This is a genomic window from Tomitella biformata AHU 1821 (assembly GCF_000524475.1).
Taxonomy (GTDB): Bacteria; Actinomycetota; Actinomycetes; order Mycobacteriales; family Mycobacteriaceae; genus Tomitella; species Tomitella biformata.
In genome coordinates this window covers 227598-275630 of record NZ_BAVQ01000070.1, presented here as the reverse complement: position 1 = coordinate 275630, position 48033 = coordinate 227598, and the positions used below count along the sequence as shown (strand labels likewise).

Sequence of the window (48033 nt, the reverse complement as noted above, 5' to 3'; positions counted from 1 at the left end):
TGACATGGAAACATCCTTCCAGCAGGACCTATGATCCCGCTATCTCGATGTCCACCAACCCTGGGGAACCTCAGTGCGCACCGAAGGACTGGGCGATGTGCGCGGCATCGTCGTCGGGGTGATCAAGCTCAGCGTGGCCATCGAGCTGACCGTCGCTGTGCTCCTCGCGGCCCGCTTCGCCTTCGGCTACGGCGAGCCGCCGGCGCGGGCGCTGTGGCTCGGTGTGTTCCACGCGGTCTCCGCCTTCAACAACGCCGGCTTCGCGCTCTACACCGACAACATCATCGGATTCGCCGACGACCCCTGGATCTGTGTGCCGCTGATGGCCGCGGTCATCCTCGGCGGCATCGGCTTCCCCGTGCTCTTCGAGGTGGGCCGTCGACTACGCGGTGCCACCCACCGGTGGAGCCTGCACACCAAGCTGACGGTCTCCACCACCGCCGTGCTGCTGATAGTCGGGCCAGCCCTGGTGGTCTTGCTGGAGTGGACCCACACCCTGCAGGGCTATGGCTGGGCGTCGAAGCTGCTGGTAGGCACATTCCAGGGCGTGATGCCCCGCACCGCCGGATTCAACAGCATCGACTACGCGGACGCGGACGGCGCGACCCTCCTGGTGACAGACCTGTTGATGTTCATCGGCGGCGGCAGCGGCGGCACCTCGGGCGGTATCAAAGTCACCACGTTCGCGGTGCTGCTGTTCGTCATCATCGCCGAGGTCCGCGGCGAGCGGTCCGTGATCGCCTTCCACCGCCGGATCGACCCGCGCGTGCAGCGGCAGGCCCTCGCGGTGGCGCTGATCGGCGTGGCGCTCGTTGCCCTCCCGACCCTGGCCCTGCTCGCCGGCACCCAGTTCGACCTAAGTGCCCTGCTCTTCGAGGTGACGTCCGCATTCGCGACGGTGGGGCTGTCCACTGGAATCACCGCGCAGCTGCCCGGTTGGGGCCAGCTGATCTTGATCCCACTGATGTACCTGGGGCGGGTCGGCTCCATCACCCTCGTCAGCGCACTCGCCGGCCGCGACCGTGGCCGGCGCTACGAACTGCCCGTGGAAAGGCCACACATTGGCTAAGAAGATCGGGGCCAAGAAACCGTCCGCCGAGATCGTGGTGGTGCTGGGGCTCGGCAGATTCGGCAAGTCCCTCGCGCTCGAGCTGATGGCTCAGGGCACCGAGGTCCTCGGCATCGACGCGGATGAGGCGGTGGTGCAGAAGATCGCGAACCGGCTCACGCATGCCGCGATCGCCGACACCACCGACGAGGAGTCGCTCCGGCAGCTGTCCGTGCACGATTTCGACCGGGCGGTGGTGGGCATTGGCTCCGACCTGGAGGCCAGCCTGCTCACCGCGTCCGCGCTGATCTCAATGGGCGTCACCAACGTGTGGGCCAAGGCGATCAGCAACGCGCACGCGAAGATCCTGTCCCAGATCGGCGTGCATCATGTGGTGCGGCCCGAGCACGACATGGGCAAGCGGGTGGCCCACCTGGTACGCGGACGCATGCTCGACTACATCGAGTTCGACGACGGTTACGCGATGGTCAAGACCACACCGCCCGCATTCTTGCTGGGCAAGCGCCTCGGCGAGACCACCACCCGCACGGAGCATCGGGTGACGGTGGTGGCGATCAAGCAGCCCGGCAGCGGATTCACCTACGCCACGGCAGACACCGTGATCGCGCCGGGCGACACGATTATCGTCTCCGGGCAGATCCGGGACGCGGAGCGGTTCAGCGAGCTGACCTGAGACGTCACTCCGCCGACGTGCGGCGACGCAGCCTGCGGGCCGCGGCCACGAGGTTGCGCAGCGACGGTTCGAGCTGCGAGTAGTGCCGTGTCTTGAGGCCGCCGTCCGGGTTTGCCCACAGCCGCTCCGGCTCGATGGACTGGGCGGCGCGGGTGAGGCGCGCGTCGAGCTCGTCGATGTCCGGCACATACGCGGACTTCGTCTCGTACACGCCCGGCCCGACGCCGCGGGTCAGGCCCGAGTCCTCGAGCGCGTCGAGGACCCAGTCGATGGTGCGGGTCAAGATGATGTACGTGACGTCGCAGTCCAGGTGCTCGATGGCCTCGACCACCGAGCGCACGCGGGAGAGCCCGATGTGCGTGTGGATCTGCGTGTCGATCGCCGCGCCGCCGGTGGCCAGGCGGAACGCCCCGACCGCCCACTCGAGGTACTCCTCGCGGCCCACGTCCTGACGGGGCAGCAGGGTGCGGATCGCGGGCTCGTCGACCTGGATGATCTTGATGCCCGCGGCCTCGAGGTCTGCGACCTCGTCCCGCACGGCGAGCGCCAGCTGCTGGGCGGTCTGCTCCACTGGCTGGTCATCGCGCACATAGGACAGCGCCATCATGGTCACGGGGCCGGTGAGGATGCCCTTGACCGGCTTGTCCGTCAGCGACTGCGCGTAGGCGATCCAGTCCACCGACATGGGCCCCGGCCGCGAGACGTCGCCGTACAGCACGGGCGGCCGCACGCTGCGCGAGCCGTAGACCTGCACCCAGCCGTTGCGGGTCACCGCGTAGCCGTCGAGCTGCTCGGCGAAGAACTGCACCATGTCGTTGCGCTCGACCTCACCGTGCACCAGCACGTCCAGGCCGATGTCCTCCTGCAGGCGGATGACGCGCTCGATCTCCTCATGCACGCGGGCGGTGTACTCGTCCTGCGTCATGCGCCCCTGGCCCAGGTCGTAGCGGGCCTGGCGGATCTCCGTCGTCTGCGGGAACGAGCCCAGCGTGGTGACTGGGACGGGCGGCAGCGGCACGGACTTCTGCTGCGCGACGCGGCGCTCGGCAAAGGCCGGTCGCTGCAGGTCAGCGGGCGTGACGGCCGCGACGCGGGCGCGGACGGCCGCGTTGGGCGTGGCCGCCGGGGCCATGACGACGCTGGCCCACTTCTCCGGCGCGCCGTTCCTCAGGGCCCGCGCCAGGGCGACGGACTCGCCGACCTTCTGCTTGGCGAACGCCAGGTGCCCGGCGACCTCGTCGTCCAGGTCGTACTCGCTGAGCACGTCATAGGGCACGTGCATCAGCGAGCAGGAGGTGGAGACCACGATGTCCGGCATCGCGGCGTAGAGCTCCTGCAGGTACTCGAGCGTCTTGACCTTGTCGATGCGCCAGACGTTCTTGCCGTCGATGACGCCGGCGTAGAGGCGCTTGCGCTTCATGCCGGGGATCGCGATGAGCTCGGCGGCAGATTTGCGCGCGTTGACCAGGTCTAGGGCGATGGCCTCGACCTTCGTGGCGGCCAGCAGCGGCAGCGCCGAGCCGAAGTCGCCGTACGGGCCGGTGACGAGCAGTCGCGGACGCAGCGGGGCCTCGGACAGCTCGCGGTAGGCGCGGCTGAAAGCCTCGAGCTCGCGCTCGCTGCGCTCCAGGGTGAACCACGGCTCGTCGAGCTGCACGCAGGTGACGCCGGCGCGGGCGAGCTGCTCGAAGAGCTTCTCGTACGCGACGAGCAGCGGCTCGAGCAGATCCAGCTGGTGGAAGCCCTCGTCCGCGTCGGCGCTGAGCTTGCTGAGCAGCAGCAACGAGAGCGGGCCGAGGACAACGGGCCGCAGCTCCACGTTGTGGGCCTTGGACCGGCGGACCTCGTCGAGCAGCACCTCGGCGTTCAGCTCGAACGCGGTGTTCTGGTCCAGCTCGGGGGCGCGGTAGTAGTAGTTGGAGCTGATGAACTTCGCGAGCTCCAGCGGCGGGTGGCCGGGGACGCCGCGGGCCATGGCGAAGTAGAAGTCGAGGGGGTCCAGCTCGCCCTGAAGATCACGGAAGCGACCCGGGACGGCGCCGAACATGAGCGCGTTGTCCAGGATGTGGTCATAGAACGAGAAGGTGTTGCCCGGAACCTGGCCAAGCCCGGTCGCGGCCAACTCTAGCCACGTCTGCTCTTGGATCTCCTTGCCCACGGCGCGGAGCTCGTCGCGGGTGGAGCTGCCGTGCCAGTAGGCCTCAAGCGCGCGCTTGAGCTCGCGCCGCGGGCCGATCCTCGGGTAGCCGAGGACGCTGGAGCCGATTCCTGCCGGAACTGCGGTACTCATTGCGATGTCGACCTTTCCTTTAGCAGGCACAAGGCGATCGGGTGCTTCCCATCGGTGCCCCAGCTCACGTTAACCGGATGCGCGGAGGGGTGTGACCACTGTGGCCACACCCCTCCGCGTTCACGCTTGTCATACTGGCCTACTTGGCCGTGCCATTTTCGGCGTACTGGTAGAAGCCGTGGCCGGACTTTTTTCCGACCCGGCCGGCCTCGACCATGCGCAGCAACAGCGGCGGCGCGGAGTAGAGCGGCTCCTTGAACTCCTCGTACATCTTGTCCGCGATTGCCTTGACGGTGTCCAGGCCCACCAGGTCGGTCAGCTTGAGCGGACCCATCGGGTGGTTGCAGCCCAGCACCATGGCGCGGTCGATGTCCTCGACCGTGGCGAAACCGGACTCGACCATGCGCACTGCCGAGAGCAGGTACGGCACCAGCAGAGCGTTGACCACGAAGCCGGAACGGTCCGCGGACCGCACAACTTCCTTGCCCAGGATCTCGCGAGCGAAGGCATCCGCACGCTGAGCGACCTCGGGACTGGTCATCAGGGTGGTCACCAGCTCAACCAGGGGCAGCACCGGCACCGGGTTGAAGAAGTGCATGCCGACGACTCGCTCGGCGTGCTTGGTGGCCATTCCCAGCTTCATGATCGGGATGGAGGAGGTGTTCGACGCGAGGACCGCCTTGGGATCCGTGACCACCTGGTCGAGTTCGCGGAAGATCTCAGTCTTCACGGCCTCGTCCTCGATAACTGCCTCCACGACGAGCTGACGATCGGCAAAATCGCCGAGGTCGGAGGTGAAGCGCAGCCGCCAGGCGGCCTGCTCCCGCTCACGCTCGGTGATCTTGCCGCTGCTGACACCACGGTCCAACGAGCGCAGGATGCGCGCCCGTCCGGCTGCGGCCAACTCGCGAGTCGACTCCCACACGAGCACGTCGACGTGTGCGCGTGCGCAAACTTCGGCGATGCCGGCGCCCATTTGCCCGGCGCCGATAATGCCGACTCTCTGGATCTTCTCGCTAGTCACGTCAACTCCTCAGTCATCAGTGGATTGGCTATCGAACCGTTGCCCCAGTTGGGAAATTACGCGTGGAACTGGCCCTCTTCGGTGGAACCCTTGAGCGCCGTGGTGGAGCTCTCGGGGTCGACCGTGGTGGCGATGCGGTCGAAGTAGCCGGCGCCAACCTCACGCTGGTGCTTGATGGCGGTGAAGCCACGCTCCTCGGCTGCCTTGAACTCACGGTTCTGCAGGTCGACGAAGGCGGTCATGCCGTTGCGGGCGTAGCCGTGCGCCAAGTCGAACATGCCGTAGTTCAGGGCGTGGAAGCCGGCGAGGGTGATGAACTGGAACTTGAAGCCCATCGCGCCGAGCTCCTTCTGGAACTTCGCGATGGTCGCGTCGTCCAGGTGCGCCGACCAGTTGAAGGACGGGGAGCAGTTGTAGGCCAGGAGCTGGTCCGGGAAGTCCGCCTTGACGGCCTCCGCGAACTTGCGGGCGAGGGCCAGGTCCGGGGTGCCGGTCTCCATCCAGATGAGGTCGGAGTACGGCGCGTAGGCCTTGGCGCGGGCGATGCACGGCTCGATGCCGTTCTTGACGCCGTAGAAGCCCTCGGCCGTGCGGGTGCCGTCCAGGAACTCGCGGTCACGCTCGTCGACGTCGGAGGTGATCAGCGTGGCTGCCTCGGCGTCGGTGCGGGCAATGATGACCGACGGCGTGTTGGCGACATCCGATGCCAGACGCGCGGAGGTCAGGGTGCGGATGTGCTGCTGCGTGGGGATCAGCACCTTGCCACCGAGGTGGCCGCACTTCTTCTCCGACGCGAGCTGGTCCTCCCAGTGCACGCCAGCGGCGCCGGCCACGATCATGGCCTTCTGCAGCTCGTAGGCGTTGAGCGCGCCACCGAAGCCGGCCTCGGCGTCGGCGACGATGGGGGCGATCCAGTTCTCGATCGAGGTGTCACCCTCGACGCGGGAGATCTCGTCGGCGCGGAGCAGCGCGTTGTTGATGCGGCGCACGACGGTCGGGACCGAGTTGGCCGGGTAGAGGCTCTGGTCCGGGTAGGTGTGGCCCGAGAGGTTCGCGTCGCCGGCGACCTGCCAGCCGGACAGGTAGATCGCCTTGAGGCCCGCGCGGACCTGCTGGACGGCCTGGTTGCCCGTCAGCGCGCCGAGGGAGTTGACGTAGTCCGTGTTGTTGACCAGATCCCACAGGATCTCCGAGCCACGACGAGCAAGCGTGTGCTCCTCGATGACCGTGCCCTGAAGCTCCTCAACCTGCGCTGCGGTGTAGTCCCGAACGAGACCGTTCCAGCGGGGGTTCTCATCCCAGTCCTTCTGGATCTCAGCTGCGGTACGTGCTTTTCCGACGTTCGACATCGAAGCTCCTGCCATTGTGTTTGTTTCCGTGCCCGTTTCAGACACCGGATTCAGTGCTGCTCTCCGCTTGCGGGGAGCGTGGGCTTCACAACCCCTCACCGCCATCGGCCTGTTACTCCTCAGACCATGCCACACAGTAAACATGCAGGTCTACCCCTTGCATGTGCCAATCTTCGCCATGATTTCCAATGCATTAGCTAAGTTTGCAAACTTCCCACGCCGTATTTCTTCGCTTCCACACACCAGACCTACCCGTCAGTAACATCAATTCCCCCGATGGCCTGCGGGTTATCGGCGGGACCGCCTCGGCGGGAGGGGGCGCCAGGCGTTTCTCACATCCGCGGCGACCCCACCCCACACAGTCCCATCTACCAGGCATTTGTGACGCTTTTCACTCTCGAGCGCCGAGGCTCGCGCAAGTCCCGCCAATGTCCGCGTAGCCCCTCCAGCCTTCCCCGGTTGCCGTATTGTGATCTGAATCACTACCTCTACGATGCATGCTCGCAAGGAGTCGTCATGGCCAGCCATTCGGCAATCGCACGGACCGCACTACCGCTGGCGTTCTCGGGGGCGGTCCTCGTGGGGCTGCTGAGCGGCTGCTCATCCTCCTCCGGCGACAGCAATCGAGAGAATGGCGCTGGCACCGGGGTGGGCGGCGACATCACCTGCGGAGAGTTCATCGCGCAAGACTCCGCCGCGCGCACGGAGACCATGAAGGTGTTCTTGCAGCAGCAGGGCCACCAGAACCCGAACGACGCAGAGATCACCGCCATCAACCTGACGATGCAGACCTATTGCAACGTGACGGGCAGCAAGGACACAAAACTCCGATTGTCCGGAGAGTAGGAGCCAGTCCCTCGGTTCCAGCCACTTGCCAAGCCTGCGAACACCGCATTGCCAACAGCCTGCACCCCTCGTAGCCTGGAGAAATGTCGAAGACATTCGTGGGCTCCCGGTTGCGCCAACTCCGCTCCGAGCGGGGGCTTTCCCAGGTGGCGCTGGCCCAGCAACTCGAGATCTCGCCAAGCTATCTGAACCAGATCGAGCACGATGTGCGCCCGCTGACCGTTCCGGTGCTGCTGCGCATCACCGAGGTCTTCGGCGTCGACGCCACCTTCTTCTCCCCGCAGGACAGCACCAGGTTGATCGCCGAGATGCGGGAGGTGCTGATGGACGAGACCGTGGAGTCCTCCCCCGACGCCACCGAGATCGCCCAACTCGTCAACGCGCACCCCACCGTGGCCCGGGCGATCGTCAACCTGCACCAGCGGTACCGCAGCTCGACGGACCAACTCGGCGCGCTAACCGAGGGCCGCAGCGGCAGCATCAACTCCACCGGCATCATCTCCATGCCCCACGAGGAGGTGCGGGACTACTTCTACCAGCGGCAGAACTACCTGCATGAGCTGGATACCGCCGCGGAGGAGATGACGCAGCGCCTGCGCATGCACCGCGGCGACGTGCTGCGGGAGATCGCGCAGCGGCTGGCGAACCAGCACGGCGTGAAGGTGGTCAAGCGCATCGACCTCGGCGAGAACGTGCTGCACCGCTACGACCCGGAGACTCGGACCATGGAGTTCGCGGCGCAACTGCTGCCCGGCCAGCGCGCCTTCCGGATGGCCGCGGAGCTCGGGCACCTGGAGTACGGGGACCTGATCAACAAGATGGCCGACGAGGGCGGGTTCACCACCCCCGAGGCCCGCTCGCTCGGCGTGATGGGCCTGGCGAACTATTTCGCCGCGGCGACCGTGCTGCCCTACCGGCAGTTCCACGACGCCGCCGAGGAGTTCCGGTACGACATCGAGCGGCTCTCGACGTTCTTCTCGATCAGCTATGAGACGGTGTGCCACCGCCTCTCGACCATGCAGCGCCCGGCCCTGCGCGGGGTCCCATACTCCTTCGTCCGCGTCGACCGGGCCGGCAACATGTCCAAGCGCCAGTCCGCGACGGGCTTCCACTTCAACTCCAGCGGCGGCACGTGTCCGCTGTGGAATGTGTACGAGACCTTCACCGAGCCGGGGAAGATCGTCCGGCAGATCGCGCAGATGCCCGACGGCCGCGCGTATCTGTGGGTCGCCCGCACAGTCAGCCGACGCTCCGCACGCTACGGGCAGCCGGCGAAGACCTTCGCGATCGGCCTGGGCTGCGAGCTCCGCCACGCCAACCGGGTCGTCTACGGCGACGGGCTGGACCTCACCGGTTCCGCGGCCACCCCGATCGGGTCCGGCTGCCGCGTGTGCGATCGCGACAACTGCCCGCAGCGCGCCTTCCCCCAATTGGGCCGCGCGCTCGACATCAACGAGCACCGGAGCACCGTCTCCCCCTACACCGTCCAATAAGCACACTGAGTCCTGGCTCACAATATGATCAGGATCGTGCCGGAGCGCACACTATCCGGCCCGCCCGCGCCCTGCTAGCGTCAACTTACTGCAAAGTAGGTAATCCAATGTCAGGAGCACCACTGATGGCTCGATCCCTAGACAGCGCATTCGCGGGCCGCCGAGTGCTGATCACCGGCGCCGCCCGCGGCATCGGCGCCGCACTGGCCCTACGGCTCGCTGAGCGCGGCGCGCGCGTCGCCGTGATCGGGCTGGAGCCAGAGCTGCTCGCCCAGGTCGCCCTCAAGGCCGGCAACGCCCCGTGGCGGGAATGCAATGTGGCCGACAACGCCCAGGTGGAGAAGGCCGTCGCCGAGGTCGTCGAGGAGCTCGGCGGATTGGACATCGTGATCGCCAACGCCGGCATCGCGGCGCAACTGCCGCTGCTGGGCGGGGACCCGAGGATCATGGAGCGCACCGTCGCCGTGAATCTGCTCGGCTCGTACTACACGATGCGCGCCGCCGGGCCGCACATCGCGCACCCCGGCGGCTACGCGCTGGTCGTCTCATCCGCCGCCGCCGTGGTGCAGCTGCCGATGATGGGCGCGTACTCCGCGTCCAAGGCCGGCGTCGAGGCCCTGGGCAACACCTTGCGCAGCGAGCTGCGCGCGACCGGCGCGCGGGTCGGCGTCGCATACTTCGCCGAGCTGGACACGGACATGACCTCCCGCGGCTTCAGCACGGAGGCGGCCGAGTCCATGAACGCGGCCGGCTCCTTCACCGGCGTCTCCAAGCTCGGCCCCGCCATCAACCGCATCGAGCGCGGCCTGGCCCGTCGGTCCCGCCGCATCGTCGCGCCGTACTGGGTCGCCGGCCTGCTGCCCATCCGCATGATCGCGCAGCCGATCCTCGACTGGCGCTCGCAGCGTGGCCTCCCGGAGGCGCTGCGCATCGCCCGCGAAGAGCGGGTCGAGCTCACCACGCCCCAGCCCGAGTGACAGGACAACCATGACCTCCCCCCGTATCGAGCCTGGCGGCTTCCGCGAGCTCGGCATCCTCAACTGGTCCTTCAGCCGGGTCGCCTCCCTCGTCATCGGGGTGCCCGACGCGCACATATTCAGCACCCTCGGCCGCGCGCGGGGCCTCTTCCGGGGCTGGCTGCACTACTCCGCGATGATGATGCCGTTCGGCCGGATCTCCCGGCACGAGACCGAGCTGGTCATCCTGCGCGTGGCCCACCTGCGCGAATGCCAGTACGAGCTGGACCACCACCAGCGCCTCGGCGCGCGGGCCGGGGTCACCTCGGAGATCGCGCAGCGTGTGTTCGACGGGCCCGACGCCGACGGTTGGCAGCCCAATGAGCAGGCCCTGCTGGCCGCCGTCGACCAACTGGTGCAGACCAAGGACATCGACGACGACATGTGGCGCACCGTCGGCGCCTATTACGACCGCCGCCAGCTCATCGAGCTCGTGCTCCTGATCGGCCAATACGACTCCCTTGCAACGACGTTGGGCGTGCTGCGAGTGCAGCGAGACTTCCAGTGAGCAGCGCGGGGCCAGTGGTGGGCCCGTATGCGGGCGGCCCGCCGGCTGCGGCGCTCCTCGTCGAGGTCCCGTCGCTGGAAAAGTTCGGCACGGACGAGGTGCTGCGAGCGTTGTTCGTCGGGCTCGTCCTCACCGCACACGTTGTGTGGGGCGTCCTGGCGTGGCCGGTCCGGCGGATCGGTGGCCGGCGCATCGACGGCCATAAGCTGACACTGGCCGACGCCGCGTCGATCGCCGTGGTCAACGCGTTCATCGTCCTCGGCCCCACCTTCGTCAAGCTCGGCCAACTCATGGCGTCCTCCTCCGGCGTGTTCCCCAAGCCCCTCGCGGACGCGTGCCTGCGCTGCCTCGACGAGGTGCCGCCGTTCCCTGCGGCCGAGGCGCGGGCCCTGATCGAAGCCGACCTCGGGGCGCCCGTGTCTGCACTGTTCCGGGAGTTCGATGACACGCCGCTCTCCGCGGCCTCCGTCGCCCAGGTGCACGCGTGCACACTGCCGGACGGCCGCCGCGCCATCATCAAGGTCCAGCGCCCCGGCATCCGCCGCCGCATGCGCACCGACCTGAGCACCGCCTACCTGGGCGCGCGCATCCTGGAGCGGGCCTTCGAGTTCTTCCGCATCGCCAACGCCACGGCCATCATCCGCGACCTCAACCAGGCCACCGCCTGCGAGCTCAACAGCGCCCTCGAGGCAAACCGCCAGATGCTGCTCCGCGAGAACATGTGGGCGTTCGGCGACAACGCCCTCGTCACGGCGCCCGAGGTGTACTGGGACTACTGCGGGCCCCGCGTGATCTGCATGGAGCGGCTGTCCGGGGTGCCCCTTGACCAGTTCGACAAGCTCGCCGACGCCGGCCACGACACCACGCTCCTGATCCGCAGCGGAGTCAAGGCCTGGCTGGAGTCGATCACCATGCACGGCCCGTTCCACGGTGATGTGCACGCCGGCAACCTGTGGGTGCTCGACGAGGGGCGCATCGCGCTGCTCGATTTCGGCATCGTCGGCGAGCTCCCCGAGGTGTGGCGCCAGATCCTGCGCGACATGTTCTACGCCACCGCGATCGACGGCAACTTCGCCACTGTCGCCCAGGGCATCCGCGGCCTCGGCTTCGCCACCGGCGCCGAGGCCACCGACGCCGAGGTGGGCGCGCAGCTCCAGCTGGTGCTGGCCCCGGTGTTGGCCGGCGACCTCGCCAAGCTCAAGCTGAGCGAGCTCATCATGTCGCTGATCGAGGTTGGCCGCATGTGGGGTATCGCGAGCCCGGAGGAGCTGGTGCTGTTCGGCAAGCAGCTGGGCTATTTCGAGCGCTATGCCACGGTGCTGGCCCCGGACTGGGTCATCGGCACCGACCTCTACCTGTTCCGCAATATCTTCCCGGAGGCGGTTGAGCGCAGGGCCGCCGAGCTGGGCGTCACGCTGCCGGCCTAGGTCCCAACGCAATCCGCGAGCCTTCCGGTGAGTCGCGGGCGCTGTAGCGCTCGTGAACCACTAGAAGGCTCGCGGGTACGAGTCGGTGGAGAATCAGAAGTTGATCATGTGCCCGGCGAGGCCGTGGATGGCCTCCTGCAGGGCCTCGCTCAGCGTGGGGTGCGTGTGCACGTTGCGCGCGAGCTCGTGCACGGTGAGGTCCCACCGCTGCGCGAGCGTGAGCTCCGGCAGCAGCTCGGAGACGTCCGGGCCGATGAGGTGCCCGCCGATGAGCTCGCCGTGGCGCTCGTCCGCGATGAGCTTGACGAACCCTGTCGTGTCGCCGAGACCGTGCGCCTTGCCGTTCGCCATGAACGGGAACGTCGCGACCTTGACCTGGTAGCCCTCGGCCTTGGCCTGCTCCTCCGTGAGGCCGAAGCTGGCCACCTGGGGGCTGCAGAACGTGGCGCGCGGCATCATGCGGTAATCGCCCAGGGTCTGGGTCTCCGCGCCGCCGATGGTCTCGGCGGCGACAACGGCCATCGCCTCGGCCACGTGCGCCAACATCAGCTTGGCGGTGACGTCGCCGATGGCGTAAACGCCGGGGACGTTGGTGCGCATGTGGTCATCGACGTCGATGGCGCCGCGATCCGTCAGCGCGACGCCCGTGTTCTCCAGGCCAAAGCCCGAGACGTTCGGCGCGAAGCCCACGGACTGCAGGACCTTGTCGACCACCAAGGTGTCGACCACCCCGGTCTTGTTGTCCTTGATGGTGACGCTGACCTGGCCGCCCTCGTCATCGATGGTCTGGACGGCGGCGCCGGTCTTGATGGTGACGCCGAGCTTCTTATAGGCCTTGGCGATCTCCTTGGAGACGGCCTCGTCCTCGTTGGGCAGCGCCCGGTCGAGGTACTCGACGATGGTGACGTTCACGCCGTAGTTCTTGAAGATGTACCCGAACTCCATGCCGATGGCGCCGGCGCCGACGATGAGCAGCGAGCTCGGCAGGTCGCGGGTCATGATCTGCTCTTCGTACGTGACGACGTTCTCGCTGAGCTCGGTGCCCGGCAGCAGACGCGTGGTCGAGCCGGTCGCGATGATCACGTTGTCGGCGGTGACCGTGTCCGCGCCGCCGTCCGAGAGCGCCACGTCAATGGTCTTGGCGTCGCGGAACGTGCCGCGGCCCTCGTACTTCGTGATCTTGTTCTTCTTCATCAGGAAGTGGATGCCCTTGACGCGGCCATCCGCGACCGTGCGGCTGCGATCGAACGCGGCTCCGAAGTCGAAGCTCACATCCCCGCTGATACCGAAGGTCTTGGCTTCCTTGTTGAACAGATGCGCCAGCTCCGCGTTGCGCAGCAGGGCCTTCGAGGGGATACAGCCAACGTTGAGGCAGACACCTCCCCAGTACTTCTCTTCGATGATGGCGGTGCTCAGCCCGAGTTGTGCCGCGCGAATCGCAGCGACATATCCTCCGGGGCCAGCTCCGAGAACGACGACGTCATAGTGTGCAGCCACGTCGCATAGCCTAGCCGCCCCCGCCACGGCTGTCCGACCCCCACCCCAGCTACTCACGAGTAAGGTTTTCCGGCCCAGGTAAACACGCGCCAAACACTCTCAGAACACACCAAGAACATTGCGAAAACTATCGCCTCACCAGGCCTTTTCCGATTGCACCCCGCCGAGGAATCTGCGATCTTTAACGAGTCGGATCACTTCGGCTTTCAAGTAACCCTGTGCCGCAACCCGGTACATCACTGACTTTCTAGGAGTTGCAATGTTCGGTTCGTCCCCCGAAGAGCTCAGCTTGGCCACCGGCGTCGCCGCAGTGATCGCCGGCGTCGCCGGCTCGATCGGCTTCGCCGTCGCGATCGAGAAGCTCCCCGGACTGCTTGACAAGGCCGGATTCGGTTCCACCGGAATGTAATTCGCACTGCTGAAGACCCTGGCATCCCCCGTGGATGCCAGGGTCTTTTTCTGCGTCCATGCCTCCCGTCGCCGGGCCTCCGGCCCGGGGGCGCCCCCTCCATCGCTCCGCCGGCCGGAAAATGCTCGGAATTCAATGCATCCCGCTGAGCGGGACCAGAGCAATCGGTACGCCCGTACAACTCACTAGTTTGTGGTGAGCCGGATCACCCCGGACTCACACACCTACGCGCGCCACATGAGCCGGGCCTCCGGCAGTCATGGCGCACAACTATTGAAGGAGTTCCCCATGGAGGGTTCACTCACCGCAGGCTCGATCGACTTCATCACGGGCGGGTTGGACGCCGGATACAAGGGCGGCTCCATCGCCGTCGCCGGCGCAGCGGCTGGCATCATCGGCGGCATCGCCGGCGCGATCGGCCTTGGCCTCGTCATCGACGGCATGCTGAACCCGCGCTAGTCGCGCACTTCGGCCGATATTCGGCCACCCCCCAGACTTTTTCAGCGTCGGCACAACGGCCGATTGCTCATCTGCGCCTCGTAGGGGCGCAATCCGAATAGGAGCTTTGATCATGGATGCAGCACAGTTGAAAGCCATCACGTCCATCCTCGGCCCGGCCGCCGCAGTCGTTGGCGGCCTCGCGGCCGGCATGGGACTTCTCTTCCTTCTCGACCAGGGCAACGGCTCCCTCAACGCGAGCTTCCTCGAGAGCGGATCCGCGAGCAACGCGTAAACCCCTCGAGCCAGAGAACCTCCCCACCCTGCTGCCCCTAGGGTGCAGCCGGGGAGACATCGTTCGAAACCAAAAGGTTCCCCGTAGGTCGTTTCCTACAGGGAACCTTTTGCATCTACAACGCAGGGCCATGAGCTGCCCAGCCCCTCACTAGCCTCACCTCGGCCCGTCGAATCCAGCACGGATTCCACGGGCCCACAGTCGTTTTCGCGCCGACAACTATTGAGCGAGGCCTCACCGTCTGGGCAGACCCGTGCCCGTCCGCACTCCCCCTGCTCTCTCCCCATATTGGTGGAGTTCCCACCGCCGTTGAACCAACCTCGGGGCTCCGCGGGAGATGCCGCCGACGGTGCCACAAATGCGACGACTGCGGTGGTGACGGACATCGCCGTCACCACCGCAGTCGTTATTGGCACCACCATGAGTCTCAGTGCCTTATTCAGTTCTGTCCGGCCCCTAGAGACCCGGGTGCGGAGTTAGTCCGTCGCGTACAGCGGGGCCGAGAGCATCGGCCACGACTGCGACAGATCGTCCTGCCAGTAGCCCCACGAGTGCGAGCCGCCCACGGGGAAGTCGTAGTGGATGTTGGTCATCCCCAGCGAGTCCGTCTTGAGCTGCAGCATGTGGGTGCAGGCGCTGGTGATGGCCTCGATGCCGCCGCCGACGATGATCTGGTTGGCGAGTACTGCCGTGTCTTCCTTGACCCGCCAGTTGCCCAGGTTGTCGTGCTCGCCGGGCAGGCCGCTGCCGGTGGAGATGAACATCGGGACGCGGGGAAGCTTGTCCGCGTTCACGTACGGGTCATGCTCAACCCACTGCGGTCCGCCGACGGGTCCCCACATGTTTGTGGGATCCGCGCCGCCCACAGTCGTGACGAGCTGGACGCCCTTGCTGCCGAGCGGGTCGCTGGTCATAGCGCAACCGCTGTACGCGCCGATGCTGCTGTAGAGCGTGGGGGCCTGGATCGCCAGGTCCAGCACTGAGCTGCCGGCCATGGAGATGCCCGCCAGGCTCTGCTTGCCATTGACGTTGTACTTGGCGTCGATGGCCTTCGGCAGCTCCTCTGTGAGGAAGGTCTGCCACTTGTTGACGCCGTTGTTGCCGAGGTTCTTCGCGAGCCCCGGGTCTGGCTCGTTCCAGTCGGTGTAGTAGCTGAACGCGCCCTCGAGCGGCGTCACCACAAACACCTGCTTGTCCTTGAAGAAGTCCGTCGCGTCCGTCTGGGCCGACCAGGTCGCAGAGTCCTCGCCGCCGCCTGCGCCGTTCAGCAGGTAGAACACGGGGGACTCGATGTCCTGGTTCTTGGGGACCAGGACCTGGATTGGGATGTCCCGATCCATAGACGGCGAGTGGACCTTAAAATTGTCGGTCTGCGCCGGGTTCGAGGTAGGGCCGGCCGAGGCCACACCCGCACCAGCGAGCGCGGGCAGCACGCCGACGATCAGGGCCGCGGCCGCGCACTGCACTGCGGCGCGGGTCGCGCGACGCGAATTTCTCAGGATCATCTATTCCAGTCCTCTAAGTCATCTTGGCACTTGAGCAGGCGGTCAACGGCATACGACGATGCCTTCATAACCACATCGCATGCTATCTCATCACTGTTACCGCAATCACCCTGATCGAATTGCAGAACTGGCCTGCTTCTCATCCCCACACCGCGAGACCACCCCGCAGCGCACCTAGCACCCGCCCCGCCTGTCGGCATAGATGAACGGACCCCATTCTCATCGAACCCCAGCCACAAGTGCTAGGAACCGCTCTAGCTACCAGCGATCGCGATCAGGTTTGAGAATAGACCGATACAGAATGTCCCGCAATAGCCGCAGCTGACCGAATTCCCCACAGGTCAGGACATCATCCGCCCCAGTTTGCGACCATCTCAATTTCGACGACGCCTCTCGCCCGGGATTGGCATCGTCCGCGGCGCCAGTGAAATGGTCCCGCAGCGCCAACGGCAGTCTGCATCAGATCGTTTGCATCACCCGCCCTGGCTCACCGCCCCTGCGCGAGTAACAGCGGTACCGCACAGAGACCCCCGTCCTGCCGATCCTGAATACCCCGCATACGAGCCGGCTACCGAGCCGATCATGGTTTTCTCCGCGGCGCCACAACATCAGGCGCATCAGGACCCGGAACAGATCCTCCAGAGTGCCCATAATTGATCCGCCCCACGCCTGCCAAACAACGTGGCGGACAAGCCTGTTCAGTCATGCATACGCCTCGATTCCCGGCACGCCCCCCACCGTCGAACTGGCCACGCACCCGACAATCACGGAAACTCTATGCTGCTTCCGCCGAGCGAATATCGGAGCGTCGCCCCCGATTCAGGAAGGCGTCATTTCCATCGCAGCGGTCGGCTGCCAGAAGCGCCGGAAACGCAGAATGGCCCCAACCCTCGCTTTTGCGAGGCCCGGGGCCATTCTGAAAGAACGGAGGACTAGCCGGCCGGGGTCGTCTCCGACGAGAGGCCACTAAGGCTGGCGAGCGCGCCCATGATCTTTTCGAAATCAGGCAAGCCCGTCGTCTCATCGAGCGAACCCAGAGTGCCGAGCAGTTCCATGACGGATTCCATATTCATTCCTTTGGTCTCGCCGCGCGGGAGCTGGAGTCTGCCGTGGCCCACCAGAACCGGCGTGCCACCGCAGGATGCGCGGTCGCTAGAGAATCTACGTGTCCTAGATCACAAATGGCAACCTCTACAGCGCCCCGGAAGTGAACCGCAACCAACGAGGTGCCCCCAATATGCCGTGTGGATCTTCCGCAAAATGCACCCCTGCCAGCGGCTTCCCCCCGCTTTCCACAAACGAGAACGCCGCGGCAAACCTGGACATGTGACCTATGACACAGTACGGATCTGGGCGGCGATCAAGTGAACCTGCGGTCCGCAGAAGTCGGGTGGTCCAGGCGGCGGGCGGGATGCCAATCCGGCCCGAGCGCCCCCGCCGACGACAGCCGAGGTCGGCGTAGCCAAGGCGGTCACAGTGGTCAAGGCCTTGCCAGGACCACACCCGCACTGGGATGCCTCCCCTGGTGATGGCCATGCCGATCACGACGCGTGTCAGATCGGCGCGGTGGTCTTTGGGTTTCCTGGGGATGTGGAACGCAGGGTCCGGTGCAGACATACAAAAGGGCGGGACCGCCAGAAGGTGATCCCGCCCTTTTGCAAGCCAGAAGGCTAAGGACTAGGCAAAGAGGGCCGAGCCGGTGCCGAGGAGCTTCTCGATGGAACCGAAACCCTCGTCGCCGAGGAGCTTCTCGATGGAGCCAGAGCCCTCGGTGCCGAGGAGTTCAACGGAGCCGAAACCTGCGGGAATGAGATCCAGGATGGAAGCGAACATGTGGTCCTCCTATAGTTCGTCACCACGCGGGGATTGACTAGGGACGCAAGGAATTTCGTTTCGCAGCCCGGCTAGTCGGTGCGCCGTGATCGAGACCAACATTGGCGCCGCTTTGAAGTAGTTGCAAGACGGACGTTCATCCATGCCCAATTCCTGCCACCACCCCCGCCTCGGGCCGAACACGCGGCCAACCAGTGCTCACATGCGGTGGCCTGGAGTTTGTAACGCTGCCCACAATCGAGCGAACCGCGCCCTACTCCACCGATTGTGATCTGGTGCACATTTTGGCAACAGTCCCATTTTCTACACATGGGAGACTGTTCGCATGACCGAGAACATCGATAGTCACCTGTGGCTCGAGGACGTGACGGGCAACGCGGCTCTGGACTGGGTGCGTGCCCGGAGCGAGACCACCCGCGAGAGGTGGGCCGCTTCTGAGGATTTCGCTGAGCTTGAGTCCAAAATCCTGGGTATCCTCGACACCGACGCCCGCATCGCCTACCCGCGGCGGCGGGGCGCGCACCTCTACAACTTCTGGCGCGACGCGACGCATGTGCGCGGGCTGTGGCGGCGGACCACTCTGGAGTCCTATCGCACCGACGCCCCGGAGTGGGAGGTGCTGATCGACCTCGACGCGCTCGCCGAGGCCGAGGGCGAGAACTGGGTGTGGTCCGGCGGCGCGGTGCTGCGGGTGATCGACGACGGAGCACCGATCTTCCCCCGCGCGCTGGTCTCGCTCTCGCGCGGTGGCGCGGACGCCGTCGTGGTGCGGGAGTTCGACATGGACGCGAAGACCTTCCTCTCCCCCGAGGCCGGCGGCTTCTCGATCCCCGAGGCCAAGTCCCAGGTCAGCTGGATCGATATCGACACCATCTATGTGGGCAGCGACTTCGGGCCGGGCTCGCTCACCGAGTCCGGCTACCCGCGGCAGGCCAAGCGGTGGCGGCGCGGGCAGGCCCTCACCGATGCCCAACTGGTTTATGAGGGCGTCGCGGCGGATGTCGCGGTCAGTGTCACCTTCGACAACACCCCTGGCTTTGAGCGCCATGTGGTAGACCGCGCCGTCGACTTCTTCACCTCTCGCCGCTTCCTACTCGACGCGCAGGACCAGCCCGAGGAACTCGACGTTCCCGGCGACGCGCAGGTCTCGCTGTTCCGGGAGCAGCTCCTGGTGTTCACCCGCTCCCCCTGGTCCGTCGGCGGTGCGGAGCACCCCAGCGGAACCCTGCTCAGTGTGGGACTCGACGAGTACCTGGGCGGCGCCCGCGATCTCGAGGTGGTGTTCGCCCCGGACGCGCATCGCAGCCTGGAGGACTACTCGTTCACGGACAACCACCTGGTGCTCACCGTCCTCGACGATGTCCGCACAGAACTGCTGGTGGCCGAGCCGGGCTCGTGGGCCACCCGCCCGCTGGCCGGACTGCCCGACAACAGCACCATCTCCGTCATCGGCACGGACGCCGATTTCTCGGATGAGGTGTTCCTCAATGCCAGCGGCTTCCTCCAACCGTCGACGCTGCTACACGGGGACACCACCGCCTCTGGGGTGGCACCGCTGAAGCAGGCACCAGCGTTCTTCGACGCGGACGGCCTCACGGTGGACCAGTTCTTCGCCACCTCGGACGACGGCACCGCGGTGCCGTATTTCGTCGTGCACCGGTCCGTGCCCCACGGCGCGGCCACTACCCCCGGCCCCACCCTTCTCTATGGCTACGGCGGATTCGAGAACTCGATGACCCCGGCCTACTCCGGAATCCTGGGCGAGGCCTGGCTTTCCCGGGGCGGCACCTATGTCCTGGCGAACATCCGCGGCGGCGGCGAGTACGGGCCGGAGTGGCACACCCAAGCGGTGAAGGCCGGCCGGCACAAGGTGCACGAGGATTTCGCCGCTGTCGCGCGGGACCTCGTGGACCGCGGGATCACCACGGCGTCGCAGCTCGGCGCGCAGGGCGGCAGCAACGGCGGGCTGCTCATGGGCATCATGCTCACCAAGTACCCGGAGCTGTTCGGCGCGTTGGTGTGCCAGGTCCCGCTACTGGACATGCGGCGCTACCATCTGCTGCTCGCCGGCGCGTCCTGGGTGGCGGAGTACGGCGACCCGGACGACTCCGCGGAGTGGGCGTTTATCTCCGAGTACTCGCCGTACCAAAACGTCCAGGCGGACGGCGTCTACCCGCCGACGCTGATCACCACCTCGACGCGGGATGACCGGGTGCACCCCGGCCATGCGCGGAAGATGGCGGCGCTCCTTGAGGAGCTCGGCCACCCCGTCACGTATTACGAGAACATCGAGGGCGGCCACGGCGGTGCCGCCGACAACGCCCAGCAGGCGTTCAAGTCTGCGCTGGCCTATCAGTTCTTGTGGGGCCAGCTCGGCGGCTGACCTGGCCGGGCCGGAGGGCCTGGCCTGCACAGCATTCAGGGCGGCGCACATATGTGCGCCGCCCTGAATTCGTCCTACGTCAAACGGTGCTGATTAAGCGCCGCTCCCCTGAGTTAGGAGAGGCCCTGCTGGCCGGACGGCACCAATCAGCGCTTGGACGCAGTGCGTGCCATGCGCCGCGACCTTGAGACCGTCAACACGAGCCACCGCTGCCAAGGCGCCAGCGGGCTGACCCCGCAGAGGACTCGGGGCCCACGCGCATCATCAGCATGGGCCCCGAGGACGTGCGGCGGACTACGCGGCTGCGGCAGACCCGCTGGTGATCTGCGCAATCAGGCCAAACAGGGTCGTTCCGAGCTCGGCTGCGCTGCCCACGCCGGGGCCGACGAACTCGCCGATCGAACCACCCAGGTCTGCTATAGAACCCTTAAACATCGCGTTCCCCTAAAATCGAAAGTTGTCGGCCAGGCTCATGCCGGCCGCGAAATGATTGGACGGACGAGGCTAAGCCCCAGCGGAGCCGGTGAATCCGGCCAGCACATCGTCGAGCGAGCCGGCGATGTTCCCGAGGCTGCCGTCGCCGTTTCCGAGAACATCCAAGATCGGCATGATCGCCGCTTCAAGAATACCGTCGAGTGAACCCATATCGTCTCCTTGCGTTGAATTTTCCATTGCACGCCAGTACATACGAGTTACCGAGATGCATCACATGTGCGGCCAATGGGTGAATTTGCCTAACTAGTCACCGGACATTTTGATTGACCGGTGCAATCATGCTGTGGAGCCCACTCCGCAGTTACAGGCCGGCACCAATGTCGAAGATCCTGCCCAGCAAATCGAGCATGTTCACCGACAGGTCCAAGGCACTGCCTGTACCGGGGGCGATCAACTCAGCCACCGAGAGGCCCAAGTCTGCTACAGATCCCTCTAACATCGCATTCTCCCTAAGTTTTCCGTTTGGCTGCCCAGCATTTGGGCCATCACCAGAATTGCACTACCAGCGGAGAAAATTACCCGATCACGCCGGTCATGCTGCCCAGAACGCCGTCCAGCGAGCCGCCGAACTTGTCGCCCAATCCATCCCCGGCAATGAGCATAAGGAACAGCGGCTCGATGATTTGCGGGAGGAGCGTGCCTTGTGAACCCATACGGTTCTCCTTGCATATAACGGTGGTGTGCCCACGCCACACAGCCTGAGGCAGATTGACCTCAGAAATCGCGACGTGGTCTCTTGTCCAGTTAAACGTAGTTTAACTAACGAAGGATCACAAGGAAATTGGTCCTTTTGGTCCAAAATTGCTGCGATTCCCCAGGCGCCAGCCACTGCGGCCTCTCAGAAGGTGCATGTCCGGCAGGCCACAATCCATCAGGTTTAGCCCTCGGTGCCTCCGCATGGTGTCCGCCAAGCGCTGCGCGGCCGGGGGCGTCCAACACCGCTGGCGGTGCCCATGGGCGCGACGGGCGGGCAAGGTCCGGACACAGCACGAGGGCCGGCGCACCATTTCTGGTGCACCGGCCCTCGGCCGAGTCAAACTATGAGAGGCGGACTTAGAAGTCCATGCCGCCCATGCCGCCGGTCGGGTCGCCCATGGGCGCCCCGGCCTTCTCCGGCTTGTCGGCCACAACGGCCTCGGTGGTGAGGAACAGGCCCGCAATGGACGCCGCGTTCTGCAGCGCCGAGCGGGTGACCTTCACCGGGTCGTTGATGCCTGCGGCAAGCAGGTCCTCGTACACGTTGGTCGCGGCGTTCAGGCCGTGGCCAGCGGGCAGGTTCAGGACCTTGTCCGCAACAACGCCGGGCTCGAGGCCCGCGTTGAAGGCGATCTGCTTGAGAGGAGCGGAGAGCGCGACGCGAACAATGTTCGCGCCGGTGGCCTCGTCACCCTCGAGCACCAGGGAGTCCAGTGCCGGGCCGGACTGCAGCAGGGCGACGCCGCCGCCGGCGACGATGCCCTCCTCGACAGCAGCCTTGGCGTTGCGGACGGCATCCTCAATACGGTGCTTGCGCTCCTTGAGCTCAACCTCCGTCGCGGCGCCGGCCTTGATGACGGCAACGCCGCCGGCCAGCTTCGCGAGACGCTCCTGCAGCTTCTCCCGATCGTAATCGGAGTCGCTGTTCTCGATCTCCGCGCGGATCTGGCTCACACGGCCCGCGATGGCGTCGGCCTCGCCGGCGCCCTCGACGATCGTGGTCTCGTCCTTGGTGATGACGACCTTGCGCGCCTGGCCCAGGAGCTCGAGGCCCGCGGTCTCCAGGGAGAGGCCGACCTCTTCGCTGACGACCTGGCCACCGGTGAGGATGGCGATGTCCTGCAGCATGGCCTTGCGGCGGTCACCGAAGCCCGGCGCCTTGACGGCGACGGACTTGAAGGTGCCCTTGAGCTTGTTCACGACGAGCGTGGAGAGCGCCTCGCCCTCGACGTCCTCGGCGATGATCACGAGGGGCTTGCCGGACTGGATAACCTTCTCCAGCAGCGGCAGCAGGTCCTTGACGGTCGAGATCTTGGAGCTGACCAGCAGGATGTAGGGATCCTCCAGGACGGCTTCCTGACGCTCGGCGTCCGTGACGAAGTAGCCCGAGATGTAGCCCTTGTCGAAGCGCATGCCCTCGGTGAGCTCGAGCTGCAGGCCGAAGGTCTGCGACTCCTCGACCGTGATGACGCCTTCCTTGCCGACCTTGTCCATGGCCTCGGCGATGAGGTCGCCAATGGCCGGGTCGCCGGCGGAGATGCCAGCGGTCGCGGCGATCTGCTCCTTGGTGTCAATCTCGGTTGCCGAGGCGAGCAGCGCGTCGGTGATGGCCTTGGTGGCCTTCTCCATGCCGCGCTTGAGGCCCAGCGGGTTTGCGCCGGCCGCGACGTTGCGCAGGCCCTCGCGCACAAGCGCCTGGGCGAGCACGGTGGCGGTGGTGGTGCCGTCGCCCGCGACGTCGTCCGTCTTCTTGGCAACTTCCTTGACCAGCTCTGCGCCGATCTTCTCGTACGGGTCCTCCAGCTCGATCTCCTTGGCGATGGAAACGCCATCGTTGGTGATCGTGGGGGCACCCCACTTCTTTTCCAGCACGACGTTGCGGCCCTTCGGGCCGAGCGTCACCTTTACGGTGTCAGCGAGGATGTTGAGTCCTCGCTCAAGGCCGCGACGTGCCTCTTCGTCGAAAGCGATGATCTTTGCCATTGCGAAGTGATCCTCCGGATTGGGGGTGACACGGTGCTCGGCAGGGTGCGGTGCCCGCGACGGATGACCAGGGGTGTCGTAATCCCGGTCTCACCTTTCCCAACCTGGCACTCGCGTGTTGTGAGTGCCAGCCTCTTTTTTAGCACTCGCCACCCGAGAGTGCAAGGCGAGGCCTGCCGCCGCTACCCGGCCAGACGCGCCAGGAGCGCGGGCAGATCCGCGATGGAGTCGATAATGTGATCCGGCTGGTCAACCGACATCTCCAGGTGCACCTGCCGGAACTTGCCGGTGCGCACCAGGACGCCGATCAGCCCCGCACGCTGGGCGGCCAGCACATCGCTGTGCAGGTCGTCGCCCACCATCATCGTGCGGGCGGGGTCCGTGCCCAGCACGTCGGCGGCGGCCAGGAACGCCGTGAGCGACGGCTTCCCCACCGCGGTGATGCCGGCGCCGCCCGCCGCCTCGAGCCCCGGCAGATAGACGCCGGTGTCCACGCGCAGCCCGTCCCCGGTGGCCCACAGCAGCCCTCGATGCATCGCGACCACGGGAGTCCCCTCGAGCATCAGCTCCACGACCCGGCTCAACGCCTCCTGGCTGAACGCCTCGCCCGCGCCGCCGAGCACCACCACCTCGGGATCCTCCGCGTCGAGTTCGATGCCGGGCATATCCGGCGTCAGGTCCGCGTCGCTGTTGAGCACCCACACCCGCGCGCCGGGATACGTCGCCTGCAGATATTCGGCGGTGAGCACCGCCGCCGTGAGGACCTCGTCGGGGTCCACCTCCACACCCTCCGCCCGCAGCGCGGCCACGATGTCCGCGCGGGTGCGGGAGGTGGTGCTGGTCAGGAAGGCGCGCGGGCTGCCCGACGCCTCAATCGCCGCGAGCGCCTCCGCCACCCCGGGCAGCGGCCGCCAGGCCGTGGCGATAACGCCATCGATGTCGAGCAAGACCCCGTCGACCGGACCTTCACCACGCGCTGCACTCATGCGCCCAGACTATCCGCCGACCCCTGTTCTCCGGGGCGTTGCTCCGCTAACATCATGGATAACTGTGACTATCCGTGTCACATACCCGCACTTGTCAGGAGTCCCACGTGCCCAGCCAGACCACATCGCCCACCGAACTGCACGCCACCATCGAGATCGCCGCCCCCGCAGCGAAGGTCTGGGACATCGTCTCGGACCTCAAGCGCATGGGTGAGTGGAGCCCGCAGTGCAAGATGATGCGCGTCTCCGGCCCCGTCGGGCATGGCACCAAGACATTCAACCTCAACCGCCGCGGCCTGTTGTTCTGGCCAACGACGGCCAAGGTGGTGGCCTTCGAGCCGAACAAGCAGCTCGCGTTCCGTGTCAACGAGAACAAGACCGTGTGGTCCTATGAGCTCTCCGAGGCCGACGGCGTCACCACCGTCACCGAGAGCCGCCGCTCCCCCAACGGGACCACCAAGGTCTCCACCACCCTGGTCAACTACCTGATGGGCGGCACCGAGACCTTCGAGGCCGAGATGGTCGAGGGCATGAACCAGACCCTCGCCCGAATCAAGCGCGAGGCCGAGCAGAACTAGTCAGACCTGCTGGCTACGTCGGCTGGGCATCCACAGCGCCGCGAAGATGCCCAGCCCGATGACCCCGGCCCCCACCAGCAGCGCGGGCCGCAACGCGGTGTCATACCCGGCCGGGCTGATGACGCCGCCGTAGCCGAGGAATACTGCCGTGAGGACCGCGATACCGAGCGCGATGCCGACCTCGCGGAACGTGGAGTTCACCGAGCTGGCGGTCGCGTGGTCCGCGTCGGCCATGTCCACCAGGACCGCCGTCGCGCTGGGCGCGAACGTCAGCCCCATCCCCACACCCGCCATCACCAGGGCCGGGACCATGCCCAGGTAGGTCGCTCCAGGAGTGAGCAGCACGGCCAACCACACCAGCGAACCCGCCTGCAGCGTCAGGCCGGCGACCAGCAGCGCGCGCAGGCCCAGCCGCGGCGCGAGCAGCCCGGCGAGGGGCGCGACAATCATCGGCGCCGCCGTCCACGGCAGTGTCCGCACACCGGCCTCAAACGGCGAGTAGCCCATCACCACCTGCAGGTACTGCACCAGTAGGAACACGGCGCCGAAGATGCCGAGCGAGAACGTGACGCCGATAATGTTGGCCATGGTGAAGCTCTTCGAACGGAACAACCGCATCGGCATCACGGGGTTGGGGCTGCGCCGCTCCCACGCGATGAAACCCGCGAGGACCAGGGCCGACGCGATAAGTGTCCCGACGACACCCGCCGAGCCCCAGCCGTCGTCGTTGCCGTGCACGATGCCCCACACGCCGAGGAAGACGCCGATTCCGGCGAGCGCGACGCCGACGAGGTCCAGCCGCTGGCGCGCTCCGCGAGAGTCCTCAAGCGCGAGGTAGACCAGCGGGATCGCGATGACGGCCACCGGCACGTTCAGCCAGAAGATGGCCTGCCAGGACACCCCGTCGACCACCGCCCCGCCGATCACCGGGCCGAGGGCCACACCGAGGCCGGACACCCCGCCCCAGACACCGATGGCGAGGGCCCGCTTGGCGACGGGCACCGCGCCCGCGAGCAGGGCAAGCGAGAGCGGCATGATCGCGGCGGCACCGAGGCCCTGCACCGCGCGGGCCACGATCAACGTGCCCGGGCCAGAGGACAGGGCGGCCCCGATCGAGGCCGCGGTGAACACGGCGATGCCGATGACGAACATTCGCCGCCGGCCCCACCGGTCCCCCAGCCCCGCCGCGGCGAGCATGAAGGTGGCGAATGTGAGTGTGTAGGCGTTCATGAACCACTGCAGCTGGCCGACGGACGCGCCGAGGTCAGCCTGGATCACCGGCAGCGCGCTGGTCATGACGAGGTTGTCGAGAGTCGCCATGAACATCGGGACCGACGCGGCGAGCAGCGCGAGCCACACGGGCACCGCGCGTCGCACCCTCGGCTCCCGCACCGGGTCAAGCTGGGAGGTTGTCGTCATGATCGAGCCCCGAGTTCCATTGCCTATCCCACTCTAGGTATCGATCGATTACCTAATTCATCAAATTTAAGGTATCGACTGATACCCTGTCAAGATGTCGAGCACATCGAAATCCGCCCCGGCCACCCGTATGAGCGGGCCTGCGCGCCGCGAGCTGGTCCTCGAGGCCGCAGCCCGCGCGTTCGCCGTCGGCGGCTACGCGGGGACCAGCACCGCGGCCATCGCGAAGGAGGCCGGGGTCTCCCAGCCCTATGTGGTCCGCATGTTCGGCACCAAGGCAGAGCTGTTCTCCGAGGTGCTCGGGCGCTCCGTCCAGCACGTCCTCGAGGCCTTCGACACCGAGCTGACCGCCGTCGCCGCCGCCGGCATCGAGCCCTCGGACCCCGCCTACTGGGCACAACTCGGCGACGCCTACATCCCACTGCTGGATGATCGCGCACAGCTGCTCGTGTTCTTGCACGGCTTCGCCGCGGGCAGCGCGCCGGAGATCGGTGCGCAGGCCCGCTCCGCGATGGCCGAGATATACACGCTGATCCGCGACCGCAGCGGCTGCCTGCCGGAGCAGGCGCGGGACTTCATCGCCCGCGGCATGTTCATCCACATCCTGCTGGCTATCGACGCGCCCGCGCATGCCGACGAGCACCCCGGCCTGCGCGAGCTGACGGACATCTCCTGCGACGGGTACTGACCCGCCCGTATTACCGCCGGCCCGCTGGGCGAGACACGAGCCCGACGCCGGCCCCGCAAACCAATAGGTTCAGCCAGGTGACCGAGCCGATCCCGTTGACCCACCGAGAGACGCTGCGCATCATGCTCGGCCTGCTGTCTGCGCTGGGCACCGCCATGATCGGGGCGACGGTCATCGCCAACGCCCTGCCGGCCATCTTGCTGGACCTCGGCGGCTCCCCCACCGAGCTGACGTTGATCTTCGTCGCGAGCCTGACCGCCATGACCGTGACGATGCCCATCTGGGGCAAGCTCTCCGACCAGCTCGACAAAAAGCGCCTGATGCAGGTTGCGCTGGTGATCTTCGTCGTCGGCTCCATGCTCTGCGGCACCGCGTCCAGCGCGCCGTGGCTCATCGGGTTCCGGTTGATCCAGGGCGCCGGGATGGGCGGGGTGACGGTGCTGACGCAGACCATCCTCGCGTCGGTGATCCCCCCACGGATCCGCGGCCGCTACAACGGCTACTACGGCGCGGTCACCACCACGGCCACAGTGTCCGGCCCCCTGGTGGGCGGCCTGATCGTCGACGCCCCCGGGCTCGGCTGGCGCTGGGTGTTCTTCGTGTGCGTGCCGTTAGCCGTCGGCAGCCTCGTGCTGCTCCAGCGCTTCCTCAAAATCCAGCACGTGCCCGCCACAGTGCGCTTCGACTACGCCGGCGCGATGACCATCGCGGGCAGCATCGGGCTCCTCCTGACCTGGATCACCTTCGGCGGAGAGCTGTTCGCGTGGCGATCCTGGGCCTCTGCGGGCCTGGTGGGTTCGGCGCTGGCCCTGCTCGCGGCCACCGTCCTGGTGGAGCGCCGCGCCGCGGACCCGCTGATTCCGGTCGCCATCATCCGCGAGCGCACCACTGCGCTGGCGATCGTGGCGTCGATGGTCGTGGGCATGTCGGTGTTCGGCGCATCGGTGTTCCTGGCCCAGTACTTCCAATCGGCGCGGGGCATCAGCGCATCGCTCGCCGGGATCCTCGTGGCGCCGATGATGCTGGGCTCCCTGCTCGGCGCAGTGGCCTCCGGCCAGCTGATCACGCGCTTCGGCCGGTGGCGGCGCTTCCTGCTCGCCGGCGCGATCAGCCTCGTCAGCGGCCTCACCCTGGCCTCCACGATGTCCATCACGGGTTCCCTGTGGACGATCGTCATCGCCGAGGTGCTGATCGGGCTCGGCATGGGGCTCCTAATGCAGAACCTGGTCCTGGCCGTCCAGAACACCGTGGACCTGCCCGACGTGGGGACCGCCAGCGCCGCCGTCGCCTTCATGCGCAGCCTCGGCGGCACCATGGGCGTCGCGATCCTCGGCGCGCTGCTGGCCAGCAGACTCGGCACGCTGGAGGCGGCCGGCGTCCCCACCCCCGACGCGTACGCCCAGGCCACCGGCAGCACATTCCTCGCCGCGGCGGCGATCGCGGTCCTCGCCGTCCTCGCCGTCCTTGCGATCCGCGAGACCCCGCTGCGCACGACTATCCGCAAAACGCCCGCGCCGGACCCCCAACCTCTAGATAGCGCACAATAAGGCGCATGCGCTCAGTTGACGAGCACCGGCAGATTATCGCCGCCCTGCTCCCCCCCACCCCGACGATCACCCTGCCCCTCGCCCAGACACAGGGTCGACCGTTGGCCGTCGAGCTCGTCTCGCCACGGCCGCTGCCCGCCTTCGACAACTCCGCCATGGACGGCTACGCCGTGCGCGCCGCCGAGACCGCGGGCTCCAGCGCGGCCGCCCCCGTCGTGCTCCCCGTCCCCGAGGACATTCCCGCCGGCCGCGTCGACGGCCCCGCGCTCGCGCCCGGCACCGCACACCGGATCATGACCGGGGCCCCTCTGCCCGCGGGAGCCGACGCGATAGTGCAGGTGGAGCACACCGACGCAGGCGTCGACAGAGTCGCGATCACCACCGCCCCGGTGCTCGGCCGCCACATTCGCCGCGCCGGCGAGGACGTGCGGGCCGGCTCGGCGGTGCTGCCCGCGGGCACCACGCTCGGGCCCGCCCAACTGGGCCTGATCTCCGCGCTGGGCTTGCCCGAGATCGCGGTGGGCGCGCCGCTGCGAGTCCTGGTGCTCTCGACGGGCAGCGAGCTCGTCGAGCCGGGACAGCCCCTGGCGCACGGGCAGATCCACGAGTCCAACGGGCTGATGCTGGCCGCCGCGGTGCGGGCCGCCGGTGCCACCGCCGAGCAGCGCCACTTCGTCTCCGACGACCCCGACGAGTTCCTGGCGGCGCTGGATGGCGCCGCCGCGAATCACTTCGACCTGGTGATCACCTCCGGCGGGGTCAGCGCCGGGGCCTACGAGGTCGTCAAGGACACCCTGGCCAGCCGGGGCGTCGAGTTCACGAAGGTCGCCATGCAGCCCGGCATGCCGCAGGGCGCGGGCCGCTACCGGGGGACGCCGGTGGTGACGCTGCCCGGCAACCCTGTCAGCGCGATGGTCTCCTTCGAGGTCTTCCTGCGGCCCGCGCTGCGCGCCGCCATGGGCTACGCCTGCACCGAGCGGCCGCGGGTGCGCGTGCCCCTGGCCGAGGCGCTGACCTCCCCGGCCGGCAAACGCCAGTTCCGCCGCGGCGCGCTCGATCGCGCGTCGGGCTCGGTGGTCAGCCTCGGGCCGCCCGGCTCCCACCACCTGCGCTGGATGGCCGCGTCGGACTGCCTGCTGGAGCTGCCCGAGGACGTCACCGAGCTCCCCGCCGGCACCCTGGTCCTGGTGTGGGACCTGGAGAGCTAGGTGTACAACCCCGCGGTGCTGGACTGGGTGCTCATCGGCGCCTTCGCCGGCTGGGCCGCCAGCCGGCTGATGAAGTTCCAGCTGCGGGTGCGGATGATCACCGAGATGCTCATCTGCACCGCGGTGGGCGTCCTCGGCGCGGTGCTCGGGGGCACACTGCTGTGGCTGTTCGGCGCGAATATCACCCGGTTCGGCCTGCTCAACAATGTGCTGGTGGCCATCATCGGCGCCTGCATGCTGCTGTGGGCGCTCCGCAAGATCCTCGAACTGCGCGCCCACCCCGGCTCCCCCACGCGGCATTAGCCCGCGCACTTTCGCCCACGCGCGCCCACGCCTGCCACAATGGAGCGATGCGCCGCGAACTCCTCGCGGCGTTCCGCTACCAAGGGGATGAACACACCGTGGCCCGTCGACCCAAGCCGCCTGGCGCAACCGATTCTTCGGGGACCTCGCTCTCACACGTGATCACGCTGGTGCGCGCCACCGTTCCGCCCATGCATCCCGCCGGCCGCCCCTTCGTCCTCGGCCCCCTGGCGGTCGCAGCGCTGGGCTATAAGCGGCCCTGGCTGCGGCGCGCGGCCCTCCTCGGCGCCGGCGCCTGCGCGGCGTTCTTCCGCAACCCCAACCGCGTCACTCCCACCCGGCCCGGGATCGTCGTGGCCCCAGCCGACGGCGAGGTCGCGCTCGTCGACATGGCGGCCCCGCCCGCCGAGCTCGGCATGGGCACCGAACCGCTGCCGCGCGTGAGCATCTTCCTGTCAGTCCTGGACGTGCACACCCAGCGCGTGCCCGTCACCGGGACCGTCGAGAAGATCGCCTACCAGCCCGGCAAGTTCCTCTCTGCGGACCTGCCCGAGGCCAGCGACGCCAACGAGCGCAACTCCATGCTGCTGCGCACCCCCGGCGGCGCCCAGATCGCAGTGGTGCAGATCGCGGGCTTGATCGCCCGGCGCATCGTGTGCGAGGTGTCGGAGGGCTCAGTTCTCGGCGCCGGCGAGACATACGGGCTGATCCGCTTCGGCTCCCGCGTCGACACCTACTTCCCCGCGGGCACAACGCTGTTGATGACACCTGGCCAACGCACTATCGGCGCCGAAACTGTCATCGCGGAACTGACGTGAACCCGCCCCGCAGAGTGCCCGGCCCTCGGATCAATGGCGTCCGGCTGCTGCCGAGCACCATCACCATAGCGGCGCTCTGCGCGGGGCTTTCCGCCGTCAAGTTCACCCTCGAGGGCAACCCCGGCCTCGCGATCGGCATGATCGCGCTCGCGGCCATCCTCGACTCCCTCGACGGCCGGGTGGCCCGGATGCTCGACGCCACCACCAAGATCGGGGCCGAGCTGGACTCGCTGTCCGACGCGGTCTCCTTCGGTGTGGCCCCCGCCCTCGTCCTCTATATCTCGTTGCTGCAGGGCTATCAGCTGGGCTGGATCATCGCGCTGCTGTTCGCCGTGTCGATTGTGCTGCGCCTGGCCCGGTTCAACACCCTGCTCGACGACGACACCGCGCCCGCATACACCAAGGAGTACTTCACCGGCGTGCCCTCGCCGGCCGGGGCGCTGCTCGCGCTCGCCCCCGTCGCCGCCATGGCGCAGTGGGGCCAGGGCTGGTGGACCTCGCACTGGCTGGTGGTGCTGTGGGTCCTGGGCTCCGCCGCGCTCGTCGTCAGCCGCATCCCCACCCTCGCGATGAAGTCGGTGTCGGTGCCGCGCCGGATGGCCGCGTTGCTGCTGGTGTTGGTCGCGCTCCTCGTCGCCGGGGTGGTCACCTACCCGTATGTGGCGATGCTCGTGCTGCTCGGGCTCTACCTCGTCCACATCCCCTTCGCGATGCACAGCCGCGCATGGGTCGCCGCACGCCCCGAGACCTGGGAGTTCAAGCCGGCGCAGCGCCGCGCCGAGCGCAAGGCGATCCGCCGCGAGCCCAACTCCGGGGCCAGCCGCCCCACCGGCGTGCGCCGCCTGCGCCCGCGCCGGCCCCGCCGCAAAGTGCGCGTCGCCGGGCGCTAGCCCACGCGCAAACAGAGGAGCGCTGGCACGTGCCAGCGCTCCTCTGTTGTCTTGTGACTGCCGGTCAGCCCCAGCTGGCCGCGGCGCGGGCGTTGGTCGCGAACATACGGTCGCTGCCGTCTTGCACCTTGCTGCCGATCAGCTGCAGAACCTGGTTCAGCTCCACGTACGCCTGATCGAACTTCGTCTGCGAGCCGTGATAGGCGTCTGCGGCGGTGCTCTGCCACACCGCGAGCAGCTCCTTAACGCTCACTGCGAGCTGATCCTTCTGCGCCTCGAAGGTCCCGACGTGGCTGTTGATCTCGCCCACGACCTGGGAGATTCCCCCGAAGTTGTACTTGATTCCATCTGGTGAGCTCATTGCGATTCCCCTAGCGAGTAGTTGGCGTTCAATTGCGGGTCAGGCGGGCTGGCTGCTGCCGCCCCCTCACAGGTCGAGGGCGCCGCCGACGTTCGCCAGATCCTGGACGACCTCCGCCTCCGCGCCCTCGTATCCCACGCCGTTCGCCTTGATGTTGTCGCTGATCTCCACCAGCGATGTCTGGAGCTTGTTCATGCTCATGTGGAAGCGGTCCATCACCTCGTTGAAGGTGCCGTGAGCGCCGCCGCCCCACACCCCAGCCGACCCCTCGACCGTCCCCACCAGCTTCGTCAGCGTGACTTTCATCTGCTCCGCGGTCTCCAGCGCCTTGCCGCCGGATACGCGCATCACCTCTGCATTAGTCTGCAACGACATCTCTTCACCCTCCCATGTGGTTCCCCTGCCAGCCGCGTTCTCACGGCTGGCCTACCTCCCCCAACTCGCGAGCCGAGCACCTCTATGCCCTCCCCCCGCGCCGAGAAATCTTGTGCCCTACCGGGCTGTCCCCGCCTGCTCCCAGGTCGAGGTCTCCTGGGTCAATTCGCGGTCGAGCTCCCCCCGCCGGCCGTCCAGCTCAGCGGCGGCCGCATCGAAGGTATCGACGATCTGGCGGCCCAGCTCCGCAGGCCGCAGCTTCAGCGCCGACGGATCCAGCCACAGCCGCGACGGCACGCCGAACGCGTCCACCTCGACGGCCACCGCCCCGGACTCGCTAGCCGAGGTCTCCCGCAGGCCCGCGAGCTCGCGCTGCCACTGCTGGAGCTGGGTCAGCTTCTCGCCGACATCGGCCAGAACCTCATCAAAGGTCACACGTGGGCTAGCCATGATTGCGGCTCACCATCCTCAACCAGGTCCGCGGCAACCTCGGTGGCCTCGAGCTCCGCACGCGCTGGCAGTCCCAACCGCGCAAGCATATTGCCGTCGAAACCCAAGATCTCCAGCTCGGCCCTGCGCAACGCGAGGGCGCGGCCGCCGGCCAGCTTGCACAGCTCGAGCACCCGGATCGCGAGCATGTCCGCGCCATTGGCGTACTCCCCCTGGTCGATGTCCAACTGGAGCGGCCGTCCGTCCATAGACACCACCACTCGGATCGACGCCGATCTATTCGCCACGGTGATCGTCTTCTGGTCCATCAGCTCAGCCGCCCGTCGGTCGATAGAAACCCTTGAAGCCCATATCCAAATTTGTGGTGCGCACCGAGCTCACCTGCACGGGATCGCCAGCCTCGACCATCTGGCCATCGCCGATCACCATGGCCACATGCCCGTCCCACACCGCGAGGTCCCCCGGCAGCAGGTCGTTCTGCGAGACCGCCGCGCCCACCGACTGCTCCTGGGCCGTGCGTGGCAGGTCCATGCCCGCCTCCCCATATGCCCACTGGGTCAGGCCGCTGCAGTCCAGCCCCTGCCCCGGGCTGGTGCCGCCCCAGGAATAGGGCACGCCCTGCTGCGTCAGCGCCGCCCGGACCGCGTTCGCCGCAGTCTCATTCGGCGCCATCGCCGTGCTCCCATCCGGCAGCGTCACCTGCACGCCACCGCCTTCGAACTCGCTGGTCTCCGCTGCCACCGCGCCCCCGCTGCCGTCAGCTGGGCGGCTGTCAGCTGGGCCGCCGTCCGCTGGCCCGAAGATCGCGTCCCCCGCCATCGACCACAGCGCGCGCCCCTGCTGCATGAGCGCCGCGTCGGGGGTCGGCGGCATCGGCGGGGCGGGGATCGCGGCGGCCATCGCGCCGGTGTGCTGGCCCAACTCGCCCCGCATCCGGGTCACCACCACCAGCGCGCGCTCCAGGTGCTCCGCGGCCGTCGCGACCAGCGCAAGCTGGCCGACGGGCGTCATGATCGCAGGACCTTGGACCAGTGCGGCGCTGATAAACGACTCGAGGATCACTCCCAGCTCCCCGACGCCCCTGTTCATGTCCGCAGTGGCCACGGTGAGCACCTGGTTGATCTCCTCGCCCTGCTCGGCGATCTGCTGCCCGGCGCGCACCGTGCTGGCCACCGAGTCGAAGGAGGCCGTCGCGTCGGGCCCGCTCCATGTGGAGCCGACCTCGCCGGCGGCCAACTGGCCGATCTCCATCGCCGCGGTGACGCCCTGCACCGCGGCGGTCAGCACTATGGCCGGGTCCCCCTCGGCCGCCACCCCCGTGCCAACCGCGTTGATCAACTGGATGATCGGCGTGGCCAGCGCCTCCCCGATCACAGCACGCCCTCGGCGACCTTGCGCAGGGAATCGATCTGGTCGGCCTCGTTGCCGTCATAGACCGTGGCGATCGCGTTCGCCGTGTCGCCGGACGCCGTCAACACCGCCGCCAACTTCCCGATCGACGCCGCATGCGAGGTCTGCGCCGCACCGAACACCGTGACGAAATCCGCTCCGATCAGCCCGAACACCGGGCCCAATGCCGCGACGCTGGCCGCCACGTCCATTCCCCCGACCGTGGCGACATCGCCACCGGCCGAACCCAATTGGCTCGCGAACTGCCGAATACGGGCAGTCGACGCCAAAAATTCAGTCATGATCTTCCCCCTGTGACATTCCCCTGCAACATCCCCTGCGCTTGCTGCCATCCCCGACAGCGCGCCATCCCCGAACTCGATCTACCCTCCCCAAGCGTGACTGAGGTTACACAACATCAAACCCGTATGCCATCGCTATTCACACTTCGGGCAGATTCGCCACCTGAATCAGCTGCTCACCTCCCGCTCTGGTCACCAGAACGCCCCGTCCCGGCGGGAGCTTGCTCGGCCGCGCGTTGCCGATCAGGTGTCCCTCATCCTTGCTGCCGCTCATCACCAGGCCGTCGACCGACAGCTCGCGGAGCCGCCCGATGATGGGGTCGAACATGGCCCGCGACGCCCCACCAGTCCGCCGGGTCAACACCATGTGGAGCCCGACATCCTTTGCCTGCGAAAGGTATTCGACTAACGGGAGCAGTGGGTTGCTGCTGGCGCCCGACACCAGGTCATAGTCGTCGACCACCACGTAGATCTCCGGCCCCGTCCACCAAGACCGCTCCCGCAACTGCTGCTGCGTCACGTCGGGCCCGGGCAGCCGACCGGCGAGGACGGCCACCAGATGCGCGACCATCGGCTCGAGCGCCTTGGTCGTCGCGGCGTAGCCGGCCAGGTGCCGGCCCTCGATCAGGCCGAGCATGGTGCGCCGATAGTCGACCATGACCACCTTGACCTGCTCGAAGGTGTTCTTCTCGATCAGGCCCAGGACGATGTTGCGCAGCAGCGTCGTCTTGCCGGACTCCGGCTCCGCGAAGGCATAGAAGTGCGGCTGCGACTCGAAGTCGAGATATACCGGGGCCAGCGAGCTCTCATCGACGCCGATGGGCACCAGTCCACTTGTGTCCGCGCCCGCCGCAGCGGCCAACACCTCGGCCCGCGGGATGTCGAGGGGCAGCATCCGCACCGCGGGCGCGGCCAGCCCCGGCCAGCGTCCGCGCAGCATCGCGACGGCGTCCTGCACCCCCTGCCCCAGGTCTGCGGGGTCTGCCCCGCCGTCGAGCCGGGGCAGCGCCAGCAGCAAGTGTTTGCCGTCGGCTGTGAGCCCGCGCCCCGGCCGGCCCACCGGCACGTGCGCGGCCCGCTTCCGGTCCATCTCCGAGTCCGCCGGATCGCCAAGGCGCAGCTCGATCCGGGTGCCCAGCATGTCCTTGAGCGCCGGCCGGATCTCGCCCCAGCGGTTGGCGCAGAGCACCACATGCACGCCATAGGAGAGCCCGCGCGCCGCCAGCACGCTGATCATCGGCTCCAGCTGCTCGAAATCCTCGCGGACGGTGTTCCAGCCGTCGACCACCAGGAACACGTCGCCGAAGCTCGACATCCGCCCCGCGCCCGGCCCCTCGACCGCGCGCTGACGCCGGAACTGGCGCATCGACTCGATCCGCCGCTCGCGGAACATGATCTCCCGCTCGTTGACGAGGGTGGCCAGTTCCGCGACTGTCCGGCGCACCCGGTCCGCCTCCAGCCGTCCCGCGACGGAGCCGACGTGCGGGAGGTCGGCCAGCCCGGCGAGGGTGCCCCCGCCGAAGTCCAGGCAGTAAAACTGCACGTCCCGCGGAGAGTGGGCGTTAGCCAGGGCCAGCACAAGAGTCCTAGCGGCGGTGGACTTCCCGGATTGGGGGCCGCCGACGATCGCGACGTTGCCACCGGCGCCAGAGAGATCCAGCGCGAGCATGTCCCGCCGCTGCTCATACGGCCGGTCGATGATGCCAACCAGCGCCCCCAACGAGCCCGGCTCACCGATGGGCAGCACCAGTTGGTCCACCGTCGGCGAGTTCGCCAGCGGTGGCAGCCACACCTCATGGGCCCGGTAGCCGGAGTTCGCCAACCGGCCGACGACGACATCGAGGAGGGTCTCGTCCTGGTCCAGCGCGGGCTCGGCCTGCTCCCACTCCGGTTCCGTGGCCGCCCAGTGGGGAGCCGCGCGCCGACCCTGCGCCGTGAACTCCAGCACCTGGATCTGGGCGGCCGCGACCGGGCTAAGGGGGCGCCGCCGGTGCCCCACCGGTCCGGAGACGTAGCTGGCGTTGAAGCGCACCAGCTCCCCGGAGTCGCATTTGAGGTAGCCGGAGCCCGGAACATTGGGCAGGTGATAGGCGTCGGGCACGCCCAGCACGCTGCGAGACTCGTTGCCCGAGAATGTCTTCAGGCCGATGCGGTAAGACAGGTGGCTGTCCAGGCCCCGCAGCTTGCCCTCGTCCAGCCGCTGGCTGGCCAGCAGCAGGTGAATGTGGAGGGAACGCCCCAGTCGGCCGATGGCCGTGAACAGCTCGGCGAACTCCGGCTTCTGGCTCAACAGCTCCGAGAACTCGTCCACCACAATGAACAGCGCGGGCAGCGGGTCCAGCGGAGCCCCGTTGGCCCGTGCCCGCTCGTAGTCGTTGACATTGGCGTAATTGCCTGCCGCCCTGAGCAATTCCTGCCGTCTGTTCATCTCCCCCGAGAGCGCGTCGTGCATACGGTCCACCATCTCGAGCTCCTCCTCGAGGTTGGTGATCACCGCCGCCACATGGTCCGCGGCCTCCAGCCCCAGGAAGGTCGCGCCGCCCTTGAAGTCCACCAGAACCAAGTTCAGCTGGTCTGGTGAGTGCGACGTGATCAGCGACAGCACCAGGGTCCGCAGCAGCTCGGACTTGCCGGAGCCGGTCGCCCCGATGCAGAGCCCGTGCGGGCCCATGCCGTTCTCCGCGGCCTCCTTCAGGTCCACCTCCACCACCGCGCCCGACGCGTCGATACCGATGGGCACCCGCAGCCGCTCCCGAGCGCTGCGGGTGCGCCACGCCGTCGCCGGAGTCAGCGTCAGCGGATCGCCGATGCCCAGCAGACCCATGAGCCCGAGGTCGCGGCCGGAGCCCTCGCTCTCGTCGGTGGCCCGGGTGGCGACGCGGTAGCCGGCGAGCATTCGCGCGGTCGCGAGGGCGTCGGCCACCGGCATCTCGTCGACCAGGCCGAAGTTCTCGATGCCGCTGGCGCTGTGTCCGCCGATCTGTCCGTCGCGCACGTGCAATCGCATGCCGCGCTGGGCGGCGAGGGCCTCGAAATCGCCCGTCATGTCCAGCACTGACACCCCGTCCATGCCGGCGCCGGCGAGGATCCGCTCATCTCCGGTGACCTGGCCGCCGTCCAGGACCACGACCAGTTGGGTGCGGCCGGGCACGGGATCGGCGATGCGGCTGAACCGGCCCCGCCCCAACAGCTCGTCGTCCAGTGACTCCTCAAGGTCGTGGAGGGAGCGGAAGGACAACCGGGCCGGGCCGAGCGCGTCAGTCTCCGTCGGGTGCGCGTTGTGCGGGAGCCACTTCGCCCAAGACCAGTCTGCGCCGTCGGGCTCCGGCGTGACGATGGCGACCAGGATGTGGTCCGGGCCATGGAACACGCAGAGCTGCAGGATGATTGAGCGCACGACCGAGCGTGCCGCCACGCGGTCCCCGCCCACGGCGATGGCCGCGAAACCCCGTAACGACAAAGCTGTGGGAAGGTTCTGCACCACGGAGTGGGTGTGCACGAAGCGCCGCATGCTGACCGTGGAGATCGGCTCCAGATCTTCGAGCGGCCCCAGCGCGGGCACCGCCAGCTTGGTGGCCAGCCGCTGGTTGCCGACGCCGATGCGCACGTGCGCGAAGTCCGAGTCCACCGGGGAGCGCTCCCACATCCGCCGCCCGCCAAGCAAGTCCGTCAGCGCGCGGGGGTCGGGGTGGTTCCACCGCAGCGCAGCCCGCTGCTCGTCCACCGTCGTGTGCACGTCCTCGCGCACACCAGCGAGGTAGCGGAAGTAATCCTTGCGCTCCTCGTTGAGTTCCGCGGGTTTCTTGTTCTTGCCCCCGCCCGCGTTGCCGATCATCCCCACCATCGAGAACATCATCATCAGCGGGAACAGCATCATCATGGGGTTGCGCATGCCGCCCGAGGTGAACATCAAGGCCACCATGCCGAGCATCGCGACGACCATGACCACCGGCATCAGCTTCATCAGCAGCCCGCCGGGCACCGGCCGCGGCACCTCCGGCGGCGCCTGCAGCTCAACCTCCCCGCCCGGCATCCGCGGTCCAGGCAGGCGTGGGCGACGAGTAAATCCACGAGTGCTCACTGAAATTCCCCCCTCGACAATCGGGCTCCCCAGCCCTGCGCAATATGTGATGCCACACACTCGACAGCACGCGCTCGGGGTATCGTACTGTCGCTCAGGGGGAGCAGGATAACGGGGGGACGAGCACACATGACCGATCTGGTCGAGGATTCAACCATGCCCGACGCGCACTGGCGGGCCGCGGCGCCCGAGCTGTGCCGGGTGTCGATCGTCGCCGAATACACGCAGATGGACATCGCGTTACCAGCGCGAATCCCGGTGGCGGCGATGCTCCCGGAGCTGGTCGCGCTGACGCTAAGCAGACGCAATTCCATTGAGCCGCAAGACCCGCGGGATGATCCGCGCACCCGCTGGACCCTCCGCGCCATCGGGGAGGCGCCGCTGGACTCGGCGGCGTCGCTGGCCGAGCAGGGCGTGCGCGACGGCGCCTTGCTGCTGCTCGGCTCCGAGGACCTGATCGACTCGGAACCGCTCTTCGACGACGTCATCGACGCCGTCTCCACCGCCAACGCGGCGCGGTTCCCGGAGTGGGGCGCTCCCGCCTCCCGACTGCTCGCCCAGATCGTCGCGATCGTTGCGGCGGTTCTCGCGGCCACAATGCTGGCCGATCCGCTGGGGCACCTGTCCGACTCCTCCGGCATGCTCCGCGCCCTGATCTCGATCACCGCAGCGCTCGGCTTCCTCGCCGCCAGCCCGATCGTCGCGCGCATCTACCGAGATCCGCAGGTCGGTGCGACGCTGGGCTATTGCGTCGCACCGTTCGCGTTTGTCGGCGGCGCGCTGCTGCCGCAGGCGGCGATCGGCGGGCCCGGCCTGCTGCTCGGCGCGGTCTTCACCGCGTGCGCGTCCATCCTGGCCCTGCGCATGAGCGGCGCCGGCCAGCTCGCCCACACCGCGATCATCACGGTCAGCACGTTGGCCACCCTGGCCGCCGGCGTGGACGCCATCTTCGACCTGCCCGGCCGTCGCATCGGTGTGGGACTGTTGTTGGCCTCCGTCGCCGCGCTGTCCCTCGCGCCGCGTCTGACGATCCTGCTGGCGCGCCTGCCTCTGCCCCCAGTGCCCTCCCGGGACGTGCCAGCCGACCTGGCGCTCGAGGACGGTGAGTTCACCGCGGGCCTCGCCGACCGCGCGGCCGTCGCGGCCGCGTATCTCTCCGGGCTGATCGCGGGCGCCATCCTCGGCGCGATCGCCGGTGCCCTGCTCACCGCTGGCTTCGGCGCGGACCTGCGGGCGAACGGCGTGTGCCTGGCCCTCCTCGTGGCGCTCACGATGATGCTGCGGGGCCGCAGTTACTCCGGACTGATCCAATCCGCCCTGCTCATCAGCGGCGGCACCGTGTTGGCGCTGCTGATCATCGGACTCGTCTACCTCGTCGAGCCCCAGCTGACCTTGTACGGGGTGCTGACGCTGGTGGTGGTCACCGTGCTGGCGCTCGCCGTCGGCGTGGTCGCCCCCACCTTCGAGTTCTCCCCGGTGCTGCGACGTATCACGGAGGTCTGTGAATACCTGGCCATCGCGGCGATCATCCCCCTCGCGTTCTGGGTGATGGGGCTGTACTCGTTGATGCGCCAGCTCTGATGCGCCGCTTGGCAATTGCCGGACTCGTCATCGCCGCAGCGGTGCTCAACGCCCCCGCCGCGGCGGCCGAGATCCGCCAGACCGCGCCCTGCGCCATCGCCGACACCGCACCGGGCCTCGACCTGCGTGTAATGCCAACGTCCCTTGACTTCCAACAGCTTTGGCAGTTCACCCGCGGCGCCGGGCAGCGGGTCGCGGTGATCGACACCGGCGTCACCCCCAACCCCCGGCTGCGCCACCTCACCTCGGGCGGCGATCTCGTGAACGGCGGGGACGGGCTCGAGGACTGCGACGCGCACGGGACCCTCGTCGCCGGGATCATCGCCGGCGCACCGGATCCCGACGACGGCTTCAGCGGCCTCGCCCCCGACGCCGAGATCATCTCGATCCGGCAGAGCTCCGGAAAGTTCTCCGAGTACGGCGCTGCAGAGGGCGAACAGGAAGCCCCTGAGTCTGCGGGCTCCGGCTCGGTCCGCACCCTCGCCGATGCGATCCGAATGGCCACTGCCGCCGGCGCCACCATCATCAACATCTCCGAGGTCGCGTGCGTGCCTGGACCGAGCGGGCTGCGCTCCGACCTCCTGACCTCCGCCATCGACGAGGCCGTCGCCCGCGACATCGTCATCGTCGTCGCCGCCGGCAATTCCCAGGGCTCCAACGGTGCTGGCTGCCAACAGAATCCGACGCAGATCAACCCCCTGGACCCGCTCTCCCGCGGATGGGACGCGGTCAACACGGACGTCACGCCGGCGAACTTCGAGGGCAAAGTGCTCACCGTCGGATCCGTGGAGCATGACGGCTCCCCCTCCGACTTCAGCATCGCCGGACCGTGGGTGTCGGTGGCCGCGCCGGGCAGCCAGATGGTCTCGCTCGCCAACAGCCGCGATGGCGGCCTCGCAGCGCAGATCCGCACGGAGCAGGGCGTCGGCGCCATCAGCGGCACCAGCTTCTCCGCGCCCTACGTGTCCGGCCTGGCCGCGCTCATCCGCGCCCGCCACCCACACCTGACCGCGCCCCAGGTGATCGACCGCATCACCAGGACCGCGGTGTCCGCAGCCCACCGCTGGGATCCTGTGGTGGGCTACGGCGTGGTGGACCCGATGGCCGCGCTGTCCTTCGACCTCCCAGCTGGCGATATCACCGCGGCTGAATCTACGATCGCAGCGCCGGCCGTCCCGACACCCGAGGACCCCGGCCCGCGCCGCCGTGCCATCGCCGGGGTGGCAGTCTGCACGGCGCTGCTCGCCCTCGGCGCGCTCAGCACGACGGTGCTCCGCCGCGTCCGTTCACAGCATTCTCGTTGAATTTTTGATGTCGAACAGATTTGCGTTTTCTCTAGTAAAGCCCCTGCGTATCCGGTAAACTTAGTCCATACGTTCTAAGTGGGGGGTGGTCGATATGACGCACGACATGCTGCCTCCGGTGCCGCTCCCGCCGTTCGATACCACCACCCCCATCTCCGAAGCCCTCGACACCATCAGCGGCTGTGCCCGGCGCCGATCCCGCCTCGCGTGGGAGGAATACGCCCGCATCGAGCACGTCCACACCGTGAGCCTGGACCGCCCGCCAGAACTCGACACCCGCGTGTTCGACCACTTCGCGAACACCTCCGCACTGCTCGGCGCGGTCAACCACATCGACAAAACCCACGCCGACGCCCTCCTCAACGAATCCCTTGCCCTGATCCGCCGCATCCCGTTGATCGGCCGCTGCCTCTACGACGGCACCATCAACCAACAGCAATTCCAACAATTGGTCTCCGCCACCGATCTTGTCGACGGCTGGCCCAGCGCCCCGCACGTCGACAAACAGATCGCACAAGGCCTCTGCGACAACGGCGCCGGCTCCACCCGGCGCCTGCGCGACCTCGCGAACCGGGCGATCTTCGCCCATGACCCCGATGCGATGCGCCGCCGCGCCGAACAGGCCCTGGTCCGGCGCACCGCCACACTCCGCCCCCGGCCCGATGGGATGGCGCATTTTGGTATCACCGCCGCCGCGGAAGATGGGCAGTTGGCGATGGCCGCGGTCGAAGCACTGATTGCCGCTGCGATCTGCCCCCACGATCCGCGCAAGAAGAACGCCCGCCGCTCCGACGCCGCGATGCAGACGCTCCAAGGCCTCGCGGTCATGTGTCAGTGCGAACGTGAGGATTGCGCCGCCACCCCATCGGAAGGCGGCATGAGTGATCAGCATGCCCGGATTATTGTGCACGTGATCTGCCAGGACGAGACCCTCAACGAGGACAGTTCCGGATCGGACGGCGACGGCGATCCGGACGGAGACGGCGCAGGTGAGGGGCCTGGTGATGACGGTTCACGCGGCGACGGCCCTGATGATGGGGGCCCCGGCTACGACGGACCCAGCCTCGACAGTGACGATGACGACGGACCGGGCGATTCCGGGCCCAGCGACGCCGGGCCTCGTGAGTCCGAGCGTTCAGGGTTCCTCGACGGCTATGGCGTGATCACCGCCGACCACGTCCGTGCCATCGCGGCACGGCCTGATGCGATTATCCGGCCGTTGAACCCGAAACCAGGGCAAACGCTGCCCACCCATCAGCCGGGGGACCCGTACCGGTTCTCCGCCGCACTCGACACCTTCATCCGGGCTAGGGACGGTTATTGCGTGTTCCCGGGGTGCAATAAACCAGCGTGGGCGTCGGATCTCGATCATGTGGACGAGTTCAACCACCGCCATCCCGCGGCGGGCGGGCAGACCTGCGCCCGCGATGCCAACACCAAATGCCGCTACCACCATCTGATCAAAACATTCGGGGAGTGGCTCGACGATCAGTTCATCGATGCCGACGGCTTTACCCGGGTGACGGTGACCAGCCCGGATGGCATCACGATCATCGGCCGCGGCCACAATAACGAGGCCCTGTTCCCAGCGTTGCGGACGGTGCGGTTCCAAAAACCGCCACCACGCGGACCCACCACCCCGCCGGATGGTGCCGATTCTGGTGGTGCGGGTCCGCAGCGTTCCCGTACTAGGACGGCGGACAAGCATGCGCGGCGTCGTCGTGCACGCGAGCTCAACCGCCGCCTACGCGAACTCCACGACCTCGGCCCACCGGCCGACAACCTCCGCTAAGCAGGCAGGAAGCTCGAATCCCCATTAGGAACCGGACGGCAGCTCGAGGGTGGCCGCCGCGGCCTGCGGTGCCATGCCGTCCCGGACGACCAGTGCATCGGTGCGGGTCAACGCCGGGCCCGCGGGCAGAATACCGACGATGGACCAGGGCGCGGAGTCGCTCTCGGCCCCGATCCCCAACGTCTGGGCCGCCTCGGCGTTCGCGATGCCGTAGCGGACGCCGGTGTCAGAGACCAGGAAGCGCGGCTCCTGTCGACGATCCCCCACACGGATGTTTGCGGCCTTGCCTGGAGGCAGATAGAACTGGTCCACCGCCGCCCCCGGCCCATCCGCGCCCGCCATCAGGACGGGCCGGTCCCCCTCGGCCAGCGGCAGCCGTCGCCCGACCAGAATCGTCGTGTGCGGGGAAGTATCCTCGGCGTCCCTCGACCAGGTCAGGCAGGCGACGGTGTCGTCGCCACTGCCCCGGATCCGGGGAGCTGCCTCGGGGTGATCCGTGACCGGCAGCGGCTCCCTCGTGGTGGGCGCCTGCGCGATGGAGTCCGGCGACATCTCGCGCAGCATCGCACCGGAGCCGCTGTAGAGGATTAGGTCTGCAGTGGCGGCGCCCACCGGCTGAATGCCGTCGGCCAGAACCACGAAGTGTTTGCCCGCGTCCGCGCCCTTGATGTGCACCACATCGCCCACACGCGCCTCCCTGATGGGGAATCCGGGCCGCTCGCCCTGGCCGGGGACGGGCTGGGCGACGATGGGCCGCGCCTCGGGGACCGCGTTGATCAGCGCGGCTGTGACCCGCCGCGGTATCAGCCCGTCGAGCCCCATGGCCCGGCTCACCGCGTGGTCGTTGAGGTCGACCCGGGCCCGCTTGCCGTCGTACAGCAGATGCGTCTGGCCATCGTGTTCTGCCAGGAGCGCCTCAGACCCGGCCAACTGCCCGACGCCGTCGTCGAGATCCGTGGGGCCGGCGATGACGGTGGTCCCCACGATGCGGTCGCCCTCGACGCCCTCGCAGACTGTCCACGGCCCGGAAACTTGCTGTTCGCGTCCCGGAAGCTGTTGTGGCGCACCGGGGATCCCCACCATCGGACCGAGCGAAACGGCACGCAGTTTATCGTCGCCAACCACGTTGGGCGACGCGTCCGAGCCGGCGATCAGCCGCGCAGATGCCAGGTTCAGCACGGGGTGCATCAACTCGTCCACCCGGACGAACAATGCACCGCTGCCCTTGGCCAGCACAATCTGGCTGTCGCCGATGGTGGGCGCGGGCCTGAACAGCGCCAGCACGCCGAATCCCGCCAGCACCAAGACGCCGAGCACCAGGCCCACCGTCATCGACCGCGATTGCGAGCGCATCGGATCATGCAGCATCCGCACATCGCGGCGCACCAACGCATGCTCCATGCGTCGGATCATAAATCGGTAGCCGTTGACCTGTGGTTTGGTCGTCAATTGAGCCGGCATGGCACCCCCCTGCCTAGTTCCCCTCCCGGCACATTACCGTAAGCTCGCAGTGGCGGTCGTCACGTGGGGTGACGGCTGCGGGGCAAGAGATACCGGGGGGTATGGGGTGCTGACGACAACTGTTGCGGTGGAAATTCTGTGTATCGCGATCATCGCGGGAGCCATAGCTGTGGGCCTGCCGCTCAACGCGGCCATCTCACTCGGCGTGCTGGTCGTCGCGCTCTCCCTGGTTCGGGTCAAGGGCCGTAGGCCGTCCGGCCACCTCGTCGTGTGGGCCCAACATCTGTGGCGGCGTTGGAGTTTCCTCTCGATGCCCGCACTCGACGCTGCCTTCGATGGCGCGTCCGTGGGCGAGATCCCGCCGCCGAGCTCCGGGCCGAGGTACGCGCAGGGCCCGCGCCCCGGACGGGCACTGTCTGTGTCGGCTGCTACCGGATTCCGCTGGGATGGAACCACATTGGTCTGCGCGGCGCATGTCCGGCCGCGTGTGGTCACGGCTACGACGGTGTCCATTGGCCGCACAGACACCGCCGACCGGCTCCCCCTCCACGAGCTGTCCCCGCTACTGGCCCAGTTCGACATCCATCTGGCGGGCATCGACATCGTCTCGATCGGCTCCAGAGTCGCCAGCGGTGGCGTGACCGCGCAGGTCTACCGGCGGCTGATCGGCCCACTGCCGGCAATCTCCCAGCGCGAGACGCTCATCCTGGTCCGCCTAGATCCCGCGGCCTGCCCAGCCGCCGTTGCGCGGCGCGGCGGCGGCACTCTGGGCGCGGTGCGTACCGCGAAGGTGGCGACAGCGCGAATCATCCGGGAGCTCGACGGCGCGGGCTTCCACTGCGAGCTGCTGACGGCCCAGCAGCTCGACGCCTCCTGGACCCACCACACCGGGCTCGTGGACGGCACGAACCTAACGCCCTCCTGGGGTTCCGTCACAGCCCGCGACGGAGCCCCCGGGGGGAGGGTGGATGTGCACACCAGCTACACTGCCGCCACTCTCGCGCTCACGACGCCGGGCATCGCGCGGATCTGGGACGCCGCCGCAGACAACGCCGTCGTCTCGCTGCGACTGCGGCCCACGCCCCGGCCCGACGCCTGCCAACTGGGAATCCTCGTCCGATATGTGGCCGATCGCCCCGTCCGAGTACCGGAGTCGCTGGGTTTGCGCCCGCTGGATGGCCAACAGCTCGATGGCTTCTGCGCCACCTCGCCCCGGGGCGAGCCGCAGTTCGACCGGCTCTGCGATTTCCGCGAGGTCCATCCTGTCGCCTCGCCGGACCTCACCATCGCGACCACCGGCTGCGGTCAACTCATCGGCGGCGACAACGCCGGCAACGCGATCACCGCGGCCGTCTTCGGCCCAGGCATCCGCACCACCGAGGTGGTCGGCGAGGTGTATCTGGCCCGGCAGGTGGTGCTCCGCGCGATCGCGCTGGGCGCCCGGGTCCTGGTGCGCACCGACCGCCCCCGCGTCTGGCGACTGCTGGCCCACGAGATCGGCGAGCCCGCGCGGCTCTATATCGCGGGCGGCCCGGAGCTCTCACCGAGTCAGGCGCGGGAATTCGGGGTTGTGGTGCTGGACGGGCCCATCCCCAGCCCGGCGCTCTCGCCGGGGACCACGGTCCTCACGGTGCTCAGCACGGGCGACCCGATGCCGGACTCCCCGGACGTGCGGATTCGCCAAGACGAAGTCGACCGGGATCGGCTGATCCTCGAGATCGACGGGCGGCACATTCCGGTGTCCGTAGTGACCATCCCAGACGAGACGCGGTTGATCGGCCAGCCAGAGGGCTCGGTGCTGGCTCCCTAGCGGTTTGTCACAGCTGGGCCAGCTCGTCGAGCGCCGCGATTCCTCGAGCCACGCGGTCCCAGCCGCCGGGCGCGAATGTCACCCAGAGCTCGCCATCGGGCGCCCGGTGCGGGGTGGCGATGACGCGGCCAGTCTGCGCGTCGTAGACGACCATCGCCGCGGGGGTGCCGCTGGTCTGGCCCGCATTGTGGCTGATCGTCACGATCTCGGTGAAAGCCGTTGTGGTGGTGAGAACCTCGGCGATCAGCCCAGCCTGCGCCTCGCCGATGCCGGTGCCCACAAGCGCGTGGGCGCACGCGGTGAACCCCTCTGCAGCCCCAAGGCCCTCCTGCAATTCGCGCAGTCGCGCGCTGCAAGGGGTCAGGGCCACGGGCTCAAGCTCGCCGAGGAACGCGCGCAGGCTGGCAGTGCGCGACTCGGTGTGGCCGAGCGTCACCGCGGCATCCACACCAGCGGCGGACCGGGCCGCGTAGACCTTGCCGCCGCGGCGGCCGATGGCCAGGCAGAGCCGGTCCATGCCGCCGTCGCCGATCCGGCGGGCGGCGATCTCGTGGAGGGGCTTGCCAAGCACGTCCAACAACTCCTCGAGCCCGTCCGCCACGCGGCCAGCCGGATCGAGCAGCCCGCGCCGCAGGAGCTCCGCCCGGGCTTCGGCGATCGACGCCGTCCAAGACTCCACATCCGGGCTCTGGGGTCCGCGCCCGAGAACCACCGGCAGCTGCTCGACGCCCACGAGGTCTCCGCACAGGTGCAGCTCGTGCGGGCTCAGCGTGAACCCGGATTGGTCGGCCTCCGGCTGCACAAGTCCGGTCACCGCGATCACGTCGCGTCCGGGGTCGCGGCGGCCCCGCCGATCACCGCCGGCACCACCGTGCGGCCGTCCTCGAGCTGGTCGAAGCGGCGCAAATAGTCGGGGCTGTCATATTCGTCATCCGTGTTGGCCGCCGCGCTCCCGCCCGCGCCGCGCATGGGCGCGCCGCCCATCCGCGAGGAACCCGCGGCCCGCTCGGTCGCGCTAGTTCCCCCCGAGGCATTGGCCCCGCCCGCGCCGCCGGGACCGCTGAGCGAGCCTGCCATCGGCACTCCCAGCCGTAGCGCGCCAGGCCTGGCGGTCCCGGGAGTGCCCGTAGTGCCCCCAGTGCCCGCGCCGCCAGCGAATCCCGCCATCCCCGACATGGATCCGCCGCCGCCTGTCGCGGCGGGCAGCACCGGCTTGGCAGCCACGGCGCTCGACTGCGGCTGGGCTCCCCCCATGTCCAGGCCTGCGGCATGGGTGGCGATGGACACTGTCGCGCTCGTGCCGTGCGAGAGGATCTGCCCGCCGACGGGTCCCGCGTATTCCGTCAACGCAGTGGGCGCCTCCGCGGCCAATCCGGCGATGAAATCGGTGGCTATTCCCACCTGCTGCACCTCGGGGATCGCGATCGGCGGGGCGGGGCGGAACGGGATCAGCAGGCTGAG

General features: G+C 67.9%; 44 protein-coding genes and 1 pseudogene (1 of these 45 cut by a window edge). 22 read left to right on the top strand and 23 right to left on the bottom strand.

What is annotated here, in order from left to right; translation table 11 throughout:
* Nucleotides 1-73: 73 nt before the first annotated feature.
* Together TBIF_RS16555 and TBIF_RS16550 are read left to right on the top strand one after the other, a co-directional pair.
* A pseudogene (locus TBIF_RS16555) lies at nucleotides 74-1069 on the top strand (TrkH family potassium uptake protein); the annotation flags it as partial.
* Nucleotides 1070-1103: 34 nt separating this feature from the next.
* On the top strand, nucleotides 1104-1742 hold the full coding sequence (locus TBIF_RS16550; RefSeq protein ID WP_024795876.1) for a potassium channel family protein: 639 nt from the start codon (nucleotides 1104-1106) through the stop codon (nucleotides 1740-1742).
* Between the two features lie 4 nt (nucleotides 1743-1746).
* Here TBIF_RS16550 and metE read toward each other — a convergent pair whose 3' ends face one another.
* From metE to aceA, 3 genes are all read right to left on the bottom strand, one after another.
* The gene (gene metE / locus TBIF_RS16545) at nucleotides 1747-4032 is read right to left on the bottom strand and encodes a 5-methyltetrahydropteroyltriglutamate--homocysteine S-methyltransferase (protein WP_024795875.1); all 2286 of its coding nucleotides are present in this window, start codon (nucleotides 4030-4032) and stop codon (nucleotides 1747-1749) included.
* 139 nt (nucleotides 4033-4171) lie between these two features.
* Nucleotides 4172-5056 carry a 3-hydroxybutyryl-CoA dehydrogenase gene (locus tag TBIF_RS16540; protein WP_024795874.1) on the bottom strand — a complete coding sequence of 295 codons (885 nt, stop codon included), beginning with the start codon at nucleotides 5054-5056 and terminating at the stop codon, nucleotides 4172-4174.
* A 56-nt stretch (nucleotides 5057-5112) separates the two neighbouring features.
* Nucleotides 5113-6405, bottom strand: a complete 1293-nt coding sequence (aceA, locus tag TBIF_RS16535) for an isocitrate lyase (protein WP_024795873.1) — start codon at nucleotides 6403-6405, stop codon at nucleotides 5113-5115.
* A gap of 516 nt (nucleotides 6406-6921) precedes the next feature.
* On the opposite strand from aceA, the gene TBIF_RS16530 reads away from it, so the two are divergent.
* From TBIF_RS16530 to TBIF_RS16510, 5 genes are all read left to right on the top strand, one after another.
* Complete coding sequence (locus TBIF_RS16530) at nucleotides 6922-7251, top strand: hypothetical protein (RefSeq protein ID WP_024795872.1); 330 nt, start codon at nucleotides 6922-6924, stop codon at nucleotides 7249-7251.
* Between the two features lie 83 nt (nucleotides 7252-7334).
* Nucleotides 7335-8744, top strand: a complete 1410-nt coding sequence (ramB, locus tag TBIF_RS16525) for an acetate metabolism transcriptional regulator RamB (RefSeq protein ID WP_024795871.1) — start codon at nucleotides 7335-7337, stop codon at nucleotides 8742-8744.
* Nucleotides 8745-8869: 125 nt separating this feature from the next.
* Nucleotides 8870-9721 (top strand): SDR family NAD(P)-dependent oxidoreductase, encoded by an 852-nt coding sequence (locus TBIF_RS16520; protein WP_024795870.1) that lies wholly within the window; start codon nucleotides 8870-8872, stop codon nucleotides 9719-9721.
* Nucleotides 9722-9731: 10 nt separating this feature from the next.
* The gene (locus tag TBIF_RS16515; protein WP_024795869.1) at nucleotides 9732-10268 is read left to right on the top strand and encodes a carboxymuconolactone decarboxylase family protein; all 537 of its coding nucleotides are present in this window, start codon (nucleotides 9732-9734) and stop codon (nucleotides 10266-10268) included.
* 14 nt (nucleotides 10269-10282) lie between these two features.
* The gene (locus TBIF_RS16510; RefSeq protein WP_372435126.1) at nucleotides 10283-11695 is read left to right on the top strand and encodes an ABC1 kinase family protein; all 1413 of its coding nucleotides are present in this window, start codon (nucleotides 10283-10285) and stop codon (nucleotides 11693-11695) included.
* A gap of 93 nt (nucleotides 11696-11788) precedes the next feature.
* Here the strand turns inward: TBIF_RS16510 and lpdA are convergent, their stop codons facing one another.
* Complete coding sequence (lpdA, locus tag TBIF_RS16505) at nucleotides 11789-13192, bottom strand: dihydrolipoyl dehydrogenase (RefSeq protein WP_024795867.1); 1404 nt, start codon at nucleotides 13190-13192, stop codon at nucleotides 11789-11791.
* Nucleotides 13193-13451: 259 nt separating this feature from the next.
* Between lpdA and TBIF_RS25760 the strand changes: the two genes are divergently transcribed.
* From TBIF_RS25760 to TBIF_RS25750, 3 genes are all read left to right on the top strand, one after another.
* A complete protein-coding gene (locus tag TBIF_RS25760) occupies nucleotides 13452-13601 on the top strand; it encodes a hypothetical protein (protein ID WP_158506361.1) in 150 nt (49 codons plus the stop codon).
* 288 nt (nucleotides 13602-13889) lie between these two features.
* Entirely contained in the window at nucleotides 13890-14060 is a 171-nt protein-coding gene (locus TBIF_RS25755) for a hypothetical protein (protein ID WP_158506360.1), read from the top strand.
* Nucleotides 14061-14172: 112 nt separating this feature from the next.
* Entirely contained in the window at nucleotides 14173-14334 is a 162-nt protein-coding gene (locus TBIF_RS25750; protein WP_158506359.1) for a hypothetical protein, read from the top strand.
* Nucleotides 14335-14810: 476 nt separating this feature from the next.
* Here TBIF_RS25750 and TBIF_RS16485 read toward each other — a convergent pair whose 3' ends face one another.
* The 3 genes from TBIF_RS16485 to TBIF_RS25745 form a co-directional block, all read right to left on the bottom strand.
* Nucleotides 14811-15839, bottom strand: a complete 1029-nt coding sequence (locus tag TBIF_RS16485) for an alpha/beta hydrolase (protein ID WP_038171547.1) — start codon at nucleotides 15837-15839, stop codon at nucleotides 14811-14813.
* A gap of 932 nt (nucleotides 15840-16771) precedes the next feature.
* Nucleotides 16772-16906 (bottom strand): hypothetical protein, encoded by a 135-nt coding sequence (locus tag TBIF_RS26495; RefSeq protein WP_268746917.1) that lies wholly within the window; start codon nucleotides 16904-16906, stop codon nucleotides 16772-16774.
* A gap of 610 nt (nucleotides 16907-17516) precedes the next feature.
* A complete protein-coding gene (locus TBIF_RS25745) occupies nucleotides 17517-17672 on the bottom strand; it encodes a hypothetical protein (RefSeq protein WP_158506358.1) in 156 nt (51 codons plus the stop codon).
* Between the two features lie 325 nt (nucleotides 17673-17997).
* On the opposite strand from TBIF_RS25745, the gene TBIF_RS16470 reads away from it, so the two are divergent.
* A complete protein-coding gene (locus tag TBIF_RS16470) occupies nucleotides 17998-20055 on the top strand; it encodes a prolyl oligopeptidase family serine peptidase (RefSeq protein WP_024795865.1) in 2058 nt (685 codons plus the stop codon).
* A 294-nt stretch (nucleotides 20056-20349) separates the two neighbouring features.
* Here the strand turns inward: TBIF_RS16470 and TBIF_RS25740 are convergent, their stop codons facing one another.
* The 5 genes from TBIF_RS25740 to TBIF_RS16440 all read right to left on the bottom strand — a co-directional run bounded on the left by TBIF_RS25740 (nucleotide 20350) and on the right by TBIF_RS16440 (nucleotide 24215).
* On the bottom strand, nucleotides 20350-20490 hold the full coding sequence (locus TBIF_RS25740; RefSeq protein WP_158506357.1) for a hypothetical protein: 141 nt from the start codon (nucleotides 20488-20490) through the stop codon (nucleotides 20350-20352).
* A gap of 69 nt (nucleotides 20491-20559) precedes the next feature.
* Nucleotides 20560-20700 carry a hypothetical protein gene (locus TBIF_RS25735; protein WP_158506356.1) on the bottom strand — a complete coding sequence of 47 codons (141 nt, stop codon included), beginning with the start codon at nucleotides 20698-20700 and terminating at the stop codon, nucleotides 20560-20562.
* A 365-nt stretch (nucleotides 20701-21065) separates the two neighbouring features.
* Nucleotides 21066-21203, bottom strand: a complete 138-nt coding sequence (locus TBIF_RS25730) for a hypothetical protein (RefSeq protein ID WP_158506355.1) — start codon at nucleotides 21201-21203, stop codon at nucleotides 21066-21068.
* A gap of 400 nt (nucleotides 21204-21603) precedes the next feature.
* Nucleotides 21604-23229, bottom strand: coding sequence for a chaperonin GroEL (gene groL / locus TBIF_RS16445; protein WP_024795864.1), 1626 nt, complete (start codon nucleotides 23227-23229; stop codon nucleotides 21604-21606).
* 182 nt (nucleotides 23230-23411) lie between these two features.
* On the bottom strand, nucleotides 23412-24215 hold the full coding sequence (locus TBIF_RS16440) for an HAD-IIA family hydrolase (RefSeq protein ID WP_024795863.1): 804 nt from the start codon (nucleotides 24213-24215) through the stop codon (nucleotides 23412-23414).
* 107 nt (nucleotides 24216-24322) lie between these two features.
* Between TBIF_RS16440 and TBIF_RS16435 the strand changes: the two genes are divergently transcribed.
* Entirely contained in the window at nucleotides 24323-24793 is a 471-nt protein-coding gene (locus TBIF_RS16435; RefSeq protein WP_024795862.1) for an SRPBCC family protein, read from the top strand.
* Here TBIF_RS16435 and TBIF_RS16430 read toward each other — a convergent pair whose 3' ends face one another.
* Entirely contained in the window at nucleotides 24794-26212 is a 1419-nt protein-coding gene (locus TBIF_RS16430) for a DHA2 family efflux MFS transporter permease subunit (protein ID WP_024795861.1), read from the bottom strand. It lies immediately after the preceding gene.
* A 94-nt stretch (nucleotides 26213-26306) separates the two neighbouring features.
* Here TBIF_RS16430 and TBIF_RS23825 point away from each other — a divergent pair, with 94 nt between their 5' ends.
* The 6 genes from TBIF_RS23825 to TBIF_RS16400 all read left to right on the top strand — a co-directional run bounded on the left by TBIF_RS23825 (nucleotide 26307) and on the right by TBIF_RS16400 (nucleotide 31666).
* Nucleotides 26307-26900, top strand: coding sequence for a TetR/AcrR family transcriptional regulator (locus tag TBIF_RS23825; protein ID WP_038171545.1), 594 nt, complete (start codon nucleotides 26307-26309; stop codon nucleotides 26898-26900).
* Between the two features lie 77 nt (nucleotides 26901-26977).
* The gene (locus TBIF_RS16420) at nucleotides 26978-28447 is read left to right on the top strand and encodes an MFS transporter (protein ID WP_051461593.1); all 1470 of its coding nucleotides are present in this window, start codon (nucleotides 26978-26980) and stop codon (nucleotides 28445-28447) included.
* Between the two features lie 5 nt (nucleotides 28448-28452).
* Nucleotides 28453-29655, top strand: coding sequence for a molybdopterin molybdotransferase MoeA (moeA, locus tag TBIF_RS16415; RefSeq protein ID WP_024795859.1), 1203 nt, complete (start codon nucleotides 28453-28455; stop codon nucleotides 29653-29655).
* Nucleotides 29656-29958: a GlsB/YeaQ/YmgE family stress response membrane protein gene (locus TBIF_RS16410; protein ID WP_024795858.1), complete on the top strand. Its 303-nt coding sequence runs from the start codon at nucleotides 29656-29658 to the stop codon at nucleotides 29956-29958.
* Nucleotides 29959-30056: 98 nt separating this feature from the next.
* The gene (locus TBIF_RS16405) at nucleotides 30057-30776 is read left to right on the top strand and encodes a phosphatidylserine decarboxylase (protein WP_024795857.1); all 720 of its coding nucleotides are present in this window, start codon (nucleotides 30057-30059) and stop codon (nucleotides 30774-30776) included.
* Entirely contained in the window at nucleotides 30773-31666 is an 894-nt protein-coding gene (locus TBIF_RS16400) for a CDP-alcohol phosphatidyltransferase family protein (protein WP_084611741.1), read from the top strand. The genes TBIF_RS16405 and TBIF_RS16400 overlap by 4 nt, the downstream gene beginning before the upstream one ends.
* A gap of 64 nt (nucleotides 31667-31730) precedes the next feature.
* Here the strand turns inward: TBIF_RS16400 and TBIF_RS16395 are convergent, their stop codons facing one another.
* From TBIF_RS16395 to TBIF_RS16365, 7 genes are all read right to left on the bottom strand, one after another.
* A complete protein-coding gene (locus TBIF_RS16395; protein ID WP_024795855.1) occupies nucleotides 31731-32027 on the bottom strand; it encodes a WXG100 family type VII secretion target in 297 nt (98 codons plus the stop codon).
* A gap of 66 nt (nucleotides 32028-32093) precedes the next feature.
* Complete coding sequence (locus TBIF_RS16390; protein ID WP_024795854.1) at nucleotides 32094-32402, bottom strand: WXG100 family type VII secretion target; 309 nt, start codon at nucleotides 32400-32402, stop codon at nucleotides 32094-32096.
* 117 nt (nucleotides 32403-32519) lie between these two features.
* Nucleotides 32520-32852 (bottom strand): YbaB/EbfC family nucleoid-associated protein, encoded by a 333-nt coding sequence (locus tag TBIF_RS16385; protein WP_148302298.1) that lies wholly within the window; start codon nucleotides 32850-32852, stop codon nucleotides 32520-32522.
* Nucleotides 32834-33160, bottom strand: coding sequence for a hypothetical protein (locus tag TBIF_RS16380; protein WP_024795852.1), 327 nt, complete (start codon nucleotides 33158-33160; stop codon nucleotides 32834-32836). The genes TBIF_RS16385 and TBIF_RS16380 overlap by 19 nt, the downstream gene beginning before the upstream one ends.
* 4 nt (nucleotides 33161-33164) lie before the next feature.
* A complete protein-coding gene (locus tag TBIF_RS16375) occupies nucleotides 33165-34226 on the bottom strand; it encodes a C40 family peptidase (RefSeq protein WP_051461592.1) in 1062 nt (353 codons plus the stop codon).
* Complete coding sequence (locus TBIF_RS25045) at nucleotides 34223-34543, bottom strand: type VII secretion target (protein WP_024795850.1); 321 nt, start codon at nucleotides 34541-34543, stop codon at nucleotides 34223-34225. Before TBIF_RS25045 ends, TBIF_RS16375 begins: the two co-directional genes overlap by 4 nt.
* A 139-nt stretch (nucleotides 34544-34682) precedes the next feature.
* On the bottom strand, nucleotides 34683-38624 hold the full coding sequence (locus tag TBIF_RS16365; protein WP_024795849.1) for a type VII secretion protein EccC: 3942 nt from the start codon (nucleotides 38622-38624) through the stop codon (nucleotides 34683-34685).
* A gap of 129 nt (nucleotides 38625-38753) precedes the next feature.
* On the opposite strand from TBIF_RS16365, the gene eccD reads away from it, so the two are divergent.
* The 3 genes from eccD (at nucleotide 38754) to TBIF_RS24580 (ending at nucleotide 43301) form a co-directional block, all read left to right on the top strand.
* Nucleotides 38754-40205, top strand: coding sequence for a type VII secretion integral membrane protein EccD (eccD, locus tag TBIF_RS16360; protein WP_024795848.1), 1452 nt, complete (start codon nucleotides 38754-38756; stop codon nucleotides 40203-40205).
* Between the two features lie 8 nt (nucleotides 40206-40213).
* On the top strand, nucleotides 40214-41509 hold the full coding sequence (mycP, locus tag TBIF_RS16355; protein ID WP_158506354.1) for a type VII secretion-associated serine protease mycosin: 1296 nt from the start codon (nucleotides 40214-40216) through the stop codon (nucleotides 41507-41509).
* Between the two features lie 94 nt (nucleotides 41510-41603).
* Nucleotides 41604-43301 (top strand): DUF222 domain-containing protein, encoded by a 1698-nt coding sequence (locus TBIF_RS24580; protein WP_024795846.1) that lies wholly within the window; start codon nucleotides 41604-41606, stop codon nucleotides 43299-43301.
* 24 nt (nucleotides 43302-43325) lie between these two features.
* Here TBIF_RS24580 and eccB read toward each other — a convergent pair whose 3' ends face one another.
* The gene (eccB, locus tag TBIF_RS16345; RefSeq protein ID WP_024795845.1) at nucleotides 43326-44762 is read right to left on the bottom strand and encodes a type VII secretion protein EccB; all 1437 of its coding nucleotides are present in this window, start codon (nucleotides 44760-44762) and stop codon (nucleotides 43326-43328) included.
* Between eccB and eccE the strand changes: the two genes are divergently transcribed.
* Complete coding sequence (gene eccE, locus TBIF_RS16340) at nucleotides 44761-46572, top strand: type VII secretion protein EccE (RefSeq protein WP_084611739.1); 1812 nt, start codon at nucleotides 44761-44763, stop codon at nucleotides 46570-46572. The genes eccB and eccE overlap by 2 nt on opposite strands.
* Nucleotides 46573-46579: 7 nt before the next feature.
* On the opposite strand, the gene TBIF_RS16335 is transcribed toward eccE, so the two are convergent.
* On the bottom strand, nucleotides 46580-47386 hold the full coding sequence (locus TBIF_RS16335) for an ESX secretion-associated protein EspG (protein WP_158506353.1): 807 nt from the start codon (nucleotides 47384-47386) through the stop codon (nucleotides 46580-46582).
* A gap of 5 nt (nucleotides 47387-47391) precedes the next feature.
* Nucleotides 47392-48033 carry the 3' portion of a PPE domain-containing protein gene (locus tag TBIF_RS16330; RefSeq protein ID WP_439654237.1) on the bottom strand. Its footprint extends 498 nt past the window's final position, so only the last 642 of its 1140 coding nucleotides appear in the window; the start codon falls outside the window, past its right edge; its stop codon occupies nucleotides 47392-47394.

What these genes read in the sequence shown, in the direction of transcription:
- metE (WP_024795875.1), bottom strand. Translation starts at nt 4,032, where the DNA reads ATGAGTACCGCAGTTCCGGCAGGAATCGGCTCCAGCGTCCTCGGCTAC.
- aceA (WP_024795873.1), bottom strand. Translation starts at nt 6,405, where the DNA reads ATGTCGAACGTCGGAAAAGCACGTACCGCAGCTGAGATCCAGAAGGAC.
- TBIF_RS16530 (WP_024795872.1), top strand. Translation starts at nt 6,922, where the DNA reads ATGGCCAGCCATTCGGCAATCGCACGGACCGCACTACCGCTGGCGTTC.
- ramB (WP_024795871.1), top strand. Translation starts at nt 7,335, where the DNA reads ATGTCGAAGACATTCGTGGGCTCCCGGTTGCGCCAACTCCGCTCCGAG.
- TBIF_RS16520 (WP_024795870.1), top strand. Translation starts at nt 8,870, where the DNA reads ATGGCTCGATCCCTAGACAGCGCATTCGCGGGCCGCCGAGTGCTGATC.
- TBIF_RS16515 (WP_024795869.1), top strand. Translation starts at nt 9,732, where the DNA reads ATGACCTCCCCCCGTATCGAGCCTGGCGGCTTCCGCGAGCTCGGCATC.
- TBIF_RS25760 (WP_158506361.1), top strand. Translation starts at nt 13,452, where the DNA reads ATGTTCGGTTCGTCCCCCGAAGAGCTCAGCTTGGCCACCGGCGTCGCC.
- TBIF_RS25755 (WP_158506360.1), top strand. Translation starts at nt 13,890, where the DNA reads ATGGAGGGTTCACTCACCGCAGGCTCGATCGACTTCATCACGGGCGGG.
- TBIF_RS25750 (WP_158506359.1), top strand. Translation starts at nt 14,173, where the DNA reads ATGGATGCAGCACAGTTGAAAGCCATCACGTCCATCCTCGGCCCGGCC.
- TBIF_RS16485 (WP_038171547.1), bottom strand. Translation starts at nt 15,839, where the DNA reads ATGATCCTGAGAAATTCGCGTCGCGCGACCCGCGCCGCAGTGCAGTGC.
- TBIF_RS26495 (WP_268746917.1), bottom strand. Translation starts at nt 16,906, where the DNA reads ATGGAATCCGTCATGGAACTGCTCGGCACTCTGGGTTCGCTCGATGAG.
- TBIF_RS25745 (WP_158506358.1), bottom strand. Translation starts at nt 17,672, where the DNA reads ATGTTCGCTTCCATCCTGGATCTCATTCCCGCAGGTTTCGGCTCCGTT.
- TBIF_RS16470 (WP_024795865.1), top strand. Translation starts at nt 17,998, where the DNA reads ATGACCGAGAACATCGATAGTCACCTGTGGCTCGAGGACGTGACGGGC.
- TBIF_RS25740 (WP_158506357.1), bottom strand. Translation starts at nt 20,490, where the DNA reads ATGTTTAAGGGTTCTATAGCAGACCTGGGTGGTTCGATCGGCGAGTTC.
- TBIF_RS25735 (WP_158506356.1), bottom strand. Translation starts at nt 20,700, where the DNA reads ATGGGTTCACTCGACGGTATTCTTGAAGCGGCGATCATGCCGATCTTG.
- TBIF_RS25730 (WP_158506355.1), bottom strand. Translation starts at nt 21,203, where the DNA reads ATGGGTTCACAAGGCACGCTCCTCCCGCAAATCATCGAGCCGCTGTTC.
- groL (WP_024795864.1), bottom strand. Translation starts at nt 23,229, where the DNA reads ATGGCAAAGATCATCGCTTTCGACGAAGAGGCACGTCGCGGCCTTGAG.
- TBIF_RS16440 (WP_024795863.1), bottom strand. Translation starts at nt 24,215, where the DNA reads ATGAGTGCAGCGCGTGGTGAAGGTCCGGTCGACGGGGTCTTGCTCGAC.
- TBIF_RS16430 (WP_024795861.1), bottom strand. Translation starts at nt 26,212, where the DNA reads ATGACGACAACCTCCCAGCTTGACCCGGTGCGGGAGCCGAGGGTGCGA.
- TBIF_RS23825 (WP_038171545.1), top strand. Translation starts at nt 26,307, where the DNA reads ATGTCGAGCACATCGAAATCCGCCCCGGCCACCCGTATGAGCGGGCCT.
- moeA (WP_024795859.1), top strand. Translation starts at nt 28,453, where the DNA reads ATGCGCTCAGTTGACGAGCACCGGCAGATTATCGCCGCCCTGCTCCCC.
- TBIF_RS16395 (WP_024795855.1), bottom strand. Translation starts at nt 32,027, where the DNA reads ATGAGCTCACCAGATGGAATCAAGTACAACTTCGGGGGAATCTCCCAG.
- TBIF_RS16390 (WP_024795854.1), bottom strand. Translation starts at nt 32,402, where the DNA reads ATGTCGTTGCAGACTAATGCAGAGGTGATGCGCGTATCCGGCGGCAAG.
- TBIF_RS16385 (WP_148302298.1), bottom strand. Translation starts at nt 32,852, where the DNA reads ATGGCTAGCCCACGTGTGACCTTTGATGAGGTTCTGGCCGATGTCGGC.
- TBIF_RS16380 (WP_024795852.1), bottom strand. Translation starts at nt 33,160, where the DNA reads ATGGACCAGAAGACGATCACCGTGGCGAATAGATCGGCGTCGATCCGA.
- TBIF_RS25045 (WP_024795850.1), bottom strand. Translation starts at nt 34,543, where the DNA reads ATGACTGAATTTTTGGCGTCGACTGCCCGTATTCGGCAGTTCGCGAGC.
- eccD (WP_024795848.1), top strand. Translation starts at nt 38,754, where the DNA reads ATGACCGATCTGGTCGAGGATTCAACCATGCCCGACGCGCACTGGCGG.
- TBIF_RS24580 (WP_024795846.1), top strand. Translation starts at nt 41,604, where the DNA reads ATGACGCACGACATGCTGCCTCCGGTGCCGCTCCCGCCGTTCGATACC.
- eccE (WP_084611739.1), top strand. Translation starts at nt 44,761, where the DNA reads ATGGCACCCCCCTGCCTAGTTCCCCTCCCGGCACATTACCGTAAGCTC.
- eccB (WP_024795845.1), bottom strand. Translation starts at nt 44,762, where the DNA reads ATGCCGGCTCAATTGACGACCAAACCACAGGTCAACGGCTACCGATTT.